This window comes from Streptomyces zingiberis (genome assembly GCF_012034935.1).
Classification (GTDB): Bacteria; Actinomycetota; Actinomycetes; order Streptomycetales; family Streptomycetaceae; genus Streptomyces; species Streptomyces zingiberis.
Genome location: NZ_JAATEN010000021.1, coordinates 1 through 56,812, shown reverse-complemented (window position 1 = coordinate 56,812; position 56,812 = coordinate 1). Strand labels below are relative to the sequence as shown.

General features: G+C 75.9%; 48 protein-coding genes, 1 pseudogene and 1 riboswitch (1 of these 50 cut by a window edge). Of the genes and pseudogenes, 15 read left to right on the top strand and 34 right to left on the bottom strand.

Translation table 11 applies throughout. The annotated features are described in order from the left end of the window. From HCK00_RS21950 to HCK00_RS21915, 8 genes are all read right to left on the bottom strand, one after another. Positions 1-259: the 5' end (the start) of an LLM class flavin-dependent oxidoreductase gene (locus HCK00_RS21950; RefSeq protein ID WP_168103747.1), read on the bottom strand. Its footprint begins 1,085 nt before the window's first position; the window shows 259 of its 1,344 coding nt (coding positions 1-259); it begins with the start codon at positions 257-259; its stop codon lies off the left edge, out of view. A 43-nt stretch (positions 260-302) separates the two neighbouring features. After that, complete coding sequence (locus tag HCK00_RS21945) at positions 303-1,157, bottom strand: ABC transporter ATP-binding protein (RefSeq protein WP_168103801.1); 855 nt, start codon at positions 1,155-1,157, stop codon at positions 303-305. A 50-nt stretch (positions 1,158-1,207) separates the two neighbouring features. Next, positions 1,208-2,095, bottom strand: a complete 888-nt coding sequence (locus HCK00_RS21940; protein WP_168103746.1) for an ABC transporter ATP-binding protein — start codon at positions 2,093-2,095, stop codon at positions 1,208-1,210. Then, the gene (locus HCK00_RS21935) at positions 2,092-2,973 is read right to left on the bottom strand and encodes an ABC transporter permease (RefSeq protein ID WP_168103745.1); all 882 of its coding nucleotides are present in this window, start codon (positions 2,971-2,973) and stop codon (positions 2,092-2,094) included. The genes HCK00_RS21940 and HCK00_RS21935 overlap by 4 nt, the downstream gene beginning before the upstream one ends. A 3-nt stretch (positions 2,974-2,976) precedes the next feature. Beyond that, positions 2,977-4,005, bottom strand: a complete 1,029-nt coding sequence (locus HCK00_RS21930) for an ABC transporter permease (RefSeq protein ID WP_168103744.1) — start codon at positions 4,003-4,005, stop codon at positions 2,977-2,979. A gap of 40 nt (positions 4,006-4,045) precedes the next feature. Beyond that, on the bottom strand, positions 4,046-5,602 hold the full coding sequence (locus HCK00_RS21925; RefSeq protein WP_168103743.1) for an ABC transporter substrate-binding protein: 1,557 nt from the start codon (positions 5,600-5,602) through the stop codon (positions 4,046-4,048). Positions 5,603-6,118: 516 nt separating this feature from the next. Beyond that, entirely contained in the window at positions 6,119-7,006 is an 888-nt protein-coding gene (locus HCK00_RS21920) for a DsbA family oxidoreductase (protein WP_168103800.1), read from the bottom strand. Positions 7,007-7,032: 26 nt separating this feature from the next. Continuing rightward, positions 7,033-7,470, bottom strand: a complete 438-nt coding sequence (locus HCK00_RS21915; protein ID WP_168103742.1) for an RrF2 family transcriptional regulator — start codon at positions 7,468-7,470, stop codon at positions 7,033-7,035. Positions 7,471-7,619: 149 nt separating this feature from the next. Here HCK00_RS21915 and HCK00_RS21910 point away from each other — a divergent pair, with 149 nt between their 5' ends. Continuing rightward, the gene (locus tag HCK00_RS21910) at positions 7,620-8,129 is read left to right on the top strand and encodes a cupin domain-containing protein (RefSeq protein WP_168103741.1); all 510 of its coding nucleotides are present in this window, start codon (positions 7,620-7,622) and stop codon (positions 8,127-8,129) included. Between the two features lie 250 nt (positions 8,130-8,379). On the opposite strand, the gene HCK00_RS21905 is transcribed toward HCK00_RS21910, so the two are convergent. After that, the gene (locus tag HCK00_RS21905; protein WP_168103799.1) at positions 8,380-8,871 is read right to left on the bottom strand and encodes a MarR family winged helix-turn-helix transcriptional regulator; all 492 of its coding nucleotides are present in this window, start codon (positions 8,869-8,871) and stop codon (positions 8,380-8,382) included. 180 nt (positions 8,872-9,051) lie between these two features. On the opposite strand from HCK00_RS21905, the pseudogene HCK00_RS27865 reads away from it, so the two are divergent. The 4 genes and pseudogenes from HCK00_RS27865 to HCK00_RS21890 all read left to right on the top strand — a co-directional run. After that, a pseudogene (locus HCK00_RS27865) lies at positions 9,052-9,330 on the top strand (MFS transporter); the annotation flags it as partial. Positions 9,331-9,748: 418 nt separating this feature from the next. Next, complete coding sequence (locus HCK00_RS21900) at positions 9,749-11,593, top strand: flavin-containing monooxygenase (RefSeq protein ID WP_168103740.1); 1,845 nt, start codon at positions 9,749-9,751, stop codon at positions 11,591-11,593. Between the two features lie 47 nt (positions 11,594-11,640). Then, positions 11,641-13,392, top strand: coding sequence for a hypothetical protein (locus HCK00_RS21895; protein WP_206320722.1), 1,752 nt, complete (start codon positions 11,641-11,643; stop codon positions 13,390-13,392). Continuing rightward, positions 13,389-14,204, top strand: a complete 816-nt coding sequence (locus HCK00_RS21890; RefSeq protein WP_168103739.1) for an SDR family NAD(P)-dependent oxidoreductase — start codon at positions 13,389-13,391, stop codon at positions 14,202-14,204. Before HCK00_RS21895 ends, HCK00_RS21890 begins: the two co-directional genes overlap by 4 nt. Positions 14,205-14,864: 660 nt before the next feature. On the opposite strand, the gene HCK00_RS21885 is transcribed toward HCK00_RS21890, so the two are convergent. Further along, the gene (locus tag HCK00_RS21885) at positions 14,865-16,274 is read right to left on the bottom strand and encodes a C39 family peptidase (protein WP_168103738.1); all 1,410 of its coding nucleotides are present in this window, start codon (positions 16,272-16,274) and stop codon (positions 14,865-14,867) included. Between the two features lie 875 nt (positions 16,275-17,149). Between HCK00_RS21885 and HCK00_RS21880 the strand changes: the two genes are divergently transcribed. Both HCK00_RS21880 and HCK00_RS21875 read left to right on the top strand, forming a co-directional pair. Next, positions 17,150-17,662 (top strand): uridine kinase family protein, encoded by a 513-nt coding sequence (locus tag HCK00_RS21880; protein ID WP_375781994.1) that lies wholly within the window; start codon positions 17,150-17,152, stop codon positions 17,660-17,662. A 534-nt stretch (positions 17,663-18,196) separates the two neighbouring features. Then, positions 18,197-20,122, top strand: a complete 1,926-nt coding sequence (locus HCK00_RS21875) for an AAA family ATPase (protein ID WP_168103798.1) — start codon at positions 18,197-18,199, stop codon at positions 20,120-20,122. Positions 20,123-20,155: 33 nt separating this feature from the next. Here the strand turns inward: HCK00_RS21875 and HCK00_RS21870 are convergent, their stop codons facing one another. The 11 genes from HCK00_RS21870 to HCK00_RS21820 form a co-directional block, all read right to left on the bottom strand. After that, positions 20,156-21,385: a hemolysin family protein gene (locus HCK00_RS21870; protein WP_168103736.1), complete on the bottom strand. Its 1,230-nt coding sequence runs from the start codon at positions 21,383-21,385 to the stop codon at positions 20,156-20,158. Beyond that, the gene (locus tag HCK00_RS21865; RefSeq protein WP_168103735.1) at positions 21,382-22,902 is read right to left on the bottom strand and encodes a hemolysin family protein; all 1,521 of its coding nucleotides are present in this window, start codon (positions 22,900-22,902) and stop codon (positions 21,382-21,384) included. Before HCK00_RS21865 ends, HCK00_RS21870 begins: the two co-directional genes overlap by 4 nt. A gap of 356 nt (positions 22,903-23,258) precedes the next feature. Continuing rightward, positions 23,259-23,732 carry a PH domain-containing protein gene (locus tag HCK00_RS21860; protein WP_168103734.1) on the bottom strand — a complete coding sequence of 158 codons (474 nt, stop codon included), beginning with the start codon at positions 23,730-23,732 and terminating at the stop codon, positions 23,259-23,261. A 156-nt stretch (positions 23,733-23,888) separates the two neighbouring features. Continuing rightward, positions 23,889-24,737: an ATP phosphoribosyltransferase gene (gene hisG, locus HCK00_RS21855; protein WP_168103733.1), complete on the bottom strand. Its 849-nt coding sequence runs from the start codon at positions 24,735-24,737 to the stop codon at positions 23,889-23,891. Between the two features lie 253 nt (positions 24,738-24,990). Continuing rightward, positions 24,991-25,263 (bottom strand): phosphoribosyl-ATP diphosphatase, encoded by a 273-nt coding sequence (locus HCK00_RS21850; protein WP_168103732.1) that lies wholly within the window; start codon positions 25,261-25,263, stop codon positions 24,991-24,993. Positions 25,264-25,275: 12 nt separating this feature from the next. Then, a complete protein-coding gene (gene ribH / locus HCK00_RS21845; RefSeq protein ID WP_168103731.1) occupies positions 25,276-25,800 on the bottom strand; it encodes a 6,7-dimethyl-8-ribityllumazine synthase in 525 nt (174 codons plus the stop codon). Between the two features lie 112 nt (positions 25,801-25,912). After that, positions 25,913-27,394, bottom strand: a complete 1,482-nt coding sequence (ribB, locus tag HCK00_RS21840) for a 3,4-dihydroxy-2-butanone-4-phosphate synthase (RefSeq protein WP_168103730.1) — start codon at positions 27,392-27,394, stop codon at positions 25,913-25,915. 64 nt (positions 27,395-27,458) lie between these two features. Next, complete coding sequence (locus HCK00_RS21835; RefSeq protein ID WP_168103729.1) at positions 27,459-28,151, bottom strand: nicotinamide mononucleotide transporter family protein; 693 nt, start codon at positions 28,149-28,151, stop codon at positions 27,459-27,461. Further along, on the bottom strand, positions 28,148-28,885 hold the full coding sequence (locus tag HCK00_RS21830; protein WP_168103728.1) for a riboflavin synthase: 738 nt from the start codon (positions 28,883-28,885) through the stop codon (positions 28,148-28,150). The genes HCK00_RS21835 and HCK00_RS21830 overlap by 4 nt, the downstream gene beginning before the upstream one ends. Position 28,886: 1 nt before the next feature. After that, positions 28,887-30,038 (bottom strand): bifunctional diaminohydroxyphosphoribosylaminopyrimidine deaminase/5-amino-6-(5-phosphoribosylamino)uracil reductase RibD, encoded by a 1,152-nt coding sequence (gene ribD / locus HCK00_RS21825; RefSeq protein ID WP_168103797.1) that lies wholly within the window; start codon positions 30,036-30,038, stop codon positions 28,887-28,889. A 188-nt stretch (positions 30,039-30,226) separates the two neighbouring features. Continuing rightward, positions 30,227-30,357: riboswitch (FMN riboswitch) on the bottom strand. A gap of 280 nt (positions 30,358-30,637) precedes the next feature. Further along, positions 30,638-30,871 carry a hypothetical protein gene (locus HCK00_RS21820; protein WP_206320721.1) on the bottom strand — a complete coding sequence of 78 codons (234 nt, stop codon included), beginning with the start codon at positions 30,869-30,871 and terminating at the stop codon, positions 30,638-30,640. 261 nt (positions 30,872-31,132) lie between these two features. Here HCK00_RS21820 and HCK00_RS21815 point away from each other — a divergent pair, with 261 nt between their 5' ends. The 4 genes from HCK00_RS21815 to HCK00_RS21800 all read left to right on the top strand — a co-directional run bounded on the left by HCK00_RS21815 (position 31,133) and on the right by HCK00_RS21800 (position 36,308). Further along, positions 31,133-32,734 (top strand): uracil-xanthine permease family protein, encoded by a 1,602-nt coding sequence (locus HCK00_RS21815; protein WP_168103727.1) that lies wholly within the window; start codon positions 31,133-31,135, stop codon positions 32,732-32,734. Positions 32,735-32,874: 140 nt separating this feature from the next. Next, a complete protein-coding gene (locus HCK00_RS21810) occupies positions 32,875-33,639 on the top strand; it encodes a class I SAM-dependent methyltransferase (RefSeq protein ID WP_168103726.1) in 765 nt (254 codons plus the stop codon). 192 nt (positions 33,640-33,831) lie between these two features. Next, entirely contained in the window at positions 33,832-35,010 is a 1,179-nt protein-coding gene (locus tag HCK00_RS21805) for a pyridoxal-phosphate dependent enzyme (RefSeq protein WP_168103725.1), read from the top strand. Further along, entirely contained in the window at positions 35,007-36,308 is a 1,302-nt protein-coding gene (locus HCK00_RS21800) for an ATP-grasp domain-containing protein (RefSeq protein WP_168103724.1), read from the top strand. Before HCK00_RS21805 ends, HCK00_RS21800 begins: the two co-directional genes overlap by 4 nt. Before the next feature lie 122 nt (positions 36,309-36,430). On the opposite strand, the gene HCK00_RS21795 is transcribed toward HCK00_RS21800, so the two are convergent. The 3 genes from HCK00_RS21795 to HCK00_RS21785 all read right to left on the bottom strand — a co-directional run bounded on the left by HCK00_RS21795 (position 36,431) and on the right by HCK00_RS21785 (position 39,314). Beyond that, positions 36,431-37,402, bottom strand: a complete 972-nt coding sequence (locus tag HCK00_RS21795; RefSeq protein WP_168103795.1) for an arsenic resistance protein — start codon at positions 37,400-37,402, stop codon at positions 36,431-36,433. A gap of 113 nt (positions 37,403-37,515) precedes the next feature. After that, on the bottom strand, positions 37,516-38,142 hold the full coding sequence (locus tag HCK00_RS21790) for a sigma-70 family RNA polymerase sigma factor (RefSeq protein WP_311765425.1): 627 nt from the start codon (positions 38,140-38,142) through the stop codon (positions 37,516-37,518). Positions 38,143-38,579: 437 nt separating this feature from the next. Then, entirely contained in the window at positions 38,580-39,314 is a 735-nt protein-coding gene (locus tag HCK00_RS21785; protein ID WP_168103722.1) for a hypothetical protein, read from the bottom strand. Positions 39,315-39,507: 193 nt separating this feature from the next. Between HCK00_RS21785 and HCK00_RS21775 the strand changes: the two genes are divergently transcribed. Next, the gene (locus tag HCK00_RS21775; RefSeq protein WP_240965974.1) at positions 39,508-40,302 is read left to right on the top strand and encodes a DUF5995 family protein; all 795 of its coding nucleotides are present in this window, start codon (positions 39,508-39,510) and stop codon (positions 40,300-40,302) included. A gap of 105 nt (positions 40,303-40,407) precedes the next feature. Here the strand turns inward: HCK00_RS21775 and HCK00_RS21770 are convergent, their stop codons facing one another. The 6 genes from HCK00_RS21770 to rpe form a co-directional block, all read right to left on the bottom strand. Next, complete coding sequence (locus tag HCK00_RS21770; protein WP_168103721.1) at positions 40,408-42,114, bottom strand: flavin monoamine oxidase family protein; 1,707 nt, start codon at positions 42,112-42,114, stop codon at positions 40,408-40,410. Positions 42,115-42,332: 218 nt separating this feature from the next. Further along, positions 42,333-43,139 carry a carbon-nitrogen hydrolase family protein gene (locus tag HCK00_RS21765; protein WP_168103720.1) on the bottom strand — a complete coding sequence of 269 codons (807 nt, stop codon included), beginning with the start codon at positions 43,137-43,139 and terminating at the stop codon, positions 42,333-42,335. Between the two features lie 205 nt (positions 43,140-43,344). Further along, positions 43,345-43,800: an Lrp/AsnC family transcriptional regulator gene (locus HCK00_RS21760; protein ID WP_168103719.1), complete on the bottom strand. Its 456-nt coding sequence runs from the start codon at positions 43,798-43,800 to the stop codon at positions 43,345-43,347. 328 nt (positions 43,801-44,128) lie between these two features. After that, positions 44,129-45,592, bottom strand: coding sequence for a GuaB1 family IMP dehydrogenase-related protein (locus HCK00_RS21755; protein WP_168103718.1), 1,464 nt, complete (start codon positions 45,590-45,592; stop codon positions 44,129-44,131). Positions 45,593-46,096: 504 nt separating this feature from the next. Next, the gene (locus HCK00_RS21750; RefSeq protein WP_168103717.1) at positions 46,097-47,113 is read right to left on the bottom strand and encodes a sugar-binding transcriptional regulator; all 1,017 of its coding nucleotides are present in this window, start codon (positions 47,111-47,113) and stop codon (positions 46,097-46,099) included. Between the two features lie 184 nt (positions 47,114-47,297). Then, on the bottom strand, positions 47,298-47,984 hold the full coding sequence (gene rpe / locus HCK00_RS21745) for a ribulose-phosphate 3-epimerase (RefSeq protein WP_168103716.1): 687 nt from the start codon (positions 47,982-47,984) through the stop codon (positions 47,298-47,300). 280 nt (positions 47,985-48,264) lie between these two features. On the opposite strand from rpe, the gene HCK00_RS27025 reads away from it, so the two are divergent. Both HCK00_RS27025 and HCK00_RS21735 read left to right on the top strand, forming a co-directional pair. Further along, a complete protein-coding gene (locus tag HCK00_RS27025; RefSeq protein ID WP_206320720.1) occupies positions 48,265-48,858 on the top strand; it encodes an SH3 domain-containing protein in 594 nt (197 codons plus the stop codon). Between the two features lie 143 nt (positions 48,859-49,001). Beyond that, positions 49,002-49,478, top strand: coding sequence for a hypothetical protein (locus tag HCK00_RS21735; protein WP_168103715.1), 477 nt, complete (start codon positions 49,002-49,004; stop codon positions 49,476-49,478). A 142-nt stretch (positions 49,479-49,620) separates the two neighbouring features. Here the strand turns inward: HCK00_RS21735 and HCK00_RS21730 are convergent, their stop codons facing one another. The 3 genes from HCK00_RS21730 to fmt all read right to left on the bottom strand — a co-directional run bounded on the left by HCK00_RS21730 (position 49,621) and on the right by fmt (position 52,934). Further along, complete coding sequence (locus HCK00_RS21730) at positions 49,621-51,069, bottom strand: RsmB/NOP family class I SAM-dependent RNA methyltransferase (RefSeq protein WP_168103714.1); 1,449 nt, start codon at positions 51,067-51,069, stop codon at positions 49,621-49,623. A gap of 44 nt (positions 51,070-51,113) precedes the next feature. Then, positions 51,114-51,581 carry a nuclear transport factor 2 family protein gene (locus tag HCK00_RS21725; protein WP_240965968.1) on the bottom strand — a complete coding sequence of 156 codons (468 nt, stop codon included), beginning with the start codon at positions 51,579-51,581 and terminating at the stop codon, positions 51,114-51,116. A gap of 420 nt (positions 51,582-52,001) precedes the next feature. Then, positions 52,002-52,934: a methionyl-tRNA formyltransferase gene (gene fmt, locus HCK00_RS21720; protein ID WP_168103713.1), complete on the bottom strand. Its 933-nt coding sequence runs from the start codon at positions 52,932-52,934 to the stop codon at positions 52,002-52,004. 267 nt (positions 52,935-53,201) lie between these two features. Here fmt and HCK00_RS21715 point away from each other — a divergent pair, with 267 nt between their 5' ends. Further along, positions 53,202-53,837: a hypothetical protein gene (locus HCK00_RS21715; protein WP_168103712.1), complete on the top strand. Its 636-nt coding sequence runs from the start codon at positions 53,202-53,204 to the stop codon at positions 53,835-53,837. Between the two features lie 214 nt (positions 53,838-54,051). Here the strand turns inward: HCK00_RS21715 and HCK00_RS21710 are convergent, their stop codons facing one another. Then, complete coding sequence (locus HCK00_RS21710; protein WP_375781996.1) at positions 54,052-56,211, bottom strand: primosomal protein N'; 2,160 nt, start codon at positions 56,209-56,211, stop codon at positions 54,052-54,054. Positions 56,212-56,812 lie beyond the last annotated feature (601 nt).

Here is a 56,812-nt window from a genome sequence, read left to right as displayed (position 1 = left end):
GGGTGGCGACGGCCGACAGCAGGGTGAGCGGTTCGAGGCGGTTGAGGTAGTGCGCCGGGTAGGTGGCGTTGATGAACTGGCTGTCGACGATGAACAGCGCGTCGAACAGGGCGTGTTCGGCCGCCTTCGCCTGCCGGATGTAGTAGTTGATGTCGATGCTGGAGTTCTTGGCGACGCGCGGGTCCTTCCACAGGCCGTGCTGGCCGGGGCCGCCGACGCCGTAGGGGTGCAGCGCGAGATGGAGCTTGCGGGACGACATGGTTCTCTTCTCCTGACGGTGGTGGCGGTGTGCCGCTCGGGGTTCAGGCGGGTAGCAGTGCGCGGAGCGCGTCACGCGCGGCGCGGTCGGCCGGCGCGCCCCGCAGGGTGGGCGCGGAGCCGACGAGCAGCCGGGTGTAGGGGTGGCGGGGCCGGGTGATGACGTCGCGGGCGGTGCCGCTCTCGACCAGTTCGCCGCGGTGGAGTACCGCGATGCGGTCGGCGCTCCCCGCGACGGATCCGAGGTCGTGGGAGATGAACAGGAGCGCCACCCCGGCGGCCCGGAGTTCCTTGAGGATCCGCAGGATCTGGACGCGGTGGGCGGAGTCCAGGGCGCTGACGGGTTCGTCGAGGATGACCAGCCGGGGTTCGGTGACCAGCGCGCGGGCCACGGCGGCCCGCTGGCGCTGACCGCCGGAGAGCTCCCCCGGCACCCGGCCGAGCAGGTCCTCCTCCAGCCGGACACGGGCCAGGACGGCCCGGATCCGGGTGGCGGCCTCGGCGCGGGGGACGCCCCCCACGAGCAGCGGCTCGGCCAGGGAGCGCTCGACGGTCAGATCCGGGTCGAGACTGCGCAGCGGGTCCTGGAAGACGTACTGCACGATGCCGCGCCGCCGCAGGGCGCGCCACTGGCGGGCGCCGTGGGTGCTCACCTCCTCCCCGGCGAGGGTGATGGAGCCGGCGGAGGGGCGGACCAGTCCGAGCACGGCCCGGGCCAGGGTGGTCTTGCCCGAGCCGGTCTCCCCGATGAGCCCGAGAGTCTCGCCGGGCGCGACGGTGAGGGAGACCCCGTGGAGGACGGGGCGGCGCCGGCGGCGACGGCCGTGGTGGACGTCGAGGCCGGTGACGGCGAGCACCGGGACGGCCGGGGCGCGGCCCGGCACGTCCGCCGGGGGCACCGGGCCGCCGGCGGGGGTGCCGGCCGGGCTGTCGGTGGGGCTGCCGGTGGTCACGCGTCCTCCTCGGGCCGCAGGAACTTCTCCAGGCCATACTCTTCGTGCTCGGTGACGAGCAGACGGGTGTACGTGTGTCGCGGGTGGTGAAGCACCCGCGCGGTGGGCCCCTGTTCGACCACTTCTCCCCGCCGCAGGACGAGGACCTGGTCGCACAGCTGGGCGACGACGGCGAGATCGTGGGAGACCACGACGAGCGCCATGCCGGTGCGGTCCCGCAGTTCGGCGAGCAGGTCGAGGATCTCGGCCTGCACGGTGACGTCGAGGGCCGTGGTGGCCTCGTCGGCGATGAGGATCCGGGGACCGGCGGCGATCGCGGTGGCGATCAGGACCCGCTGGAGCATGCCGCCGGACAGCTCGTAGGGGTACTGGCCGTGGACGAGTTCGGGGTCCCGCAGATGCACGGCGGCCAGGAGTTCGACGGCCCCGTCGCGCGCCTCCCTCCTCTTCAGCCCCTTCTTGACCCGGAGCACCTCGGCGATCTGGGCTCCCACCCGGATCGAGGGATTGAGGTAGGAGGCCGGGTCCTGGAAGACGGCGCTGATGGTGGAGGCGCGCAGCTCCGTCCAGGCGCGGGGCGTCAGGGTCGTGATGTCGGTACCGGCGATCTCGACGGAGCCGCCGGTCACCTCGAAGCGCGGCGGCAGGATGCCCAGGGCCGCGCGGCAGGTGAGGGTTTTGCCGCTGCCCGACTCCCCGACGATGCCGAGGGTCTCGCCGGCGGCGAGGGTGAAGTCGACGCCGTGGACGGTGTCCCGCCCGGTCACCCGGTCGGTGATGCGCAGGTCCCGGAGGGAGAGCACCGGCGCTCCCCGGTCGCCGGACGGCTCCGTGCGCGGCGCCTCGGCGGGGCGGTGTTCCGAGAGGGGTGTCAGGGATGTCATCGCGTGCCTCCGGCGGGGGTGGGTTCACTCCGGCGCCGGCCGGCCCGGCGCTCGTCGGCGAGAGCCCGGCCGGCCTCGCCGGACACGTCGCGGATCGCGTCGGCGAGCAGGTTGCACGCCCACACGGTGACGGTGATCAGCAGCGCGGGGAGCAGTGGGGCCCAGGGGCGCTGGTCGAGGTAGCCGAGGTCGGAGGCGAGCAGGCCGCCCCAGGTGGGCTCGGGTGGCTGCACGCCGATGCCGAGGAAGGTCAGGCTGGAGACGATGACGAAGCCGGTGCCGATGGTCTGGGCGAGCGCGACGGCGATCGGCGGCAGCACCTTGGCCCAGACGTGGTGGCGCACGATCCAGCCCACCGAGGCGCCCGAGACGAGGGCGGCCTCCACGTACGGCGACCGGGCGACGACGAGCGTGGCGGCGCGTGAGACACGGTAGAACAGCGGCGAGACGAGAACCCCGGTGACGAGCATGGCCTGGGTGATGCCGTTGCCGAGCAGGGCGATGACGGCGACGGCGAACAGCAGGAACGGCAGCGCGACGAGCGTGTCGACGACCCGCAGGGTGATCCATTCGAAGGCCCGGCCGAGATACACCGACAGGATCCCCGGGACCACCCCCACCACCAGGGCGGTCAGCGCCACTTCGAGGGAGCCGAGCACGCTGACGCGGGATCCGTCCAGCAGCCGGCTGAACACGTCCCGGCCGAGGTGGTCCGTTCCCAGCCAGTGCCCGGCCGAGAAGCCGGCGAGCGGGCTGTCCCCGGTGGCCAGCGGGTCCTGCGGCGCGAGCGCCGGACCGAGGACGGCGAGCAGGGCGATCACGGCGAGGACGGCGACGGCGATCCTGCCGGACGTGAGGGCGAGCACTCGGCGCACCACGGTTCACACCCCCCGCTGGGACGCGGGCGTGACGCGCGCGAGCACCAGGTTGACGATCAGGTTGAAGGTGACGACCAGGACGATCGACACCACGAGGACGCCCTGCACGGCGGGGACGTCGCCGACCTCCGCGGCCGCGGCGGCGAACCGGCCGAACCCCTGCAGGCCGAAGATCCACTCGGTGATCACCGAGGCCCCGACCAGGGCGGGGAACTTCAGGCCGAGCGTGGCGAGCGCCGGTCCCAGGCCGTTGCGCAGCACATGGCCGAAGAAGACGCGGCGTGGGCTGAGCCCGCGCGCCACCGCGCCGGTCACGTAGTTCTCGTGGTAGGCCGCGATGAGGCTGGTGCGCAACTGCCGGGCGACATCGGCGACGACGTCGAGACTGAGCGCGACCGCGGGCAGCGTGATGTGCGCGAGCCAGCGGCCGATCCCCTGCTCCGCCGGGACGTAACCGGCGGAGGGGAAGAGGCCGAGCCCCACCGCGAAGACGGAGACCAGCACGATGCCGATGACGAAGGCCGGCATCACGGAGACGACCGTGACGAAACCGGTGATCGCGCGGTCCACCGCACTGGTCCTCAGCAGCGCGGCCACCGTGCCCAGGACGAAGCCCACGGTCACGCCGATCAGCAGCGCGAGCGCCGCGACCGACAGGCTCACGCCCAGGCCCAGCCCGATGAGGGTGGCGACGTCGGCGCCGTTGGACCAGCTCGCGCCGAACTGCCCCTGGACGACACCGCCGAACCAGTCGGCGTACTGGACCAGGAAGGGCCGGTCGAGTCCCCACTCGGCCTCCACCCGCGCGATCGCCTCGGGGGTCGCCTGCTCCCCCAGCTGGAGCCGCGCGGGGCTGAGTCCGCTCAGCGACCGCAGCGCGAACGTCACGAAAGTGGCGGCCAGGAAGACGGGTACGAAGATCGCGACCGTCCGGGCCAGGACCGTCAGGGCACGGGCCGGACCGTGCCACGTCCGCCCCCCGGCCCGTCCGTGGTGGTGGACGGACCGGACCGGCGCCTCGGTGGTGGTCATGGGAGGGCTCCCGCCTCTCGGTGCGGGGAGCGGGCGGGGGTCATCGGGCACCGTCGACGGTCACGCCGGTCCAGTTGATGTGGGCCGGGTTCTTCGGCAGATCGGAGACCGACGGGCTCTTGGCGATGAGGTTGGGCGCGGAGTAGGTGAAGACCAGCGCCTTGCTCTCCAGGCCGGCCCGGGTGGCGCGCTGGAGCACCCGGGGGTACTCCGGTGCGTCCAGCGGCGTCCGGCGGACCTCGGCCACGGCCTTGCCGAACCCCTCCGGCTGGTAGGGCGAGCTGAGGTTCAGCGGGCCGTCCGGGCCGAAGTGCGCGGTGAGCGTCTGCGCAGCGGAGTCCCGGCCGGTGGTGCTGTACAGCGAGAACGTCAGGTCCTTCGCGAAGAACGGCGTGGCCCAGTTCTTGTCGATCTTGATGGTGACCGTGATGCCGGCCTTGCCCAGCTGGGACTGGACGATCTCGGCCTGGGGGTCCTCGGCGGGGATGACCAGGTTCAGCTTGAGTTCACCGGGCCGGTATCCCGCCTCGGCGAGCAGTTCGCGGGACTTCTCCGGGTCGTAGGGGTAGGCGTTCTCGGATTCCGGGTCGTAGGCCACGTATCCCTTCGGGAACGGCTGGTCGGTGGCCTCCCCGTAGCCGAAGGTCAGTTTGTCGACAAACTCCTGGCGGTTGACGGCGTGCCGGACGGCGTCGACGACCCTGTCGTCCTTGAAGGGCGCCTTGTTGACGTTGAGGCTGATGTTGGCCGCGTTGAACCCCGGCTGGACGAAGACGTCCAGGCCGGCCTTCTTCGCCGCCGCGGCCTGGCTGGGCTCGATGTCGGCGAAGTTGTAGACACCGGTGCGCAGTCCGGAGACGACGGTGGAGGCATCCGGTGCCGAGGTGAGTTCCACGGCGTCGATGTGGATGTTCCCCGCGTCCCAGTAGTCGGGGTTCTTCCGCAGCACGGCCTTGGTGCCCGGCACCAGTTGCTCGACGACGAACGGGCCCGCGCCGACCGGGTTGCGGTCGAGTTCCGCCGGGGAGCCGGCCGCCTTCGGGCTGGCGATCTGCAGCACGCGCGAGCCGAGGAGCTGGGGTATCTGGTAGTCGACCTGGGTCAGGTGAACGGTCGCGTCGAGCCCGTCGGCCTCGACCGACTTGATGGAGGTGAGGTCGCCGAAGAGGGCGGAGTCCTTCTGCTCCTTGGCCCGTTCGACGGCCGCCTTGACGGCGGCCCCGTCGACCGGTTCACCGTCGCTGAAGGTCAGCCCCTTGCGGAGGTGGAAGGTGACGGCGTCGCCCTTGTCGTTGTAATCCCAGCTCTCCGCGAGGTCCGGCACCGCCTCGCCGTTCTCGTCGACGCGGGTCAGGGCGGCGTACACCAGCGCCAGTTCGCGGAACTGGGCGCCGCTGCCGGAGACGACGGGGTCCCAGTGGGCCGGGAAGTAGGAGGAGGTCCACTTCAGGGTGGCCGTCCCGGCCGAGGCGGCGTCACCCCCGCAGCCGCTGAGGGCGGGGACGAGTACGGCGGCGAGGGCGACACCCAGCGCGGTGTGAGGCCGGCGGCCGGCGGTGCGGAGACGGCGCCGGGCACGGCGAGGACGGTTTTCCATCGACATGATTGCCATATCTGTCTTTCTCGGACAGCACGGACCGCAGCAGCGGCACGGGCTCGGAACAGGGGGAGGGCGCGCACCGGACGGCGCCACCGGGCTACGACGGCCGGTGCGCAGGCCAGGGCGGTACGGAAAGCCGGGGACGAGAGGGGGCACACCGGGCCGGGCCCGGAGGACGTCACCGGTGGCGGCGGACCCCCTCAGGGCGGGCCGGTGGTGGCCACGGAGGAGGGAAGGGCGCGGAGAAGCGGACACATCCGCCGGGGGCGCCGGGCGCCGGGCCCCATCGGGGGCACTGTGGCGTGGAGACGGCCGCGCGGGGATGCCGCCGGAGAGATCCGGTCAGCGACAGAGGGCGCTACAGGTGCGCCGCAGGTCCACGTAGCGGCACAGCACGCCGGGGTGCGTCGTGTGCATGCCGGACATCCTGGGGGCAGTTCTCACCGGCTGTCAATGGACACCTATCGGTGTCTCATTGGGCGGGACGGAACACCTTCCCTGGTCAGTGGCGTTTCACCGGGCGGAGGAGGGAAGTCGCCGGGTTGCCGGATGCACCGCGGCCTCCTCCGGGTGCAGCCACAGGGGACCGTTGCCCGTCTCCAGCCGGACGGCTCCCGGCGGCGGCCACCGCCCCTCCGTGAGCAGCCGGCGCTCCGGATCGGACAGCGTGCGGTGGCGCCGCAGCGCCTCAGCCGCCGGAAGCCGCCGGGGACGGCGGAGCAGCCCCGGGCCGAACGCGTCGAGAGCGGCCGCGTACTCCTCGAACGCTCGGCGGCCCGGCACCGCGCGGTGCCCGCCCGGGCCACGGAAGAGCACCGTGGGCAGGGCGTACCGGTATCCGCCGTCCGGGGTCTCCCTGGCGGCGCCCGGATGCGGCGAGCCGCCCGCCACCGACAGGACGTCAGGCACCGGACTGCGCGCCTCCGCGTGATCGGCGCGCACCCGTTCCAGCACCGCGCCGGACGCCGCGTCGGCCGACAGCCGCGCGAGGTCCAGCCCGGGCACACCGGCGACCGCGGCCTCCGCCGACGCCGGGGTGTCGGCCGGTTCCCCGAGCACGGAGACCGTCTCCCGCAGCCTGCGCAGCACCCGGTCGGCCACCTCCTCCCCCTGCGACTCGGCCGCCTTGGCGAGGAGGGAGGACGGCCAGGAACTCGCCGCGACCCGGCTCAGCCGCTCCGCCCGGGGCGCGCCGGTGTGCCCGGTGACCTCCGCCACGTACCGGGCGTACCACGCCGTCTCGGCGGCCGGGTCGGGCGGAGGATCGTCCTCGCCGGGATCGAACAGGACGCAGTAGACCCGGCGCCGGCGCACCCGGCCGGCCAGCGCCGCGCGCAGCAGCCGGAAGACCGGCTCGGACCCCCAGGACCACGGGCAGAGCGGATCGGTGTACTCCACCATCTCCACCGTCGGCCGCCGGGCGGCCGTCACGCGATCCCCTCCGGGACCGGCCGGTCGCGGGAGTCCGCCGCCTCCCCCAGCGAGGCGAGGGTCACCGCGCCGAGGACGGCCGCCGCCTCGGCCTCCACCCGCCGCCACACCCCGGGCAGCGGCTCCGCCGCGCCGGGATAGGCGAGTCCGCCCAGCGTCTGACCGCGCAGGGTGATCAGCGCGCCGTCGACGGCGCGCACCACCTCCAGCAAGGTGATCTCGGCGGCCGGACGGCCGAGCCAGTAACCCCCCTCGCAACCCCGCTGACTGCGCACCAGCCCCGCCTTGCGCAACTCGCCCACCACGGACTTGAGGAACCGGAACGGGATGTCCTGCGAGGAGGCCATGGCCTCGCAGGACAGCGGGCGGTCCGGATGAGAGGCGAGCTCCAGCAGAGCCCGCGTGGCGTAGTCCGCCTTCGCGGAGATATGCATCCGCCCATCATGCCGGAAGCGGTCGCCGCACCGGCGGGGCCCGGTCCGCGCATCGCTCTGTTGCGGCACCGTTGCGGCAACAATGCCGCAGGTGAACGACATAGGACACCTCTTGACATCTTTTCCGGCCGCCGCCTAGCGTCCTCGCCATGACCGAGTCGCCGACCACCGCCGGTGAGGGCTTCCACCCCCACCTCGACCATGCCCCGGACCTCACGGCGGCGCCGCTGCGGACGCGCCTGCACCACATCCGCGCCGACGCGCTGGACGGGGACACGGCCCAGACCGGGGGGATGCGCCGGTTCGCCGCGATCAGCGGCGGGACCGTGGGCTCGGAGAAGCTGTGGATGGGCCAGACCCATGTCGCCCCGGCGACCGCCAGTTCGGACCATCACCACGGCGCGTCCGAGACCGCCATCTACGTCGTGAGCGGGCACCCCGAGTTCGTCTTCCTGGACGGCTCGGGTGAGCGCCCGGAGGAGATCCGCCTGCGCACCGGCCCGGGTGACTACGTCTTCGTCCCGCCGTTCGTGCCGCACCGGGAGGAGAACCCCGACCCGTCCGAGGAGGCCGTGGTGGTCATCGCCCGCTCCACGCAGGAAGCCGTGGTGGTGAACCTGCCCGGGCTGTACGCCCTCCCGGCCGCCGGAGGCGCCTGAACGAAGTTCCGCGCCCCCGGCTGACGGAGCGGCGACGCCCGGCACCACCGGCCCGGCCCCGGCGAGGACCGGCCCCCGGCGCACCGGCGTCATACCGGAGGCCGGCAGCGGACGGGCTCCCGCGCGGAGATGACACCCCGGGCCCGGACGCCGTCCAGGCCGTCCGGGGCTCCCCCGCGACGGCCCGGGCCTGGAAGTCTCCCCCCAACCCACTCCCCACAAGGACCGGCCTCGCGCCTCGCGGACCCGGTCAGGCGCGCGGGGGCTTCCCGTCCGGGGTGGGGCGGGGCCAGGGACGGCCGGTGATGCGCTCGATGTCGGTGTTGAACCGGCGCAGATAGCCGGCGAAGGCCGCGATGTCCTCGTCGGACCACGCGGTCATGACCACGTCCAGACCGTCGACGATCCAGCGGCGCTCGATGTCGAGCTGGCGCTCACCCTCCTCGGTGAGCCGGAACTTCCTCGCCATTCCGCCACCCGGGTCCGGGATGCGCTCCGCCAGGCCGGCGCGGACCACGGCGGCGGTCTGGCGGTTGAGCGTCGAGGCGTCCAGACCGAAGGCCTCACTCAGCTCGCTGATCGACATCGGCCCCTGCACCCGGAGCCGGCTCAGCAGGACATAGGCGCTGCGCTCCAGCGAACTGTCGTGACGGCGGCCGCCGCGCCGGTGCATTTCCGTGTGCCGGCTGAGAAGCATCTGCTCGTACTCGACGTCACGCGTCGGCCTGACCGGCCCGCCCATGAGACTGCCTCCCGCTTCGTGCTCGGCCATCGTCGCACACCCGCCCACCGGGAGATCGATATGCACGATGCACATCACATGTACGATGCACACCACTGCCCTCACCGGGCGCCCCGGGCCCCGCCGGCCGCCCCACCGGCCGTGGTCCGTGCTGACCGACCCCTTCGAGGTGCCCCCACCATGACCACCGCCACACCCCCCACCTTCCGTCCCGGACGGGTCGTCACCACGCTCGCGCCGGCCGGCATCACCGCCACACCAACCCAGACACCGGTCACACCGCTACTCCCGCGCCTGCCGGACCCGCTGGGCACCTCCCGGACGAACGCCTCCTGGGTGATCACCGTGACCCTGCTCGTCGCGGCGGTCTGCGTGGTGGTCGCCGGCCGGCTGGGCGACCTGCTGGGGAAGCGCCCCCTGCTGCTGGCCTGCACCGTCCCCCTGACCGTCGGCTCGGTGGGCCCTGGTGGGAGCGGTGCTCGCGCAGCCGACCACCACGCCGGGGACACAGACACTCCCCTCCGAGACCGGACGCCGTACCGGTCTCGCAGTCGGCGGCGCGGCGGCCCTGATCGCCACCCTGATCGCCATGGCGATCCCGGCCGCGGACGGCGCCCGGGACGGTGCGGAGCACCAAGGTGAGAAGGGCGCAGCCGGGAGCGCGGGAGCCGGGCCGAGCGTGAAGCCCCGCCACGGTGACCCGTGCCCCGGCGGACGCCTGACCCGGCAGACCTCGTACCGGCGCGACCACCTCGCCCCCACTCCCGGCGGCTTCCACTCGTCCCAGCCCGGTTCTCTTCCCCTCACGCGGCCGCGCCCAGGCCTACCACGCCCTCGGTGGCCCGGCCCCGCCCCCAGCTCCCTGGAGGAAATCCACATGTCCGCATCCCACTCCCCCGCACCGGCGACCCCAACGGCCCCGGCCGGACCGTCCCCCGATGCCACCGGACTCGACCTGGACGCGGTCCGTGCCCGCTACCGCCAGGAGCGCGACCGCCGGCTCCGGCCCGACGGCAACGCCCAATACGCCCGGCTCACCGGAGCGTTCGGCTACTGGGACGAGGACCCCTACGCCGAAGGGGACGGCGACCGGCCGCCGCTGGCCGACGACATCGAGGCCGTCGTGGTCGGCGGCGGTTTCGGCGGGCTGCTCACCGCCGCCCGGCTGCGGCAGCGCGGCGTGGCGTCGGTCCGGGTGATCGAGAAGGGCTCCGACTTCGGCGGCACCTGGTACTGGAACCGCTACCCCGGCATCCACTGCGATATCGAGTCCTACGTCTATCTCCCGCTGCTGGAGGAGACCGGCACCATGCCGGGCTGGAAGTACGCGCCAGGAGAGGAGATCCGCCACCACGCCCGCGCCGTCGGACACACCTTCGGCCTCTACGAACAGGCCCTGTTCCGCACCCGGGTGACCGAACTGCGCTGGGACGAGGGACGGTCACGGTGGCTGGTCACCACCGACCGCGGCGACCAGATCACCGCCCGCTACGTCGTCACCGCCACCGGGACGCTCAGCGAGCCCAAGCTCCCGGCCCTGCCGGGGATCGAGACCTTCCGTGGGCACACCTTCCACACCAGCCGCTGGGACTACGCGTACACGGGCGGGGACGCGGATGGGAACCTCAGCGGCCTCGCCGACAAGCGGGTCGGCGTCATCGGCACCGGCGCCACCGCCCTGCAGTGCGTACCGCACCTCGGCGCCTCCGCCCGTCACCTCTACGTTTTCCAGCGCACCCCATCCACGGTCGACGTGCGTGCCAACCGTCCCACCGACCCCGGGTGGGCCGCTTCCCTCGCCCCGGGATGGCACCGCCGGCGGCGGGAGAACTTCCTCACCCTGGTCACCGGCGGAAGCGCGGAGGAGGACCTGGTGGCCGACGGCTGGACCAGCACCGCCCGCCTCCAGCAGAAGCTCATCGCCACGGACGCCTACCGCCACGAGCCGGAAGCCGAACGCGAACGGGCCTACGAACTCGCCGACCACCGGAAGATGCACGAGCTGCGCACCCGCGTGGCCGGCACCGTCAAGGACCCGGAGACCGCCGAACTGCTCAAACCCTGGTACCGGTACATGTGCAAGCGGCCCGGTTTCAGCGACACCTACCTGGAGACCTTCAACCGGCCGAACGTCACCCTGGTCGACACCGCCGACACCCACGGGGTGGAACGGTTCACCGGGACCGGGGTGGTCGTGGGCGATACCACGTACGAGGTCGACTGCCTGGTCTTCGCCACCGGTTTCGCGGTGGGCGTCTCGGGCGTCACCGCCGGACTCCTGCCCGCCTACGGGCGGGACGGCGTCTCGCTGCGCGAGGCGTGGGCCCAGGGACCCCGGACCCTGCACGGCCTGACCACGCACGGCTTCCCGAACCTGTTCCAGATGGGCTCCCTGCAGAACGCGGCGAGTGTCAACTTCACCCACACCCTGGACGAGCAGGCCACACACATCGCCGAGATCGTCGCTGCCGCCCGGGAGCGGGGCGCCCGATGGGTCGAGCCCACGCGCGAAGCCCAGGACACCTGGGTGGAGACCATCCGGGCCACGGCCGCCGACCAGCATGCCTTCCAGGCCGAATGCACCCCCGGGTACTACAACAACGAGGGGATGCCCCGCCGGGCCGCCACCAGCTACGGAGCCGGTCCCGTCGCCTTCCACGAACTGCTGGCCGGCTGGCGGGCCGGCGGGGGCCTCGACGAGGTGCTGGTGGGTGCCCGGTGAACGCCGGGGACCGCTCGGGGGCCGGCCGCTGGGGCGGCCCGGCACCCGTGACCGACCCGCACTGGACACTCCGCCGCCTCAACGCCCCGAGCCGCCTTTGGGGCGCCAACGGTGTGGCCTTCGGGCCCGACGGGCGGCTGTGGGTCGCCCAGTACCTCGCCGGGATGATCAGCGCCGTCGACCCGGTGACCGGTGACGTCGAGCCGGTGGTGCCGCCGGGCGGGCCGCTGAGCTCCCCCGACGACTTGGCCTTCGGCGCCGACGGTTCGCTCTACGTCGCCGATCTCGTCCCCGGACTGGTGTGGCGGCGGGACCCGGCAGGCGCATGGCGCGTGGTCGAGGACGGGGTGGTCGCCGTCAACGGCATCACCTGCCTCGGCGACCGGCTGTTCGTCAACGAGATGCGCCCCGGCGGACGGCTGCTGGAACTCTTCCCCGACGGCCGGAAGCCCGTCGAACTCGCCGCCGACCTGGCCCTGGGCAACGCGATGCAGCGGGGGCCCGACGGCCACCTGTACTACCCACACATGATGACCGGTCAGGTGTGGCGCGTCCCACCGGACGGCGGCACACCCGAACTCGTCGCCGACGGGCTGCCCCAGCCGGTGGCCGTCCGCTTCGACCTCGCCGGGGAGATGCACGTGCTCTCCTGCGGTCCCCGCGGCCTGGTGACCCGGATCGACCTGCACGGCAGCGGCCGGCGGCGGGTCCAGGACACCGGCGTGCCGGGGTTGGACAACGCCGCCTTCGACACCGAGAACCGGATGTACGTGTCCGGCTTCGCCGACAGCGGAGTCGTCGAACTCCTCCCGGACGGCCGGGTGCGCGAGATCGTGACGCCGGGCCTGGCCGGCCCTTACGGGGTCACCGTCGACCTGGGCGGCCAGGTGCACACGGCGGACCATTACCGGATCACCCGGCCGGCCGGGGACGGCGACCGGCCCGGCCCCCCGGTCACCGAACGGCGGGTGCATTTCGCCCACGGCATCGCCGCCGATCCCGCCGGTCCGGTCCACATCACCTCACAGTTCGGGACCGTCACCACCCACGACCCGGCGGAGGAACAGGACCGGGTCCTGGCAAGCGGGCTTGACCAGCCGAACGGGATCGCCGTCCGGGCGGACGGCACGCTCGTCATCGCCGAGAGCGGCGCCGGCCGGATCGTCACCCTCGCACCACGCCCGGGGCCCGCCGCAGCGCGCGAGGAGGATCCCGACACACCCCCGGAACCCGGCTCCGGCTCCGGGCCAGGGCCCGAACCCCTGCTCACCGGGCTCGGCAGACCCGTCGACGTGGCGTTCGACGACGCCGGGCACCTCTACGTGACCGACGAGGAACGGGGCACCCTGCTCCGGCTCCACGGCGGTGTGCCGGGCGAGCCGGTCGTGGTCGCCACCGGCCTCGACGCGCCGCAAGGCGTGGCCGTGGCGGGCGGCGAGGTGTTCACCGTGGAGACCGGGAGGCGGCGGCTACTCGGCGTCGACCCGGACACCGTCGAGCGGCGGGTGATCGCCGGGGAACTGCCGCTCGGCCCCTTCCCGGCCGGGGGCGGGCCTGCCGCTCACCTGTTCGCGGGTCCCATGCCCGGGGTCCCGCGCCGCTTCGCCGGACTGGCGTCGGCACCCGACGGAGCTCTGCTGCTCTCGGCCCACGGCGAGGGCACGGTCTGGCGGCTCGCTCCCCTGTCACCAACCACGCCGCACACGGCACGCACCGCCGGTACGCCGGACCGGCCGGCGCACCCGTCGGGAGAGGCGCGGCCCGGACCCCGGCACCCCCAGGAAGAGGCACCCGCATGATCTCCACCGATGCCACCCGCCACCCCGGCGACACGGACCCCGCGCGGGACACCGGCGGCCCCGGCACCCGCGCCGTCCTCGTCACCGGCGCCGCCTCCGGGATCGGCCGGTCCGCCGCGCTGCGCTTCGCCGCGGGGGGCGACCGGCTGCTCCTCGCCGACCTCGACGCGGACGGGGTGCGGGGAACGGCGAAGGAGATCACGGCCGCGGGCGGCACCGCCCTGGCCGTCCCGGGCGACCTCACCGAGAAGGCCGTGGTGGACACGGTCGTGAACCGCGCCCTGGAGGCCTACGGACGGATCGACGTCCTCGTCAACAACGCCGGCGTCATGGACCGGATGTCGGCCCTCCACGAGACGGAAGACGCGGAATGGGAGCGAGTGCTGCGGATCAACCTCACCGCGCCCTTCCTGCTCACCCGCGCGGTCCTGCCACACATGCGCGCCGCGGGAGGGGGCTGCCTGGTCTTCACCGGCTCCGAGGCGGGGCTGCGCGGCGGCGCGGCCGGCGCCGCGTACACCGCGGCCAAGCACGGCGTCACCGGGCTGGTGAAGAACCTCGCCGTGATGTACCGCAAGGAGGGCATCCGGGCCAACGCCGTCGCCCCGGGACCGACGATCACGAACATCCGGGTCGAGGCGCGCCCCGATTCCCTCGGCGCCGGGATCGTGGGGGGCCTGATCGGCGCCGGCATCGGCCGTCTGGGCAGCGCGGAGGAACAGGCCGACGTGATCGTCTTCCTCGCCTCGGAGGAGGCGGCGTTCGTCAACGGCGCGGTCATCCCCGTGGACGACGGCTGGGCCGCCGTCTAGCGAACCCGGCCGGAGACACCCGCCGCAGACCGGCACGGGAAGAAGAAAGAGGAGGCGACAGGAGCGGGGGCCGGGTGTCCGTCGGGCATCGCACGGCTCTGTGACCGGCAGATCAGCACCGAGCGTGCCCCGAGACGGGTACCGATCCGGGACAGCAGCCGCGTGGCGAGCAGCGAGCGTCCCCGAGGACGAAGAATCCGCTGCCGGCCCCGACACCTCCCGGCAGCCCCAGCCCCTCGCGAACTGCGCGACGGCACGTCCTCGGCAAGGGTGGCGGGCATCCGTCCCCGCCCCGCTTCGAAGGTGGGAGCGGGAAGGGCACGCCGGTCGAGCTCGCCGCCGGCGGTGCAGGGCAAGGTGGGCAGCAGGACCACGGCCGCCGGAACCCGATGCCCCGGCAGCAGGGTGCCGACGTGGTCGCGCAGGGCGGAAGCATCCGGGTCCGCTCCCGCGGTCGGCGCGACGTAGGCGACGATCCGTTGGCTGTCCTCCCCGTCGACGGGGAGGACAGCGGGACCGGAGCCCTGGTGCTGACTGCCGACGGGGCCCCACAACCGTGTGTGCCCCGACCACGAGGACTGGCCACCTCGCCGGTGTACCGCCCGACGTCGGCGGGCGGTACACCGGCGATTCGTGGACGGACCCCGGTTGAGCACCCGCTCACACGATGCCCAGCTCCCGCAGGACCTTGTGCTGGCTTGGTGCCGGGGTGGCCGGCCAGTAGAGGTAGCAGATGCCGCCACTGCCGCCCGCCTCGTTGCCGGAGGCGTTGTAGCGCTTCGTCCGCAGCCAGATGTTCTCGAACTCCCGGCGCTTGTAGACGCGCCGGACCGCCGGGTTGCTGTCGCTCGCCGGGTCGTTGGCGATGATGTCGCCGTCCGCGGTGAAGCCGATGAGGCACATCAGGTGGCCGGCGGTGCCGTACCCCGCGCCGGTCAGTTCGGACGCGAGGAAGGACTGGGACGTTATCACCGGGATGCCCGCGTGGATCAGTTTCTCCACGTCGTTCAGGGAGCCGAGGCGGGTGACGGTGGACTGCAGGTCCCGGTAGGTCGCCGCGTAGGCGGCGTTGAAGGGCCAGTTGCCGCAACCGTCGTACTGGTAGTCGAAGGTGTAGCGGGCCGCGTGGCAGACCTGGGGGTCGGCGAACTCCGGGTTCACCCAGGACAGCTGTTCCTCGGTGGGCTTGCGGCCCCAGTACTCGATCACCATCTGGGAGGAGGTGGGACTGCACCAGGCCTCGCCGCCGTTGTCGTACTCCGGGTACTGCCCGATGTGGATGTTCTGCGAGTAGCGGGGCACCTCGAGTTCGCGCCCGCCGGGCAGGCCCGGGGTGGAGGCGGGGACGGTGAAGCGGTCCGGGATGTCGGAGGCCATCGCGTCCAGCCGCCACACGATCGGGGTGCGCCCACCGCCGGGCGCGCGGTACAGGGTGAGCCGCAGCCGGTACGACGCCAGGCGCAGGTCCCCGGCGGAGCCGTTCACGGCGAGCGTGTCGGTCCAGACGGTGGAACGGCCGTCCGACTGGTCGTCGACGGAGGTGCGGCGGATGTCCCCGTCACCGGCCGCCCAGCGGCCCATCACATACCAGGGTGTGGCGGTGCCGTCGGTGTAGGTGCCGCGCAGCTCGACCTGGATCCAGGTGCCGGCCGGGGTGTCCGCGTTCCAGGAGGCGACGATCTCGTCCGCCGGGACGGCGAGCCGCCGGACCGGACCGGTCCAGACGGCGTACTCCCAGGTGGCCTTCTTCTGCGTGTGGGGGTCGGTGTAGTCGGTGCGGCCGGCGGGGGCGGCGATCGCCACCCCCGGTCTGCGGCCGGTGCGGACGGTGACGCCGCGCGCGGTCCCCGAGCGCCAGTCGGCGGCGGTGGTCCAGCTGTGGTGGTCCACGCGGGGCACGCCCTTCCGCACGGTCGGTCCGGCCGGGCGGGACGGCGCGGCACCGTCCGCGGGAGAAGCGGCGCCCCGTCCGGCCGCGGGTGCGCCGAAGGCGGCGGGGGCCGCCGCGGCACCCGCCGCGACGGCGATCGCCGCGGCCAGCAGGGTGCGCCGTGGTGTCGGTGAGGTCATACGGGATTCCCCCAGTCCGGGGCCGGTCGGGCCCCTGAGGCACGGGTACATGACGTCGTGACTGCGGTCCCCGGGGGCACCGGCGGGCCGCCCGCGGGAAGCTTCCACTATCCCCGTGCTCCTTCCCTCCGGCCAGATGTCGGCCCGCATGTCGGCGGATCGGCCGGCCACACCCCCGGGAGGAGCACCGGGAGAGGGCCGCCGCTCCCACCCGGCGGACGCGGGGCGGGGGCGGCAGGGCCGGGGCCTGTCCGGCCGCGCGCACCTCCTCGTCTCCTCGCCCGGGTGGCCGTGGCCGTGACCGGGCGGCGGGGCGGGGACGGCAGGGCGGCACATGGACCGGCAGCGACGCCCGCCCCCGGGCGCCCGTGGCGTGCGTCCTCCCACCCGGCGGTGGCCCGGCGCGGCGGCGGCGGTTAGCGTGACGGGCGTGAGGACAGGGCAGGCCGGTGACGCGCGGAGGCCACACGGCCGGGTGAGCCGGGTGACCCCGCCGGAGGGGCGCGCCGCCGTACGGCGGTCGGGCGGCTGCCGTGCCCGCTGAGCGCCGCCCGCCGCCGTACGGCACCGGCCGACCGGCCGACCCGATGGCCCGCCCGGCGGGGGCACACCCCGGGGAGGCCGTCCCGGAGGCCGGCCCAGCCGGCGGCCCGGACGGCGCGGAGGCGGCTGCCCCGGGCCACGGGAGGGACCCCGCCGCCGGGCGCGGCGGCAGCGGCGGCGACGCCCCGCGGCCCGCCGGTCTCCCCCGGCCCGGCCACGGGGGGCCGGGCGCCCCGGAGGACGGCGCGTCCGCCGGGGCGGGCCCCGGCGGGGTCGCCGCCCTCGCACGGCGGGTGGGGACGCTGCCGCCGTCGTGCGGGCCGGTGCGGCTGGTGGCCGTGGACGGTCACGCCGGTTCGGGCAAGTCCACCTTCACCGGCCGTCTCGCGGCGGCCCTCGGCGGCGCCCCCGTGGTCCATCTGGACGACCTGGCCACCCACGAGGAGCCGTTCGGCTGGACGGACCGCTTCCGGCGGCAGCTCCTGCTGCCCTTCGCGCACGGCCGGCCCGGCCGCCACCAGGTCTACGACTGGGAGCACGGGCGGTTCACGGGGGAGCGGGAGGTGGCGCCCGCACCGGTGGTACTGGTCGAGGGGGTGGGTGCCGGCCGGCGCGCGCTGCGCCCCTCACTGGCCCTGCTGTGCTGGATGGATCTCGCGGCGGGGACGGCCTGGGAGCGCGGCCGGCGGCGCGACGGGCCGGAATTGTCCACTTTCTGGGACGGCTGGACCCGGTCGGAGCAGAAACATTTCGCGGGCGACCCTACGCGCCCCCACGCCGATCTGCTGGTGCGTCAGGGACCAGAGGGATATCTGTGGTTCTGGAGAACCGGGAAGCCGGAATGATCAGGCGCGAAATTAACGCAGCGTGAGCGATTCCCCTCGCTGCGCAGTCCGGCGACGCGCCCGGTCCCGGGCACCCGCCGCGCCACCCCGGTCACGCCCGGGCCGTCCCCGCGCCACCCCCGGGAGACACGGCCGCGGGTCCGCCAACTCCGCTTGACCTGGCGGCGGGTCAGGTCTTACGTTCTCACTGTGCGGTTTCTCAACGGCCGCACGCGGACGCGAAGCCCCCGGTTGTTCCCCCGTGATCGGGGGCTTCGTTCTGCCCGGGCGCCGCATCAAAGCCGCATTCCGGGCCGCGACTCCGCCCCCGCGATCACACTCGGTGATCGCCGGCCACACCCCCGCGCCCCCCGCCTCCCGGGGCCGATACCGCCCCCCACCTGCACGGCACCCTTCGGCAGGTGGTGTCCCCGCAGGTACGATGCCTCGCGGGAGGAGCCGCAATTCCCTCCCGCCGCACGGTGGTTGACAGGCACACGCCGCGGCCCGGCGCCCGCCGGCCGCCACCACGGGGGGAACGTTGTGGGGGACGCGATGGACTTCGGCATCCACGACCGGGACGACTCGCCGGCCGACGTCGCCTGGCTGCGCGCCGTCGACGCCTACACCATGGGCGCCTACGCGCAGGCGGAGGACGAGTTCCGGGCCGCGGTCCGGACGGACCCGGGCATGGCCGACGCCTGGCTCGGGCTGCACGCCCTGCGGGTGGAGCCGGCCACCGCCCTGCTCCGCATGTACCGCCACCGCGACCGCTTCGGCGAGCAGCGCGCCCGGCACGCCCGGAAACTCAACTCCTGGTACTGGCTCGGCTGGTGGGTCCAGCCCGTGCTGGAGAGCCCGCGGGACCTGCTGCTGGCACACGCCTCGCACTGGCTCGACGGCCGCCACGTCCCCGAGCTGGACCGGGCCCTGGCGGGGTGCCCGCCGGTGGACGCCGACCCACAGGTGCGGTTCCTCCACGCCTGCCGCGCCTACCTCGTCAAGGACTGGGAACTGCTGATCCGGCACACCGGCCCGCTGCTGGACGATCCCCTGCTGGGCATCGAGGCGGGCCTCTTCGGCGGCATGGCCCGGGTCCGGCTGGAGATGTACGGGCAGGCCGAACCGCTCCTGTCGGGCGCCCTGATGCGCTGCCGGAGCGAGCAGCCCCAGCGCAAGGAGCTGCGCTACTGGCTGGCCCGGGCCCGGGAGGGCACCGGCCGCAGCGCCGCCGCCCTGCCCCTGTACCGCGCCGTGCACCGGGTGGACCCGGCGTTCATGGACACCGCCGCGCGGCTCGCGGCGATATCCGACGGCGACGGCCTGGAGGCGGGTGACCTGGCGGCCGTCTCGCTCGCCGGCGCCGGCATCGGCGGCCAGGATCTGGCGGACGCGCTCGCCGACGCCGACGGATACGGCACCGAGCCGCCGCCGGACCCCGGGCGGGACCTCACCGCGCCGCCGGGCGGCCGGGACGCGGGCGCCGACGGCGGCCCGTTGTCCCCGGCGGCGTCGCTCGACCCGGACGGGCCGCGGCAGAAGGCGGTCCTGCCGGTGCAGCCGCGGCCGGCCGAGCCGCTGCCCGACGGCCCGCCCGACCCGGTCCTGCTGGCGCAGGCGCTGGACGAACTGGAGCGGATGGTCGGCCTGGAGCCGGTCAAGCGCCAGGTCCGGGCGCTGTCCGCGCAGCTCCACATGGCCCGGCTGCGGGCCGGTGAGGGGCTTCCCGTGCAGCCCCCCAAGCGGCACTTCGTCTTCTCCGGGCCGTCGGGCACGGGGAAGACCACCGTGGCCCGGATCCTCGGCCGGGTCTTCTACGCCCTGGGCCTGCTCGGCGGCGACCACCTGGTGGAGGCCCAGCGCGCCGACATGGTAGGCGAGTTCCTCGGCCAGACGGCCGTCAAGGCCAACGAGCTGATCGACTCCGCCCTCGGCGGGGTGCTCTTCGTCGACGAGGCGTACAGCCTCTCCAACTCCGCCTACAGCAAGGGCGACGCGTACGGGGACGAGGCCCTGCAGGTCCTGCTGAAGCGGGCGGAGGACAACCGGGACCGGCTCGTCGTCATCCTCGCCGGCTACCCCGAGGGCATGGACCGGCTGATCGCGGCCAACCCCGGCCTCGGCTCCCGCTTCACCACCCGGGTGGACTTCCCCAGCTACCGGCCGCCGGAGCTGACCCGGATCGGGGAGGTGCTGGCCGCGGAGAACGGGGACGGCTGGGACGAGGACGCCCTGGAGGAACTCCGCTCCATCTGCGGGCACGTCGTCGACCAGGGGTGGATCGACGAGCTCGGCAACGGGCGCTTTCTGCGCACCCTCTACGAGAAGAGCTGCGCCTACCGCGACCTGCGGCTCTCCGGTTACGCCGGCGCCCCCTCCCGGGGGGACCTCGCCACGCTGCGGCTGCCCGACCTGATGCAGGCGTACGGGGAGGTGCTCTCCGGCCGGGGCCCGATGGATCCCGGGCCCCGGCCGCTGTGAGCGCGCCGGCGGGAGGCCGCGCCGGCCGGGTGGTCAGGGCGGCTCGTGCCCCGTGGCTCCGTCCGCGCCGGCGGAGAGACCGGCCACGGGCCCGGAGCCGGCCCGGTCGCGGGCCGGGGTCCGCGGGCGGGCGGGGCGCGGCCGGCGGGGCACCACCCGCGCGCCGCGCTGGGCGGTGAGCCCGGCGCGGGCGCGGTGCGCGGGATCCCGGACCTCGCCGACCAGGGTCTCCAGTACGTCCTCCAGGGTGACCAGGCCCAGCACCCGCCCGGAGGCGTCCGCGACCTGCGCGAGATGGGCCGCGGCGCGGCGCATCGCGGTGAGCGCGTCGTCCAGCGGGGTCCCGGGACGGAGGACGGGCATCGGGCGGAGCACCCGCGGGGACAGGGCCGGATCCGGGCCGGCGGCGTCCGGGCCGGGCGCGTCCGGCTCTTCCTCGGGGTCCAGCACGTCCTTCACGTGGACGTAGCCGAGGAAGCCCGCCGGGCCCGGGCCGCCCCCGCCGTGTACGGGGAAGCGGGAGAACCCGGTCCGCACGGTCAGCCGTTCGATCTGCCGGGCGGTGGCGTCCGGCCCGACGGTGACCAGGGAGGCCGGGTCGAGCAGCACCTCGGCGACGGTCCTGCTGCCGAGTCCCAGCGCGTCGGCCAGCCGTGCCCGCTCCTCCGGGGCGAGCAGCCCCGCCTGGTGCGAGTCGGCGACGAGACGGCCGAGCTGTTCGCGGGTGTAGACGGTCTCGAGCTCGTCCCGGGTCTCCACCCGGAAGAGCCGGAGCACCTGCCGGGCACAGGCGCCGAGCAGCCCCGTCACGGGCCGGCAGAGCCGGGCGAAGGCCACCAGCGGCGGGCCCAGCCGCAGTGCGGTCCGCCCGGGCGCGGCCAGCGCCAGGTTCTTCGGCACCATCTCCCCCACCACCAGGTGCAGGACGACGACCAGGGCCAGGGCCACGGCGTACCCCAGCGCGTGCGCCGCCGGCGCGGGCAGCCCGGCGGCCCGGCAGAGCGGTTCCAGGAGCCGGGCCACGGTGGGTTCGGCGACGGCGCCGAGCGTCAGCGAACAGGCGGTGATGCCGAACTGGGCGGCCGCCATCATCTGCGGAAGATTCTCCAGGCCGGTGAGCACGGTGCGGGCCCGGGCCGAACCGGCCGCCGCGAGCGGCTCGATCTGGCTGCGGCGCACCGAGACCAGGGCGAACTCGGCGCCGACGAAGAAGGCGTTGCCCAGCAGGAGCACGGTGCCGAACAGGAGCTGGAGGGCCGTCACCGGGCGCCCCCGGCGTGCGCCGCGCCGCGCGCCGCGGCCGCTCCCGCGGGCAGCTCCGGCCGCGGCCGGCCGGGCGGCGCGGGCACGCTCCCCGGCCCGGGCGCGGGGGCGGCTCCCGCCGCGGGCGCCGCGGGGGTGGCCGGCAGGTCCCCGGGAGCGGCGCCGGGGGCGCCCGGTGCGGAGCGGGAACGTGGGCCGGTGGTGCGCACCAGGCGCACCACCTCGGCCCGGTGGTGGCCGACCCGGCGGACCCGCAGCCGCCAGCCGGGGAGTTCGGCCGTGTCCCCGACGGCGGGGATCCTGCCGAGGAGGTCCGCGACGAGACCGGCGACGGTGCCGTAGGGGCCCTCGGGCGCGGCCAGGCCGATCGGCCGGAGCGCGTCCACCCGGCAGTCGCCGTCCGCGTCCCAGGCGGGCCTGCCGTCCTCGGCCGGGACGGCGGCGGGCGCGGGCGGGCCGGCGGCGGCGTGCCCGTAGTGCCCGTCGTGTTCGTCGCGCACCTCGCCGACGAGCTCCTCGACGATGTCCTCCAGGGTCACCACCCCGGCGGTGCCGCCGTACTCGTCCACGACGACCGCGATGGGCTGCTCCCGGCGGAGCCGCTCCAGCAGGCGCTGGACGGGCAGGGTCTCGGGCACCAGCAGCGGGGGCACCCCGGCCTCCGTGACCGGTGTGCGCGGCCGCTCCCGCACCGGCACCGCGAGGGCGTCCTTGAGGTGGACCATGGCGACCACCTCGTCGAGCCGCCCCCGGTGCACGGGGAAGCGGGAGAGCCCGGTGGCCCGGCTGAGGTTGACGACGTCCTGCGCGGTCGCCTCCGTCCCGAGCGCCGCGACCCGCACCCGGGGCGTCATGACGTGGACGGCGGAGAGCCCGGCCAGCGACAGGGTGCGCTCGAAAAGGTCCGCGGTGTCCTGTTCCAGGACGCCCGCGCGGGCGGAGTGGCGAGCGAGGGAGACCAGTTCGCCCGGGGTGCGGGCGGAGTCGCGGTGCTCGGTGGGCTCCACGCCCAGCGCCCGGACCAGCCGGTTGGCCACCGAGTTGAGCCCGGCGATCACCGGCCGGAAGAAGGCGGCGAAGGCGTGACTCGGCCCGGCCACCAGCCGGGCGACCTGGAGCGGCCGGGACACCGCCCAGTTCTTCGGCACGAGTTCACCGGCGACCATCTGTACGGCCGAGGCCAGCAGGACCCCCACCGCCAGCGCCACCCCGGGCACCACACCCGCGGGCAGCCCGGCGGCGGTGAGCGGGCCGGCCAGCAGCCGGGCCACGGCCGGTTCGGCGAGCATGCCCACCACCAGCGAGGTGAGGGTGATGCCGAGCTGGGTGCCGGAGAGCTGGAAGGAGAGTTCGTGCAGGGCGCGGACGACGGCCGCGGCGCGGCGGTCGCCCTCGGCGGCGGCGCGTTCGGCGTCCGCGCGTTCGACGGTGACGAGGCCGAACTCCGCGGCCACGAAGAAGCCGCAGGCGAGGATCAGCAGCACGGCGGCGGCGAGCAGGAGCAGGGGAACGATCATGTCGCCGCCCGGGGTGAGGCGGCGCGGGTACTACCGGACGAACCGTCCATCGGCTAAGGAATTCACTCCTCGGCTGGCAGCTGCCCCGCAGGGCCGGCCTGCGCGGCGCCCGGCCGGCGCGGGGCGGGGCGCGCGTCGCGCCACCGGGGACAGCGTAGCCACTGCCCGCGGGGGTGCGAAGGTCCGCGGACGCGCGCGCCCGGCCCCCGCGGGGCCGGCGGCCGCGGGCGGGGCGCCCTCCCGCCGGGGCCCGGCGCCACCCCTGACCTCGCCCGATCGGGTGAACCGAGGGGCGGGCGCGGCTGCCGGCGCCCCTCCTCGTCCGCCCCTCGGGGCGACCCCGGGCGGGCCGGCTGTCAGCCGTCCGCCGGGCCGCTGCCGTGGTGGTCGGCGAGGGCCCGCAGCGCGCGGGCGTCGGCGAGGGCCCGCTCGCGGGCGACGCCGGGCTGGATACCCATGGCGGGCAGGTGGGAGCCGTCGGCCAGGTCGAGGGAGACCCAGGGATCGCCGGGGCGGAGGTTGACCCGCAGCACCTCGGCCCAGGCCAGCCGCCGCCGGGTGGTCAGGTTGACCACCGTGACGCCCTGTTCGTCGGCCTCCACCCGGGGGCGGCTCAGCAGCAGCATGACGCCCAGGCCGAGCAGGCCCGTGGCCACGAAGCTCAGGCGTTCCCCGAGGCCGAGCGGCAGGGCCAGCCCGAGGAGGGTGAGGGTGACCAGGATCGCGGTGCCCGCGGTGAGCAGGACGGCCCGGGTACGGGCCGGCCGGAAGGTGACGGGCAGCGCGGGCAGGGCGGGCAGGCCCGAAGGGTCGGGGGCGGAGGAGGACACGGCGCTCTCCGGGAGGTCGGGGGTGGGCCGCGGCGCCCCGCCCGGGGCGGTGCCCGGACGGGCGGGACGCGCGGTCGGGTCAGGGGCCGGAGGGGACGCGGCGCGGGACCGGGGCCGCCGGCCGCGTCGGGGTCACCGGATCACGGGATCACGCGGTCACAGCCGGCACGCGTGGATGCCGGTGGTGAGGATGGCCCGCGCGCCCAGGTCGTACAGCTCGTCCATGATCCGCTGGGCGTCCCGGGAGGGGACCATGGAACGGACGGCGACCCACCCCTCGTGGTGCAGCGGGGAGACCGTCGGCGACTCCAGGCCGGGGGTGAGGGCGACGGCCCGCTCCACGTGCTCCTCGCGGATGTCGTAGTCCATCATCACGTAGCGGCGGGCGACGAGGACGCCGTGCATCCGGCGGAGGAACTGCCGCACCTTGGGCTCCTCGCCGTCCTCGCCGGTGCGGCGGATGACCACGGCCTCGCTGGTCAGGATCGGCTCACCGATGATGTCCAGCCCGGCGTTGCGCAGGGTGGTGCCGGTCTCCACGACATCGGCGATGATCTCGGCCACACCGAGCTGGATGGCGGTCTCCACGGCACCGTCGAGGTGCACCACGGAGGCGTCGACGCCGTGGTCGGCGAGGTGCTTCTCGACCAGGCCGGCGAAGGACGTGGCGACGGTCATGCCGCCGAAGTCCCTGACGTCCCGGGCGGTTCCGGGACGGGTGGCGTAGCGGAAGGTGGAGCCGGCGAAGCCCAGCTGCATGATCTCCTCCGCGTCCGCGCCCGAGTCGAGCAGCAGATCACGGCCGGTGATGCCGATGTCGAGCCGGCCGGAGCCGACGTAGACGGCGATGTCACGGGGGCGGAGGAAGAAGAACTCGACGTCGTTGTCGGTGTCGACCAGGACCAGCTCACGGCGGTCCTTGCGCTGCCTGTAACCGGCCTCCTGGAGCATCTCCGACGCGGGTTCCGACAGTGAACCCTTGTTGGGGACGGCGATGCGGAGCATGAGGCTTTCCTTCGCTTCTTCGGGGTGGCGGGGGCGGGGTGTGCTGTGCGGCCGCGGTCCGGTGGCGTCCAATCCCCCGCGCCGCCGGGCCGCGGGACCGTGCCCGGCCGTCTCCGGCACCGGGCGGGACGGGAGGGCCGCACGGCCCGGGGAGCCCGGTAACCGCGATGCGGGGGCCCGGAAACCCGGGAAACGGGGAACACCGCCGGCGGCCCGGGGGCCCGGGGCGGCGGGCCCCCGGCGGCGCGCGGGCTCAGAGATGAGCGTATACGTCGTCCAGGGAGATTCCCCGGGCGACCATCATGACCTGGAGATGGTAGAGGAGCTGCGAGATCTCCTCGGCGGTGCGCTCACTGCCCTCGTGCTCGGCCGCCATCCACACCTCGGCCGCCTCCTCGACGACCTTCTTGCCGATGCTGTGCACGCCCGCGGCGACGAGCTCGGCGGTGCGCGAGGTGGCCGGGTCGCCGGTGGCGGCCTTCTGCTGGAGCTCGGCGAAGAGCCCCTCGAATGTCTTGTTCGCCATGGTGGGTCCAACCTACCGTTTCGCGGGCCGGGGCTGTCCCGCCGGATCCGCCCGGCGCCACGGCTCGGCGACGGAGCGCAGGGTGGTGGCGGTGGCGACGGCCGCCATGACCGCCTCGTGCCCCTTGTCCTCCCGGCTGCCGGGCAGGCCGGCGCGGTCCAGCGCCTGCTCCTCGGTGTCGCAGGTGAGCACGCCGAACCCGATGGGCACCCCGCAGGACACGGAGACCTGGGTGAGGCCCTGGGTGACGCCCTGGCAGACGTAGTCGAAGTGGGGCGTCCCGCCGCGGACGACCACGCCGAGCGCCACGAGGGCGTCGTAGCCGCGGTCCGCCAGCACCTTGGCGACGACCGGGAGTTCGAAGCTGCCGGGGACGCGGAGCACCGTCGGCTCCTCGATGCCCAGCTCGCCGAGGGCGCGCAGCGCGCCGTTCAGCAGCCCGTCCATCACCTGCTCGTGCCACTGCGCGGCGATCACCGCCACGCGCAGATCGCCGGAGTCCTGTACGGACAGGTCGGGTGCGCCCTTACCGCTCACGTTCTCGTCTTCCCTCGTGTCGTGCCCGCCGGGGCGGGTGTGCCGTCATGCGTCTCGCCCGGTCCTGGGCCGGGCCGGGGTGCCGGCCGGTCCCGCCGGCCGGCCCCCGCGGTCACCGCCGGTGGGCGGCGGTGGCCCGCCGGCCCTCCAGCCAGGGCAGGTCGTGGCCCATCCGGTCGCGCTTGGTGCGCAGATACCGGAGATTGTGCTCGCCGGCGGCCACCGGCGCGGGCACACGGGTCACCTCCAGCCCGTGCGCGGCCAGGGCCGCGGTCTTCTCCGGGTTGTTGGTCATCAGCCGCGGGCTCTCCACCCCGAGGTCGGCGAGGATCCACGCGGCGGCCGCGTAGTCGCGGGCGTCGGCGGGCAGGCCGAGTTCGAGGTTGGCGTCGAGGGTGTCCCGGCCCTGCTCCTGCAGTTCGTACGCCCGCAGCTTGGACAGCAGGCCGATGCCGCGCCCCTCGTGGCCCCGGAGGTAGAGGACGACACCACGGCCCTCCTCGGCGACCCGGTCCAGCGACGCCTGGAGCTGGGGGCCGCAGTCACAGCGCAGCGAGCCGAAGACGTCACCGGTGAGGCACTCGGAGTGGACCCGCACCAGGACGTCCCGCCCGTCCCCGATCTCGCCGCGGACGAGGGCGATGTGCTCGACGCCGTCCGCCGTGGCGCGGTAGCCCAGCGCGCGGAACTCACCGGCGGGCGTGGGCAGCCACGTCTCGGCCTCGCGGCGGACCACCGGCAGGACGGCCGGGGGTACGGCCGCGGGGACGGCGGACGCGCGGGCGGCCGGGGCGGGTCCGGGTGCCCCGGCCGGCTCGGTGGGTCCGGTGTGCCCGGCGGTGGCGGCGGGCGCGGGGGTCCCGGCCGGGTCGGCCACCCCGGCCGGACCGGCGGCGCGGCGGTAGGCGATCAGGTCCTCGATGGAGATGATCGCCAGACCGTGCTTGCGGGCGAAGGGCACCAGCTCGGGCAGGCGGAGCATGGTGCCGTCCTCGGCCGCGATCTCCACGATGGCCGCGGCCGGACGCAGTCCGGCGAGCCGCGCGAGGTCCACCCCGGCCTCGGTGTGACCGGGCCGGGCCAGTACCCCGCCGGGCCGGGCGCGCAGCGGGAAGACGTGGCCCGGGCGGACGAAGTCGCCGGGTGCGCTCCCGCCGTCGGCGAGCAGCCGCAGGGTGGCCGAGCGGTCGGCGGCGGAGATCCCGGTGGTGACGCCGTGCGCGGCGGAGGCGTCCACGGAGACGGTGAAGGCGGTGGACATCGACTCGGTGTTGGTCCCCACCATCTGCGGCAGGTCGAGCCGGTCGAGGTCGGCGCCCTCCAGCGGGGCGCAGATCAGGCCGCGGCACTCGGTCATCATGAACGCCACGATCCCGGGGGTGGCGTGCTCGGCGGCGACGACGAGGTCGCCCTCGTTCTCCCGGTCCTCGTCGTCCACGACCACCACCGGCCGGCCGGCGGCGATCTCCGCGACGGCGAGCGCCACGGGGTCGAGCACGCTGCCGGTGCCGTCCCCGGGGGCGTCCCGGTAGCCGTCGGCGCCGTGGCCGCCGCCGTGGGGGCGGTGGGCGAGCTGCTGGAGTGGTGCGGTCATGCCGGTGCTCCTTCGGTGCGCCCGGGGGCGGTCCGGGTGGCGGGGGCGGTCCGTGCGCGGGGGATCATGGGGCGGTCCTCGTCGCGGCCGGCGGCCGGGCCCCGGCCGGGGGGACGGCGGGCCCGTGCTGTTCCGTGCGGGTCCGCAGCCACCAGGCGCGCAGGCCCCACAGGACGAGCACGAAGTAGACGAGGTAGACGAGGCCGGAGAAGGGCAGGCCGCTGGCGAAGGCGAGCGGCACGCCGACGACGTCGACGAGCATCCACGCGAACCAGAACTCGACCAGCCCGCGGGCCTGGGCGACCATCGCGGCCAGGGTGCCGGTGAAGATGTAGGCGTCCGGCCAGGGGTTCCAGGAGAGGGAGGGCACGGCCGTGAACAGCCCGCCGACGGCGAGCGTCCCGAGCAGCGTGCCCGCGGCCAGCAGCGCGCGTTCCCGGCCGGTGGCGAAACGCACGGCGACGGTGCCGTCCGCCGTGCCCCGGCTGCCCCGCCGCCACTGCCGCCAGCCCCAGACGGCGACCCCGATGACCAGCAACTGCTTGCCCACGCCGCCGCCGAGCTGCGCGGAGGCGTAGGCGGCGACGAGCACGAGGCCGGAGAGGAGCTGGACGGGCCAGGTCAGCAGGGAGCGGCGCCAGCCGAGGGCGAGCGCGGCCAGACCGAGCAGGTTGCCCGTCATGTCGGACCACTTCACGGGCTGGTCGAGTACCGTGAACGCGGTGCCGTTCAGCCAGTCGAACCAGCCGGCGGTCATGCGGAGACCTCCCCGGTGACGGCCGCGGCGGAGGGGGCGTCACCGGAGCGTCCGGAAGGCCCGGAACCCTCGGCGGCCACGGTCTCCCCGGCGGCCACGGCAGCGGCGGCGCCCGCCGCTCCCCCGAGCCCGCCGGCCGGGACGACGCCCGAGGCGAGCAGCCGCTCCACGTACTTGGCGAGCACGTCCACCTCCAGGTTGACCGGTTCCCCGGGCTGCTTGCGCCCCAGGGTGGTCAGTTCGAGGGTGGTCGGGACGAGACTGACGGCGAAGTGCTCCTCCCCCGCCTCGACGACGGTGAGGCTGACCCCGTCGACGGTGATGGAGCCCTTCTCCACGACGTAGCGGGCGAGGCGCGGCGGGAGGGAGATCCGCACGACCTCCCAGTGCTCCCCGGGGATGCGTTCGGTGACGGTGCCGGTCCCGTCGACGTGCCCCTGCACCAGGTGCCCGCCGAGCCGGCCGCCGAGGGCCATGGCGCGTTCGAGGTTGACGCGGCTGCCGGGGACCAGGGCCCCGAGGCTGGAGCGGTGCAGCGTCTCGGCCATCACGTCGGCGGTGAACGCGCCGCCGCCGCTGCCGGCCACGGTCAGGCAGACGCCGTTGACGGCGATCGAGTCCCCGTGCCGGACGCCCTCGGTGACCAGCGGTCCCCGCAGCCGCAGGCGGGAGCTGTCGCCGAGGTCCTCGACGGCGGTGACCTCACCCAGTTCTTCGACGATTCCTGTGAACACGTCAGTTCTCCTCCGGAGCGTCGGGAGCGGTGACGGATGGGGTACGGATGGCGGGGGGCGGGCCGGGGACGGCGGCGGTGATCCGCAGATCCGGGCCGATCCGGTCCACGGCGGTCACCTCCAGCCGCAACGCCTCGGCGATGGTGCCGATTCCGCCGCCGGCGAGCGCGGCGGGCCCGGCGCCGAGCAGCGCGGGCGCCAGGTAGGCCGTGACCTCGTCCACCGCGCCGGCGGCGACGAACGATCCGGCCAGCCGCGCGCCGCCCTCCAGCAGCACCGAGCGCACATCACGCGCGTACAGGGCCTCCAGCAGCGCGGGGACGGACAGGCCCTGGCCGCCGGGGGCGCGCGGCAGCCGGACCACGGAGACCGTGCCGTCACCGGTGCGGCCGGCGAGGTGGGCCGTGCCGGCGTCCTCGGCGACCGCGATGAGGGTGGGCGCGGCACCGTCCAGCACCCGGGCGCCGGGCTTCACGGCGGTGGCCCCGGTGTCCAGGACGACCCGCAGCGGCTGCCGGACCGCGGAGCCGGACGCGGCGGGGTCCGGCAGCCGCGCGGCCAGGTGGGGGTCGTCGGCGCGGGCGGTGCCGGAGCCGACGACGACGGCGTCCGCCGCGGCGCGCAGCCGGTGCACGTCGGCCCGGGCGGCGGGCGAGGTGATCCAGCGGCTGCTGCCGTCGGCGGCGGCGGTGCGGCCGTCCAGCGTCGCGGCGAACTTCCAGCGGACGAAGGGGCGCCCGTGGCGGACGGAGGTGAGCCAGGCCCGGTTGACCTCTGCGGCCTCGGCGGCCAGCAGCCCGCCCGCGACGTCCACACCGGCGGCGGCCAGGGTCGCGGCGCCGCCCGCGGCGGCAGCGTGCGGGTCGGCGACGGCGTAGCGGACCCGGGCGATCCCGGCGTCGATCAGGGCGCGGCTGCACGGGCCGGTGCGGCCGGTGTGGTCACAGGGTTCCAGAGTGACCAGAGCGGTCCCGCCGCGGGCGTGCTCGCCCGCCGCGCGCAGGGCGTGGATCTCCGCGTGCGGACCGCCGGCCCGCTGGTGGTACCCCTCGCCCACGGGCTCTCCCGCGGCGTTGAGGATCACACAGCCGACGACCGGGTTCGGGCTGGTCTCACCGGCTCCTCGGGCGGCGAGCGCCACGGCGCGGCGCATCGCCCGGGTCTCGGCCGGGGTGGGCTCCTCGGGGGCCACCGGGTCCTCCTGCCTGCTGCGGCACGGACTCCGGGGCCGTCGGGAACGACGGATACGGACGGGCGCACGGGGCGACGGGTTCGGATGTACGGCCCGCTCCCGGGAGGAACGGCCGTACCGCCGGACGGCGGCGCACCGGTGCTCGACCGCCGCGCACTGCCTCCCATCCGGACTTTCACCGTCGGTCCAGGAATTTCACCTGGTCAACCGGCCACTGGACGTGGCCGGGTCGCGGACTGTAACCGCCGGTTCGGACTTACACCGACCCCGGAGTGCGCTGACGTCACTGGTACCCGTCCAGTCTGCCACGGGAGAACGTCCCCGTCCCGGGCAGGTTTTGTGGACTGGCTCACACGCGCCACAGGGCTCACCGGTGAACCACCCCTCACCGGGACCGCCGCACCGGGGTGGCGTCATGGGGTCCCGGGCGCCGGGCGGGCCACGGAATCCGCTGCCTGCCGGGAGCGCTCACCGGCCGGCCCGGTGCCCCGCCGGGCGGCGCCGGTTCCGGGCGGCGGGCGCCGGCGGAACTCGCCCCGGCGGTGCCGCGCCGGTCCCGGTCAGAACTCTCCCGGCCAGTCCTGCGGGCCGCCGCCGCGCCACTCGATGAGCGTGGGGTCGTCCAGACGCACCTGATCGGGGTCCAGACCGGCGCGGCGGAGGAATTCCAGCAGGTCACGGGGGTCGGCGGCGGTTCCGGCGCGCTGGCCGCGGATCTCGACCCGGCGGCCCCGGCCGTCCGGCGGGTGCACGAGCACCGGTGGATGGCCGTCCACGGGTTCCAAGCGTTCCATGCCCCCAGGGTGCGCCGGGCGCCGCGGCTTCGCACCCGCACCCACATCCAAACCCGGGGCCCGGGGCCCGGGGCCGTCCACCCGGCCAGGGACCACAACCCACCGGCCACGGGCCACCGGGCATCTGGCTCCCGGCCACCCGGCGGCCGGCCGCGGCGTGTAACGCCCAGGTGAACAGGGCGGACGGGGTCACGGGCTGCCTTAGCATTGGCGGGATTTCATCGCCGGACGACGGCGGCGGGCGGCAGGAACGGAGTGGTCATGGGCCTCGGCGTGGGCTGGAAACTGCACGGCGACGGGCGGGTTCCCGCTCCCGGGGCCGTGGTCAGGCCCGATGAACGGCTCTCCTGGCCGCGCACCCTGGGACTCGGCGCGCAGCACGTGGTGGCGATGTTCGGGGCGAGCTTCGTCGCCCCCGTCCTCATGGGCCTGGACCCGAATCTGGCCATCATGATGTCCGGCTTCGCCACCATGCTCTTCCTGCTGGCGACGCGCGGCCGGGTCCCCAGCTACCTGGGGTGCAGTCTCTCCTTCGTGGGGGTCGCGGCCGCGATCAAGGCGCAGGGCGGCGGCGCCGCGACGGTCACCGGCGCGATCCTCGTGGTGGGCGTGGTACTCCTCCTCAGCGGCCTGGTGGTGCGGAAGTTCGGGGCGCGGATCATCCACACGGTGATGCCGCCGGTGGTCACCGGTGCCGTGGTCATGATGATCGGCTTCAACCTGGCCCCCGTCACGGCCGCCACGTACTGGCCGCAGGACCAGTGGACCGCCCTGCTGACCATGCTGTTCACCGGCGCGGCCGTGGTGGTGCTGCGGGGCTTCTGGGCGCGGATCGCGATCTTCCTCGGGCTGGCGTTCGGGTACGGGGTCTCCTGGCTGTCCGACCTCGCCCTCGGCCGGATCCACTCGGTGCAGGGCGGCGCGGAGGCGGTCGACCACTGGCGGCTGGACCTGTCCGCCGTCGCCGAGGCGGACTGGATAGGCCTGCCGTCGTTCCACGCCCCGGCGTTCGAGGCGTCGGCGATCCTCGTGGCCCTGCCCGTGGTGATCGCCCTGATCGCGGAGAACGCCGGCCATGTGAAGGCGGTCGGCGAGATGACCGGCGACCCGCTGGACGAGGAGATGGGCACCGCCATCGCGGCCGACGGCGCGGGCAGCGTGCTCTCCACCGCCGTCGGCGGCCCGGCCACCACCACCTACGCGGAGAACATCGGCGTGATGGCGGCCACCCGGGTCTACTCCACCGCCGCCTACTGGGCGGCGGCCTCCTTCGCGCTGCTGTTCGGCCTCTGCCCGAAGTTCGGCGCGGTGGTGGCCGCGGTGCCCGGCGGGGTACTGGGCGGCATCACCGTCATCCTCTACGGCATGATCGGCCTGCTCGGGGCGCAGATCTGGGTGCACAACCGGGTGGACCTGCGCAACCCGCTGAACCTGGTGCCGGTCGCGGCGGGCGTGATCATCGGAGTGGGCGGGGTCAGCCTGCGGATCACCGACACCTTCGAGCTGAACGGCATCGCGCTCGGCAGCATCGTGGTGCTCAGCGGCTACCACCTGCTGCGCGCCCTGGCCCCCGCGCACATGAAGACGGAGGAGCCCCTGCTGGACGAGGGCACCACCTCCTACGACACCTCCTACGACGACACCCGTGGCCCCGCCGGCGGCCCCGGCGCGACGGACACCCCCGCCGGCCCCTCCCCCGTCCCCGCCGCCTCTGCCGGTTCTGCCACCTCTGACACCTCTGGTTCTGCCGGTTCTGCCGCCGCCGGCACCGGAGCCGGGGACCCGGCCGGCGAGGACCGGCCGTCCGGGGACGTTCCGGGCGCCCCGGCCCCCCGGGACAGCGACGGGACGACGCCGGGCTGAGCCCGGGCCCGGCCGGCTCCCCAACGCGCCGGGAACTCACGGCACTCCGCGTCCGACCCTGGAGGTGTGGGCCCCACCGCACCGCGGCCCGCGGGACACCGCCCGCGGCCGTGCCCCCACGGAGGAGGTTGGCCACCGCCATGCGCTGGTACGAGGACGAGGAGTTGTGGACGGAGTTCTCCGGGACGCTGTTCTCCGAACGCCGGCGCGCGGAGGCCGCCCGCACCGTCGCCGCTTCACCGCTGCTCGCCTTCCCGCCCGGCTCCCGCGTGCTGGACCTGTGCTGCGGTCCCGGCCTGTTCCTGGTGCCGCTGGCGGCCCGCGGCCACGACGTCACCGGCGTCGACCTCAGCGCGGCGATGCTCGGCCGGGCCCGCGCCGCCCTGGCCGCCGCGGGCGCCGGGGCCCGGCTGGTACGGGCCGACATGCTGGAGCACGTCGAGCCCGGGCGGTACGACGTGGTGCTCAACCTCTACACCTCGTTCGGCTACTTCGACGACCCGGAGGACAACCTGCGGGTGCTGCGGAACGCCTACGCGTCGCTCGCCCCCGGCGGCCGGCTCCTCGTCGACGTCATGGGCAAGGAAGTGCTGGCCGGCTGGATCGGCCGGCCGCAACTGGCCGACCTCGGCGACGGCGGCTACGTCGTCCAGCGCGACACCGTGCTGGACGACTGGACCCGGCTGCGCACCGACTGGACCCTCGTGCGCGGCACCACCGCCCGCGAGGCGTCCATCACCTGCTTCCTCTACAGCGCGGCCGAGCTGCGCGCGCTGCTGGAGACCGCCGGCTTCACCGCGGTGACCTGCTACGGCGGCTTCGACGGCGCCCCCTACGACCAGCACTCCCGCCGGCTCGTCGTCCAGGGCACCCGGCCCGGCGGGCCCGCGCCCTCGCCCCCCTGATCCGGCCGAGGCCCCGCCCGCGCCCCCCTCCGGGGCCGCGCGGCCCCCCGCACCACCGTGCCGCCCTCCACCCCCTCCGGCGCACGCCGCCCGGTGCGCCCCTCCGGAAGGACCCCCCACCATGCTCCGACCGCCCCCGCCGCCCCCGGCTTTCCCGATCACGCCGCCCGCCACCGACCCCGCGCCCCCGCGGTGACCGCGGTGCGCACCGCGCCGCCGCTCCCGGAGCCGGTCGTCCACGACCACGTCACCGACGCGATCAAAGCCCCCGACCTGCTGCGCCTGACCGGCACGACCGTGCTCGCCCGCTTCGAGACGCTGAAGGTCTACGCGGCGCTGGGCGCCGTCCGCACCCTGCTGGAGCGCGGCACGGTACGCCCCGGCCAGACCCTCGTCGACAGCTCCAGCGGCATCTACGCGCTGGCGCTGGCCATGGCATGCCACCGTTACGGGCTGGGCTGCCACATCGTCGCCTCCACCACCGTGGACGCGGCGCTCCGCGCCCAGTTGGAGGTGCTCGGCGCCACCGTCGACCAGATGCCGCCCTCCCGGAGCCTCCGGCTGGACCAGGAGCGCCGGGTCGGCCGGGTGCGCCGGCTCCTCGCGGACCGCCCGGGGATGCACTGGATGCGCCAGTACCACGATGCCGTCCACTACGCCGGCTACCGGGAGTTCGCCGATCTGGTCGACCGGGCCCTGCCCGGCGTGCCGCTCGGGGTGGTCGCCGCCGTCGGCACCGGAGCCTCCACCGCCGGGCTCGTCCTGCCGCTGCGCCGGCGCGGCCGGGACGTGCGGCTGGTGGGGCTCCAGCCCTTCGGCAGCGTCACCTTCGGCAGTGAGGGGTTCAGCGACCCGGAGGCCATCATCGCGGGCATCGGCAGCTCCATCCCGTTCGACAACGTCCGGCACGAGCTGTACGACCGGGTGCACTGGCTGGACTTCCGGCACGCCATGGCCGGCGCCGTCGCGCTCCTGCGCGACCACGCCGTCTTCGCCGGGCTCTCCACGGGCGCGGCATACCTCGCCGGCGCCTGGGAGGCGGCCCGTGACCCCGGCCGCACCCACCTGGTGATCGGCGCGGACACCGGTCACCGCTACACCGAACGGGTGTTCGCCCGCCACCGGGAGGCGGCCGACCCCGGCCGTCTCGCGCCGCGCCGGATCGGCTCGCTCGCCGAACTCGCCCCGCCCTGGTCCGTCCTGGACTGGAACCGCCGCCCGTACGAGACCGGCGCGGGCGGACGGGGCGGACCTGGCGGCGGTGGCGGCGGGCCGGCCGCGGCCGAGGGGGCCGGGCCTCCGCTGGTCGCGCCCGCCCCGCGCCCGGCGACCGCCGCCCCGCGGACCACGGGGAAGGGCGGCGGCCCGTGACCGTCGCCGCGCTCGAAGCGCTCACCTTCGGCCTGGACCGGCTCGCGGAGGCCGCCGCCGGGGCCGGGCACCGGCTCGCCCTCCTCACCGGCGACCGCGCGGTGTACCGCCATGAACTGGCCCGGATCGCCCCGGGTGCCCTCGACGTCATCGACGTGGACACCGGCGACCGGGACGCCTGCGCCGCCGCCCTGGCCCGCCTGCCCGGCCTCCGCGGACTGATCAACTCCACCGACACCTGGAGCGTCCCCGCCGCCGAACTCGCCGCCGCGCTGGGCCTGCCGGGACCGAGCCCGGAGTCCGTCCGCCTGCTCCGCGACAAGTCCCGGGTGCGCGCCCTCCTCCACGAGCGGGGGCTCAGCCGGGGCCCCGCCCTGCCGGTGGCCGCCGGCGACCCGGACGCCGCCGCGCGCGTGCTCCGGGAGATCGGCCTGCCCGCCGTGGTCAAGGACTCGGCGGGCACCTCCTCCCGTAACGTCTGGCCGGTCCGCGACGAGGAGGCCCTGCGCGGGGCGCTCGCCGAGGCCGCGGAACGCCCGCTGCTCGGACGGCTGTTCGCCGAACCCTTCTTCGCCGGCCCCGTCTACAGCGCGGAGACCCTGAGCTGGGCGGGCACCACGCGGCTGCTCGGCGTGCTCAGCCGTCAGCTGTCGCCGGAGCCCCTGGTCCGCGAGGAGGCCGCCGCCTTCCCCGTGGCGCTGCCGGCCGCCCTCCACGGGCGCGTCGAGGACTGGGTGGCGCGGGTGCTGCACACCGCCGGGCACCACGAGGGTTTCGGGCACGTGGAGTTCGTCCTCACCACCGGCGGGCCCGAACTGGTGGAGATCAACCGGCGGATCGGCGGCGCGCTGGTCGGTGAAGCGCTCTGCCGCGCGCTGGGCGTCAACGTGTACGAGGCACTGGTGGACACGGCGCTCGGCCGCCGCCCCGCGCTGCTCGACGGTCCGGGCGCCACCGGGCCCGCCACCGCGTTCGTCCTGGTCTACGCCGCCCGGCGCGGCACCCTGACCGGCTGGTCCGGCCTGGACCACCTGGCCGCCTTCCCCGGCGAACCCGCCTGGTACCCGACGCTCGCCCCCGGCGACCGGGTGGCGCACCTCACGGACCAGCGGGGCTGCACCGGAATCGTGCTGGCCGGCGGGGAGACCGCCGAACTGGCCCTGCACCGCGCGCTGGCCGCGGCGGGCGCGGTCCGGCCCCTCGTCCGCCCGGACGGGGACGACGACGGCAACGGTGGCGACGGGGACGGCGACGGCGACCGGGACGACGGGGACAAGGCCGAGCCCCTGGGCCGCTGACGCCGGTGCCCGGCACCGGGCCGGGCGCGGCGGCCGGAGCCGGCCCGCTCCCCCGCCGCCGCGCCCGGCCCCCGCCACGGGCCCGTCCGCCGGCCCGGCCCCGGCCGCCTGACCGCCGGTGGTCAGCGCGCGGCCGTCCCGGCCGCCGCGGGCGCGCGTTCCGGCACCAGCCGGGGCACGAGGCGGACGCAGGCCACCATGCCGACCACCTCCACCAGGGTCTGCGCGACCACGACGGCCGCGGCCACCGCGAAGGCGTCGGGCAGGGCCAGCGCCAGTGGCAGCACCACCAGGGAGTTGCGGGTCGCCCCCGTGAACACCACCGCGCGGCCCGCCGGGGCGTCCAGGCGGAACAGAGCGGCCACCCCCTTCCCGGCGAACGCCATGACCACGAGGAACACCACATAGACGGGGATCACGGCCGCGACATCGGTGAGGCGGTCGCCCAGCTTGGGAAGCTGGGAGGCGACGACGGTCAGGAGCACCGCGGCCATCAGCGGCACCATCGTCGTACCGGCCGCGGCGGAGACCCGCCGTCCCGCCGGGCGCAGCGCGGCCCACGCCTGAAGCGCCCACGCCAGCGCGAGCGGGACGGCGATCAGGACCACGAACGCCTCCACGAACGGGCCCACCTCCACCACATCGGCCAGACCGGGCCCCAGGAAGAGATACAGGAATCCCGGCAGCAGCAGCATCTGCGCCACGAGCAGCAGCGGCGTGGCGGCCAGCAGACGGCGGGCCGAGCCGCCGGCCAGCCCCGAGAAGACGATCACGTAGTCCACGCACGGGCAGAGCAGCACCAGCAGCACCCCCACGCGGACGGCCTGGTCCGCCGGGAGGAACGCGAACAGCGCCGCGACGACCAGCGGCACCACGGCGAAGTTCACCACCAGGGCCGCGGCGAGGAACCGGCCGTCGCGCAGGGAGCGGACCAGCTCCGCGGCGGGGACCTGGAGGAAGGTGACGAACAGCAGCGCGCCCAGCACCGGGTTGATGGCGTGCTCCAGCCCCGGCCCGGCCGCCGGGGCCAGGGCGCCCACCAGCCCGCCCGCGGCCATCGCCGCGAGATAGATCGCCACCTGGTGGTGGTCCATCCGCTCCACCAGGCCCCGCCGTTCCTGCTCAGGCACCCGAGCTCCTCAATCTTCGTACGGGAGGCGGCCCGCCCCGCGCGGCGGCGTCCCGCGCGGGGGCACCTCTCCCATCCTCACAGCCCGGGCCGGGCACCCGGTAACCGGCCGGGCGCCCCGCCCCCCGGCAGCAGGCCCGCCGGGGCGGAACCCGGCTCCCGCCGCCCGGCACCGTCCGACTCCGCGTCCTCCAGCAGGGCGATCAGCGTCTCCCGGGCGCGGGCCACCCGGGACCGGACCGTCCCGACCGGGCAGCCGGCGATCCTGGCGGCCTCCGCGTAGGGGAGCCCCAGGAGCTGGGTGAGGACGAACACCTCACGCCGCAGCGCGGGAAGCCGCGCCAGCAGCTCCGCCAGCGCCACACCTTCGTCGAAGCCCGGCAGGCCGCGCGGCTGGGCGTCCTCCACCACGGTCTGCCAGTCCTCGACCCGCGCCCGGCGGGGGCGGGCCCGCTCGGACCTGATCCGGTCCACCACCACGCGCCGCGCGATGGTGAGCAGCCAGCCGCGCGCCGGCGAACGGCCCTGGAACCCGGGGAGGCTGCGCAGGGCCCGCAGATAGGTGTCCTGGACCAGGTCCTCGGCCCCCTGCGGGTCGCCGGTGAGACGGACGAGGTAGCGGCGGACGTCGGGCAGCGTGGAGCGGACGAAGGACTCCGCCGCGCCGCGGTCGCCGTGCCCGGCCGCGAGGGCCCAGCCCGTCACCTCCCGGTCCTTCCGGTCCCGGTCCGTGCCGGTGACCGGTGGGCGGGCGCCGCCACGGCCCGCGGGAGCGGCTCCAGCGCCCGCGCCGGGTATCCCGCCCCCGGCCGGGGCGCCGGGGCCGGCGAGTTCCGGCGGGGTGCCCGGGGCAGCCGGGGCCACGAGGCCCGCCGGGGCGCCCCGTTCGGCCGGCCCGCCGCTCCGGGGCGGGGGGTGGCCGGGCCGGGCCCGCCGCCGTGCCGCCTGCTCCGCGCGCCGGTGGTGTTCCGGCTGCTCCGCTCGTTCCGCCCGTCTGCGGGCTCCACCGTTCCGTGCAGCGTTCATCGTCCGCGGTCCTCCGGTGTGGTCCGCCGCGCGGCGCGGTGACTGCGGCGCCGGGCGGCGGGAACGGCGGCCGGGGGCGTGATCCGGACCCCGCCCCGGCCGATGGCTCCGTGCTGTCAGGCGACAGCGGGCACCGGCGGCGGGCCGCGCGTGGGGAGGACGCGGAGGAGCGGGAACGGCCGCGGCGCGCACGGCACCGCGGGGAGAGGGCCGCGGCGCGGCGGCCGGGGCAGCGGGACGGCGCGGACCACGAGGTCCAGCGGGGCGGCCAGCCGGGCGGACGCCGCCCGCAGCAGCCGGAAGAGGGCCCGTTCCCCGCCCGACAGCCACACCGCGCCCACCAGGGCGATCACCAGGTGGACGGCGGCCATCACGGGCCCGGCACCCGCCTGTTCGAAGAGGGGCCCCATCCCGATGCCGCCGCCCCCGCCCCCGGCCGGCCCCCCGCCCGCGTACGACGGAACGACATGCGCCGTCCAGTCCGCGGGGGCGAGGTGGGCCGCGTGCCCCGCGTGGGCGTGCGGCCGGTCCTCCGCGGCCCCGTGCAGCACCGCGGCCCCGGCCCCGTACGGCAGCCCGCCCGGCGGTCTGCCGGGGGCCGGCTGGGCGCGGGCGAACAGCAGGTGGAGCACGCCCTGGACGGCGAGCGCGGCCGGGGTGACCAGCCACGGTGACCGCTCCCGGCCGGTCAGGCCCCACACCCCGGCGGCCGTCGCGCACAGCGCCGCGGCGAGCGCCCAGCCGGGCACGGGCAGACCGGAGACCGCGGCGTGTCCCTCCGCCGCGAGCAGCACGCACACCGCCGCGAACACGGCGGTCCGCACCGAGCGCGTGACCCTCCCGGGAACCATGGTCCGATCATGGTGACACCCCGGCCCGCTTCCCGGGACCGGGCCGCGGGAATTCGTCGTACCGGAACGCCCGGACCGGCCCGGCCCTCCGGACGCGCCACGTCGCGCCGCCGGCGCACCGGCGTTGGTCCGTTCCGGTCACCCCCGGCCGTCCCGGGCGACAAGCCGGGCGCGGAGCTGCCACGGTGCCCTCATGCAGCACACGACGGCCACCGCGGCACCGGCGGCACCGGCCGGACGGAACCCCGCCCCTCCCCCACCGGCCGCGGTCCCCGCACCCGTCGCGCCGCCCAGGGGGCCCTCGCCCCCGCCGGAGCCGTCCGCCACGGCCGGACTGCGCGAGGCGGTGGCCCGGATGCGGGCGCTGGCCTCGGAACTCCGGCCGTGTGACGGGGTGGCCGTGGTCAACGCCGGCTGCCTCCGGATCATGGAGGAGCTGACGCGGCGGCTGGTCACCGGCTCCTTCACCGACCCCGGGGCCGTCGCCGGGCTCGGCGCCCGCCTCGCCGGCCGCTATCTGGCCGCGGTGGAGGCCGACGCGGCCGGGCTGCGCCCGCCCGCCTGCTGGCGGCCCCTGTTCCGGCAGCGCCACCATCCCGGGGTGCTGCCCGTCCAGTTCGCGCTCGCCGGGGTCAACGCCCAGATCGGGCACGACCTGCCGCTCGCCGTCGTGGACACCTGCGCCGCCCTGGGCCGCGCCCCCGGGACACCGTGCGCCGACCACGAACGGATGGACGACCTCCTCGCGGTACGGGAGGAACGGATCCGGGAGGACCTGATGCCCGGCCCGGACCTCCTCGACGTGGCCGACCCGCTCACCCACCTGACCGGCGCCTGGCGCCCGTCCCGGGCCCGGGACGAGGCGTGGGCGGCGGCCCGTGTCCTGTGGGAGCTGCGCCGGGCGGACGGACCGCGCGAGGAGTTCCGGCAGCGGCTGGACACCGGCACCGGCGTCGTCGGCCGCTTCCTCCTCACCCCGCTGGGCTGAGACGGCCACCCGCGGAGCCCCGTTCAGCGCGCGCCGGTGCCCGTCCCCGTGGAACGGAGCGCCGCCTTGAGGGGCTCCGCGGGACCGCGCCACGGCAGGGCCCGCTCAGTCCTCCGGCAGTTCGACCGGCGCCAGTTCGTCGAAGCGGTCGCCCGGCCCCGGATTGGACGGGTCGGTCCCGCCCCCGAAGTGGTGGATCACCCCCCACACGGCGTTCAGCGCCGTCTGCACCGCGCCCTCGGCCCACCCCGCCGTCCAGGAGACGTCGTCACCGGCGAGGAAGAGGCCGCGCCGGTCCGCGGGCAGCCGGTCCTGCATGAAGTGCGTGAACAGCCGCCGCTGGTAGCGGTAGTGGCCGGGGAGGTTGGCCTTGAACGCGCCCATGAAGCACGGCTCGTCCTCCCAGGAGACGGTGACCGGGTCACCGATGACGTGCTTGCGGATGTCCACCTTCGGATAGATCTCGCGGAGCGACTTCAGCATGACCTCCATCCGCTCGTGCGCGTTCAGCGGCAGCCACTTGGAGCTGTCGTCGCACCAGGTGTAGGAGAGGCAGATCACGGCGGGCCGGTCCGGGCCGTCGTCCAGCAGATAGGTGCCGCGGGTCATCCGGTCGGTGAGCGTCATGCTCATCCGGTCCCGGCCGGTCTCCTCGTCCCGGTCCAGCCAGAACGGCCGGTCGACCGGGACGAACAGCTTGGAGGACTCCATGTAATGGGTGCGCTCCACGGCGGTCCAGTGATCGATCGGGAAGAGCGCGTCATCACAGTCGATCTTCGACAGCAGCATCCAGGACTGCGCCGTGAACACCGCGGCCCGGTAGGTGCGGATACGGCCCTCGGCGTCGGTCACGGTGATGCCGTTGCCCGCGGTGCGGTGCAGCCGGGTCACCGCCGGACGCGGCCGGCGCCCCGCGTGCAGATCGGCGAGCGAGGTCCCCCGCGGCCAGTGGACGCCCTTCTCGGGCCGGTGCTCCCACAGCCGCAGCGGCAGCTGCTGGCTGCCGCCGACGATGCCCCGGTGATCGTCGTCGGCGCCGGTGTAGACGACCCGGAGGATCTCCAGGATCGAGTTGGGGAAGTCGGTGTCCCAGCCCCCGGTGCCGAAGCCGACCTGTCCGAAGATCTCCCGGTGCCGGAACGAACGGAAGGCCGGGGAGTCGCAGAGGAAGCCGTAGAACGTCTGGTTGTCCAGCTTCTCCACCAGCGGGGCCCAGATCGCCCGGATCGCCTCGGTGTCCCGCTCCCGCAGCGCCCGCTGCATCGCGGCGAAGTCGGCGCCCTCCTCCAGACAGGTGTTCCAGGCGTTCATCACCTCGGTGAAGACCGGCGGCAGGTCCTCCAGCGTCCGCGCGTAGTGGGACCGCCCCTTGAGGTCCACCACGGTGGACGGGGTGCCCGGCGCGAGCGGGTTGGGGAAGGGCTTCGTCTCCAGGCCCACCAGGTCGACGTAGTGCCGGAAGGCGGTGGAGGACGGCGGGAAGCGCATGGCGCCCATCTCGGCCGTCAGCCCCGGGTCACAGCCCTCGAAGCCCACGGTACGGAGCCGGCCGCCGATCCGGTCGGCCTCGTAGACCACCGGCTTCAGCCCCGTCTTCATCAGCTCGTACGCCGTGACCAGGCCGGACAGGCCGCCGCCGATGACCGCGACCTCGGTGCCGTGCTCGGCTGCGGGCACCGAGCCGAGACCGGCCGGATGCGCCAGGTGGTCGTCGTAGGGGAAGGGGAAATCCGGGCCGATCATGGTGATGGGGGGCCGGGCCTGGGCCTGGGCGTGCTGCTCGTCGTGGACGGCGGTGGGCACGGACGTCATCGGCTGCTCTCCTGGCGGTACGGCGGTGCGGGGGTACGGGGCGGTGCGGGGGTACGGCGGTGCGGGCGGTTCGGGTACGGCGCTGCGGGCGGTTCGGGGTCACGGGTGCCGCGGGCGCGGGCGGTTGCCCCACGGGTGCGGTGGTGCGGGCGGGGGTCGTCCGGGCGTGGGAGACGGCCCCCGGTGGCTGCCTGCGCCCGGGCGCGCCGACTCGCGCGTCAGCCGCGGGCGGCGAGCGGGCCGTAGAGTTCCGGGCGCCGGTCCCGCAGATAGGGGTTGGCGGCGCGGGAGCGGCGCAGCGTCTCCGGGTCGGCCTCGGCGAACAGCAGTTCCTCACCGCGCCCGGCGCGGGCGGGCACGGTGCCGTCCGGCGCGGCCAGACAGCTCAGCCCGGCGAAGTCGAACTCCCCTTCGGGCCCGGTGCGGTTGGCGTACGCGATGTGGAGCTGGTTCTCCCAGGCCCGCGCGGGCAGCAGGGTCCGCGGGACGATCTCGTAGGGGCGCATCAGCGCGGTGGGCACGAGCAGCAGTTCCGTGCCGGCCAGCGCGTGCGCGCGCACCGTCTCCGGGAACTCCACGTCGTAGCAGACCAGCAGGCCGAGCCGGGTTCCGTCCAGCTCCGCCTGGACGACGGCCCGGTCGCCGGGGGTGAAGGCGGCGGTCTCGAACTCCCCGTAGAGATGGGTCTTGCGGTAGCCGGCGAGCCGCGTGCCGTCGGGGCCGGTCAGGGAGACGGCGTTGTACAGGGCGCGGCCGTCCCGCTCGGGATAGCCGAGGGCGACGGCCACGCCGTGGTGCGCGGCGGTCGCGGCGACGCGGCCGGCGGACGGCCCGTCCGCGGTCTCGGCCAGCCGGGGCAGGGCGCTGCCGACGGCGTAACCGGTGAGGAACAGTTCGGGGGTGACCAGCAGCCGGGCACCGGCGGACGCCGCGCGCCCCGCGGCCTCGTCGAGCAGCCGCAGGTTGTGCGCCACGTCGCCCGGGCGGCCGGAACTCTGGAGCAGGGCGATAGGCAACGGCGGCATGACGGACCTCGGGGCGGTACGAATCGGGCGATGAGGGGGACGGAAAAACGGTACGTTCGCCCGTCACGGCCGGACAAGCCGCGACCGTTGCCACCGGCGCGCGATTCGTTGCGTCTGCGGGCCTTCTCACGGCGATTCATTGCGCAGAGGGCGCGCGCCCGTCGCGCCGGCCCGCGGAGAGCGCGGCGGGGCGCCCCGGCGGGTGTCAGCCGGGCGCCCCGGAGCCGTAGCGCCGCAGCAGCGGCGAGAGGACGAGCACGGACTTGGTCCGTTCCACATAGGGCTCGCCGGCGATCTGCTCCAGCACCCGCTCGAAGTGGCGCATGTCCGAGGCGAAGATCTGCGCCACGGCGTCCGCCTCACCGGTGACGGTGGACGCGGACACCACCTCGGGATAGCGCGCGAGCCCCCGCCGGATCGCCTCGGGCGAGGTGTGCCGGCGGCAGTACAGCTCGATGAAGCCCTCCGTCTCCCAGCCGAGCGCCGCCGGGTCCACCCGGACGGTGAACCCGGTGATGGCGCCCTCGGCGCGCAGGCGGTCCACCCGCCGTTTGACGGCAGGGGCGGAGAGCCCGACCTCCGCCCCGACATCGGCGTAGGAGCGGCGGGCGTCCCCGGCGAGGGCGCGGACGATGCGTTCGTCGAGTTCGTTCAGGCGCACGGCGCTCGGATCACCTCTCCGGGGGGGGCGGACGGTCACGGGCGGCGGACGGGCCGGGCCCGCCGCGCGGAGGCGGCGGCACGGCGGCGGCAGGCGGCGGGGCTCATGGACGCCGGCGGCACGGCCCGGGGCCGGGGCACCGGAGCCGCCCGTCGCCCGGGCCTCCCGCACGCCGGGGCCGGGGCCGGGACGGGGCAGTGCTCCCGGTCGGGCCCGGCCCGGTCCGGTCAGGCCCGGCCCGGTCCACGGAGTACACCACAGTTCACCGGCCCCGAGCCCGGTACGGTGCGCGGTGCCCGCCGCGGGTCCCCCACGGCGGGCACCGGGCTCAGCCCCAGCTGGCGTGGAGCGGCTTGCCCTCCGCGTAACCGGCGGCGCTCTGCACCCCGACCACGGCCCGCTCGTGGAACTCGTCGAGGGTGGAGGCGCCCGCGTAGGTGCAGGAGCTGCGGAGACCGGCGACGATCGAGTCGAGCAGGTCCTCCACCCCGGGCCGCTCCGGGTCCAGATACATCCGGGAGGTGGAGATGCCCTCCTCGAACAGCCCCTTCCGCGCCCGGTCGTACGCCGATTCCTCGCTGGTACGCCGCCGGACGGCCCGCGCCGAGGCCATCCCGAAGCTCTCCTTGTAGAGGCGGCCGTCCGGGGACTGCTGGAGGTCCCCGGGGGACTCGTACGTCCCGGCGAACCAGGAGCCGATCATGACGTTGGAGGCGCCGGCCGCCAGGGCCATGGCCACGTCCCGCGGGTGGCGCACCCCGCCGTCGGCCCACACGTGGCGGCCGAGCCGGCGCGCCTCGGCGGCGCACTCGCGCACGGCGGAGAACTGCGGGCGGCCCACGCCCGTCATCATGCGGGTGGTGCACATGGCGCCGGGCCCGACCCCCACCTTGACGATGTCGGCGCCCGCCGCCACCAGATCCCGCACGCCCTCCGCGGAGACGACGTTGCCCGCGACCACCGGGACCGCCGGATCCAGGGCGCGGATCTCCCGCACCGTGGTGAGCATGGACTCCTGGTGGCCGTGGGCGGTGTCCACGACGAGGGTGTCCACACCGGCCGCGAACAGCGCCTCGGCCCGCCGTACGGCCTCCCCGTTGATCCCGACGGCCGCGGCGACGCGCAGCCGGCCCGCCGCGTCGGTGTTGGGGGTGTAGAGGGTGGCGCGGAGCGCGCCCTTGCGGGTGAGGATGCCGACGAGACGCCCGTCCGCGTCCACGGCGGGCGCCAGCCGGCGGTGGGCCGCGTCGAGCCGGTTGAAGGCGTCCCGCGGGTCGACGTCCTCGTCCACGAGCAGCGGTTCGCGGGACATGACCTCGGAGAGCTGGGTGAAGCGGTCCACCCCGTTCAGGTCCGTCTCGGTGACGACGCCCACGGGCCGCCCGTCCTCGACGACGACCACCGCGCCGTGCGCCCGCTTGTGGAGCAGGGAGAGCGCCTCCGCGACCGTCCCGGCCGGCGGCAGGGTGATCGGGGTGTCGAGGACGTGGTGGCGCCGCTTCACCCAGGAGATCACCTCGCTGACGACCCCCAGCGGGATGTCCTGCGGCAGGACGACGAGCCCGCCGCGGCGGGCCACCGTCTCGGCCATGCGGCGGCCCGCGATCGCGGTCATGTTGGCGACGACGATCGGGACGGTGGTGCCGGTCCCGTCGGAGGAGGAGAGGTCCACCCCGTGCCGGGATCCCACGGAGGAACGGTTCGGCACCATGAAGACATCGTCGTACGTCAGGTCGTAGGGAACCGGAGCCGCGTCCACGCGGCGCCCCGTGCCGGGCTCAAGGAAGTGCATAGGTCCCACATTTTCACGCGAGATGGCGCAGGACCCCCGTCCGCACAGCAAAGGGCCCCCGCCGTCGTCTGCGCCTCCGGGACGGAGGGTGCGGGGGCTCGCCTGCCGGGCTGGAAAACCTGCCTTGCTCCGGAATGCTAGCCGACCGGCGCACCGGACGGAGGTCCGGGAACCCGGCGGACCGGCGGGCCCTCGTGGCCGGGCGGAGCCGGCGGATGGGCGGGGAACGGGCGGAGCCGCACGGCTCGGCGGAACGGCGGGGGCGGCCCGCGCCTGTCCCGGGCCGTCGCTCTCCCCTGCCGGCCGGGTTGGGCGGGGCCGCCGATGCGGCGCCAAAGGCTTGTTACTGGCCGCCCACCTGAGGAATCGCAGACCCCTCGCGGGGCGGTGATGAACTCCGTGGCGCGGAACGGCCGGATCGGGATGGGGAGACGCGACGCGAGGACCGGGCACGGTCCGGTGACGGGACGGCCGGGCCGAGCCGGGAGGGGCCCGCCCGCGCGCTCAGGCCCTCTCGGGGTCCACCCGGTCCAGGGCCGGGCGCGGCTGCGGGCCGGTCTCGCGGAGCAGGCGGTCCGCGGCGGCGGTGTCCGTGACGAGGCTGGTGACCAGGCCGGAGCGGAGCACCGCGTCGATCGCGGCCGACTTCCGGCGCCCGCCCGCGATGGCGACCACCTCGGGGATGCGGCGCAGCCGGTCGGCCTCGACCGTGATGCAGCGCTCCCCCAGGTCACGGCCGATCGTCCGCCCGTCGGCGGCGAAGAGGTGCGCGGACATCTCCGCGGCGGCGCCCAGCGAGGCGTAGTGGGCCCGCTCCTCGTCCGACAGCATGTCGTGGACGGTGGAGACGCCCGGCTCCCAGGAGCCGATGGAGACGGCCGCCACGGTGACCTTGTCGAAGTACTCGAAGGCCCGGGCGATGCCGGGCTGGGCCCGGAGCGCCGCCGCGGTGGTGGCGTCGGGCAGCAGCATCGGCGCGTAGATGGGGTGCGCCTCGCCGCCGGAGACGGTCGCGGCCCGGCGGACGGCCTCCACCGAGCCGCGCTCGGCGGTCCCGGCGTCGTACACGCCCGTGAGCTGGACGACGGTACAGGGGGGCAGCCGGTCCAGGGCGGCGGCCATGTGGATGGTGGAACGGCCCCAGGCGAGGCCCAGGACGTCGCCCTCGCTGACCAGTTCACCGAGCAGGTCGGCGGCGACCTCGCCGAGGTTCTCCGGGTCCACCCCGTCGTCCTCGGCGTCGGAGGGCGACTCGACGACGACGGCGTGGCGCAGGCCGTAGCGGGCACGCAGCGCGTCGGAGGCCTCGGCGTCCAGCTCGGCCGGGACGCGGATCTCGATGCGCACCAGATCGCGTTCGAGCGCCGTCTCCAGCACCCGGGCCACCTTGAAGCGGCTGACGCCGAACTCCTCCGCGATCTGGATCTTCGACTTGCCCTCCAGGTAGAAGCGGCGGGCCATGGCCGCCGCCTGCACCAGCTCCGCGGGTCCCATCCGCATGGCTGACCGGCCCGTCGACACCGCGTTCTCCTTCTCTGGTTCGCTGGTTCTCTGGTCGCTGCCCCGTTGCTGAGCCCGCCACCGCCATCCTGTCAGAAGCGGCGGCCGGCGGCCGGTGCCCGTGGCCCCCCGCCCCGGCAAGTTCACCGGAGTTCATCGCTCCGTGTCCTCCGGGGCGCTTCCCGCTGCCCGCGGGGACCGGGGCTCAGTGGCCGCAGGCCCAGCCGGCCCCCGCCGGGGTCTCCTCCGCCTGGCGGCGCAGCGCCCGGACGGCCGCGGCCGGGTCGTCGGCGCCGTAGACGGCGGAGCCGGCCACGAAGACGTCCGCGCCGGCCTCGGCGCAGCGCTCGATGGTGTCGGCCGAGACGCCGCCGTCCACCTGGAGCCACATCTCCAGGCCGTGCTTCGCGATCAGCTCCCGGGTGCGGCGGATCTTCGGCAGGGTGATGTCGAGGAAGGCCTGCCCGCCGAAGCCGGGTTCCACGGTCATCACCAGGAGCATGTCCAGCTCCGGCAGGAGGTCCTCGTACGGCTCCACGGGGGTGGCGGGCTTGAGGGCCATCGCGGCCCGGGCCCCCTTGGCCCGGATCTCGCGGGCCAGCCGGACGGGGGCGGCGGCGGCCTCGGCGTGGAAGGTGACCGAGCCCGCGCCGGCCTCGACGAAGCCGGCGGCCCAGCGGTCCGGGTCCTCGATCATCAGATGGCAGTCGAGCGGGGTGTCCGTCGCGCGGCTGAGCGCCTCCACGACCGGCGCGCCGAGCGTGAGGTTGGGGACGAAGTGGTTGTCCATGACGTCGACATGGAGCCAGTCGGCGCCCTCGACGGCACGCGCCTCCTCCGCGAGGCGGGAGAAATCGGCGGAGAGAATGCTGGGACTGATCTGCACGGCCATGAGGACAGCCTGCCATGGGTCGCAAAACTCCGTGACCGCCGGTTTCCGGCATTCCGTGACCCTGTGTCCCGAACCGCGCGGGAACGTTTCGGGAAGGTGATCATCGGCGCCTCCGAGGACGCGGCGGGACCGGCCACCCCACCCTCCGGGCCCCGCAGGGCACCGGGGGCGGCCGACCCGCCCATCATTGGTGGAATCAGACGATAATTCTCTTATCTGTCTATAAGGTCCGTTGCTGTACCCCCCGCAGCCCCGCGGCCCCGCGGTGAAAGGAACGGACATGAAGAAGCACGTGACGCGCCTCGGCCTGACGGCACTGGTGGCGGCGCTGGCCCTGACGGGTGCCGGGCCGGCCGCCCAGGCCCTCGACGGCGCCGGAACCGACGGCGCGAGCGCGCCCGCCGACGCCGGCGGCCGGCCCGGCGGCCCGACCGTCGTCGTCGAGGGTGACAACAACCAGGTCGTGATCGGCAACGAGAACGTCACCGGCCGCGACGGCATCGTCGCCAGCGGAGACAGCAACACCGGCGGCATCGGCGGCGGCGAGACCGCCCCCGCCCAGCCGTACGGCACCGTCGTCGCCAGCCAGCTCAACGTGCGCAGCGGTCCGGGCACCACCTACTCGATCCTGCCGCCCGCCCTCGCCTACGGGCAGCAGGTCGGCCTGATCTGCAAGGTCGTCGGCCAGAACGTCGACGGCAACAACCTGTGGTACCTGCTGCGCGACCGCCCCGGCTACGCCGCCGCCCGGTACGTCCAGAACACCGGGACGGTCCCGTACTGCCAGGGCGGCATCGGGCCGGTGGAGACCGGCACCCTCGCCGGGGACGCGGCCACCGCCCCGGAGGGTGGCGACAGCGCCGCCGTGGGCTGACCCCTCCCGCCCTCCGTCCGCCGGACGGGCCCGGTCCCGGCCGGCTTGACGGGCCGTCACCCCTGAGCGGCCGGGACGGGCGCCCCCGGTGCCGCATCCCCGAACTCCCGGGGATCCAGAACTCCCGAGGAAAGGAACGGACCATGACAACGCAGCGATCGCGGCTCGGGGCAGCCGCCCTGGTGGCGCTCGTCCTGGCGGGCGGCGGGGCGGCGGCCGCCCACGCCGCGGCGCCGGACACGGGGCGCGTGACCGCCGCCGGCCCGGGCGACGACGCGGTGGGCGCCCTGAACGACCCGGCCGCCGCGGCCGCCGTCGCGCGGGGCCACGTCGACGTCCCCTACGGCTCCACGGCCCCCGTGTGGTCGGAGCCCGCCACGGACTCCCGGCTGCTCCGGTCGCTGTGGGGCGGCACGCGGGTCGGGCTCGCCTGCTCCGCGCTCGGCGAACCGGTCCAGGGCGACGACCTCTGGTACCGGCTGGCGTACCCCGCCCCGGGCGGCTGGATCAACTCCCGTTACGTCACCGTCGACCAGCTCCCGCCCGAGGGCGTCCCGGTTTGCCTCCCCACCCCCCAGGACCCGCCCACCGGTGATCCCGCCGGCCTTCCGCGCGGCTGAGACGGCCACCGGACCGACCGACCGCCCCGGCCGCTTCCACGGGGCGCCCCGGCTCCGGCCGGTCATGGATGTCGGGGACGTCCGTGACCGGCCGGCGTGCGTACGGAGCAGCTCCGCCGGCCGGCCCGGGGCGGCCCTCCGGTCAGGACACGCGCCGCAGCAGCGCCAGGTACATCGCGTCGGTGCCGTGGAGATGCGGCCAGAGCTGGATGTCGGGGCCCTCGCCCAGCGCGGGGACACCGGGCAGCAGGGGCCGCGCGTCGAGGAGTTCGGCCTCCACGGCCGGACCGCCGCGCCCCTTCAGCACGTCGTCGACGACGGCCCGCGTCTCGGCCAGATGCGGGGAGCAGGTGGCGTAACCCACGACTCCGCCGGGGCGCACCGACTCCAGCGCCTTCCGCAGCAGCCCGCGCTGGAGCGGGGCGAAGCCGTCCAGATCCGCGGGGCGGCGGCGCCAGCGGGCCTCGGGGCGGCGGCGCAGCGCGCCCAGCCCGGTGCAGGGGACGTCCACCAGCACCCGGTCGAAGCTGCCGGGCCGCCACGGCGGCCGGGTGCCGTCCGCGGTGACCACCTGGTACGGGCCGGGGTTCCCGGCCAGGGCACGGGCCACCAGACGGGCCCGGTGCGGCTGTTTCTCGGCGGCGACCAGGGTGGCCCCGCGCTCCGCCGCGAGAGCGCCGAGGAGCGCCGCCTTGCCGCCGGGCCCGGCGCAGCCGTCGAGCCAGTGCCGGTCGCTCCCCTCCAGCGGGGCGGCGGCCAGGGCGAGGGCGACGAGCTGGCTGCCCTCGTCCTGGACGCCGGCGCGGTCCTCGCGGACGGCCTCCAGCGCGCCCGGCTCCCCGCCCTCGGAGAGCCGCACCGCGTAGGGCGACCAGCGGCCCGGCAGCGCCGTCCCCTCCCCCGCCAGCTCCTCCGCGGCCTGCCGCAGCTCCCCCGGGGTGGACCGCCCCGGCCGGGCGACGAGGGTGACCTCGGGCCGCTCGTTGTCGGCCGCCAGCAGATCCTCGATGCCCGCCCGGCCGCCGCCGAGGGAGTCCCAGAGCGCGGAGACGATCCACCGCGGGTGGGAGTGGACCACGGCGAGATGGTCCTCCGGGTCCTCCTCCCAGTCCGGCGCCACCCGGGCCAGCCAGCCGTCCAGGTCGTCGGCGGCGATCCGGCGGAGCACGGCGTTGACGAACTTCGCCCGCCCGTCCCCGAGCACCACCCGGGCCAGCTCGACCGTGGCGCTCACCGCCGCGTGGCTGGGGATACGGGTGGACAGCAGCTGGTGGGCGCCGAGGGAGAGGACGTCCAGCACGGGCGGGTCCACCTCGCGCAGCGGCCGGTCGGCGCAGGCGGCGATCACCGCGTCGTAGGTGCCCTGTCCGCGCAGGGTGCCGTAGACCAGCTCGGTGGCGAGCGCCGCGTCCCGGTCGTCGAAGCCGCCCTTCGCGCGGGCCTCGCGGAGCAGCGGCGGCAGCACGAGGTTGGCGTAGGCGTCCCGCTCGTCCACCGCGCGCAGCGCCTCGAAGGCGAGGATGCGCACGGGGTCCTTGCGGGGACGGCGGTAGGGCTTGCCGGGGTGGCGGCGACGGGACTGCTCGGTCACGGGGAAGGTGCTCCGCGGGGTACGGGGGGAGGGCCCCGCCCAGCCTACGCCGCGCCGGCGGTGTCCCCCGCGCCGCCCCAGCCGCCCTGGATCATGGTCTGGAACCGCCAGGCACCGTCCCGCTTGACCAGGAGATCCGCGTAGCGGACGGCCTGGCGGTGCCCGCCCGCCGTCATGACCGCGTCGGTGACGACGAGGACCAGCGAGGCCGTGAGGAAGTGCGGGGTGCGCACCGACTCGAAGGTGACGGGGGAATCGCCCCCGGCGCCGGCCGTGACCTCGCCCATGGTGGCGGTGAACCGCTCACGGTCCCAGCTCTCGGCGCTCCCCTCGCCCGCGGCGTCGTCGGTGACGACGTTGAGCGGGAAGAGCGCCATGCCGGCCATGGCCTCGACCTCGCCACGGGCGGCGAGCGCGTCGTACCGGGCGAACCACTCCGTCACGGAGCGGAGGTCCTCCTCGCCCGGCGTGAAACCGGCTCCGGCGGCGGGCATCACGTGCTGCTCGGTCATCCTGCTCCCTCGATCGGGCCGGTCGCGCCGGGGCACGGCCGGACCACTGAACAAACTTGACTACTGCGCGGGACGGTAATGCCCGCATGGACCATTGGTCAAACTTGACTACCCGCCCTGGACCTCGCCGCTGGGACGCCCGTCATGCCGCAACGGGACGCCGGGTCGTCCTCGGAGTGGAGTTCCGCACGCAACCCCGGGGAGCTGCCCGGGTGCCGCCTTCCCGTCCCCTCATCAAGGCGCGGGGCTCGGGGCACGCCCTCCGGCGCCGCGCGGGAACGGGGGCACGGGACGGGGGAACGCACGGCGGCGGCCTGGGGACCGGGGCGCGCCAGGCCCCGCCGCCCGCCCGGACGCCGGGGCGGCGGACGGGCGAACTGACAGGCTGACGGGGCTGACGGGCTGACGGGCGGTGGCTTGTCAGCCGCCGAGCCGGTCCTCCGGGCCGAGGCGGACCCCGCGGGCCCAGTCGGCGGCGCGCATCGGCTTCTTGCCCTGCGGCTGGACCCACAGCAGTTCCACGGCGTGCGAACCGGTGCCCGCGTGCACGGCGTTCTTCGCGGCCGACAGCTCACCCGGCTCCAGGCCGGTACGGTCCGGCGCGAGGCCGACCGCCCTCACCTTCAGCCGCTCCCCGCGGAAGAGGGTCCAGGCACCGGGCGCCGGCGAGCAGCCACGCACCACGCGGTCGACCCGGAGGGCGGGCGCCCGCCAGTCGAGCCGCGCGTCCTCCACCGTGAGCTTGGGGGCCAGGCTCACGCCCTCGGCGGGCTGCGGCACGGGCCGCAGCGAGCCGTCCTCGATGCCGTCCATGGTGGCCGCCAGCAGCCCGGCGCCGGCGAGCGAGAGCCGGGTCAGCAGGTCGCCGCTGGTGTCGGTGGGCCGGACCTCCTCGGTGACCACCCCGTAGACCGGTCCGGAGTCCAGGCCCTCCTCGATCTGGAAGGTGGAGGCGCCGGTCAGCTCGTCACCGGCGAGCACCGCGTGCTGTACGGGCGCCGCGCCCCGCCACGCCGGGAGCAGCGAGAAGTGCAGGTTCACCCAGCCCCGCGCGGGGATGTCGAGCGCGGCACGGGGCAGCAGCGCGCCGTAGGCCACGACGGGGCAGCAGTCGGGGCCGATCTCGCGGAGCCGGGCCAGGAAGTCCTCGTCCCGCGGCCGGGCCGGCTTGAGCACCTCGATGCCCGCCTCCTCGGCCCGCCGCGCGACCGGGCACGCGACCGTCCGGCGGCCCCGGCCGGCGGGCGCGTCGGGGCGGGTGACGGCGGCCACCACCTCGTGCCGGTCCGACGCGATCAGGGCGTCCAGGGCGGGGACGGCGACCTCGGGGGTGCCGGCGAAGACGAGCTTCATCGCGGGGAGCGCTGCCTCTCAAGGGGGTCGGGCCCCGGGCCGGCGCCCCGCGCCCGCGGGCGGGACGGGAGGCCGGGACCGGGAAGAGCGCCCCAGTCTAGGACCCGGACCAGGGGGCGTGTGCGTGGGCGTGCGCCCCCGGCTCGTACCCGCACGCTCCACCACCGTGACCCGCCGGGCGGCTGCCGCGTTGGTCACGGGAGATTGACAGCCACAGGGCCCCGGCCGGGGTCCGTCCCCTGCAACGCCGGTTCGAGAGGCTTGTTGATGGCCGACCACTCCACGCACGACAACCAGGCCCGGGCCAGCCTGCACCTGCTGGTGCGGGACATCGAGCGGGTCCGCCGGCAGGCGGACGCCCTGCGCACGCTCACGGCCCAGCTCGGCACCGTCTACCGCCCCCGCCGCGGCGGCCCCTCCGCGGCGGGGTTCATCGTGTACGGGCGGGCGCCGGCCCCGACCGTCCGGCTGGCGCAGGAACTGCGGGACAGCGTCGAGACGCTGGTCACCGCCGCCGTCGACTTCGACCGGTCGCTCGGCTTCTCCTGGGACGCCGTCGGCTCCGCGCTCGGCGTCACCAAGCAGGCCGTCCACCGCCGTTACGGCGGCGCCCGGCGGGCCGCGGCGCGCACCGCGGAGGCCGAGGCGGCCGCGGAGGCCGCAGAGACCGAGGCCGCCGCCGGGACGGCCCAGGCCCCGGACGCCGGGGCGGGCGCCGCCCTCCCGGAACCGGCCGCCACGCCGGAGCGGCGGGGCCCGGCCGTCACCCCGGCGGTGCCGGCCGCCCGGGCGGTGGCCACCCCGCGCGCCGCGGCGGCCACCGCCCTGACGGAGGGGGGCCATCCGGGCGGCCTGGCCGAGCCCGCCCGCCGCAACACCCTGCCCACGCCGCGCAACGGCTGACTCCGGCGCCCCAGGCCCGGCCGTCCGGACTCCGGCACCCCGGCCCGGCCGTCCGGCGGATCCCGCCGACGGCGCGGGGCCCGGTACGCCTCTCTCCGCGGCGTCGCCGTCGGCGGGCGCGGCGGCGCGCCACACCCACCGGCCGCCCACGGATCCCCGGCCCACGCCCCTCACACCGGGGCCCCGTCTTGTCCCCGGGGGTACGCCGGCCCGTTCAGCCCAGGTCCGGCGGGTCGACGCGGATGCGGACCGGAGCCGTCTCACGGCGGGCCAGCCGCGCCGCCCGCGCCGCCTTGAGCGCCGCGGCCAGGGCCGCCCCGGTGCCCGGCGGGACGCGGATCAGCGCGCGGTCCCACCGCTCCCCCGGGGGCGGCCCGCCCGGGCGGGCACCGCCGGGGCCGGGGACGGGCAGTCCCACCGGGCCCAGCACCTCCGCGTCCGCCGGCAGCCGTACCGTCTCCAGGAATCCCGCCACCGCCTCCGGCGGGCCGGACACGGCCGCCATCCGGGAGACCGGGGGGAAGCCCAGTTCGGCGCGGTCCGCCAGCTCGCGCTCCGCGTGCCCGGCCGGGTCCCAGCGCACCAGCGCCTGCACCGGCCGCAGCCCGGGGTCGGCCACCACGACGACCGTCCCGCCCGCGGGTTCCGGGCGGACCAGCGCGGCCCCGCCCAGCCAGCGGCGGAGCGTCTCCTCACCGGCCCGCAGATCGGGGCGGCCCAGCATCGCCCAGCCGTCGAGGAGCAGCGCCGCGGCATAGCCCTCCTCGGCCACGGGTTCGGCCCCCGGGGTGGAGACGACGAGCGCGGGCGCGGGCCCCACCGTGTCCAGGACGTGGTCACGGCCGGAGGTACGGACCGGCACGGCCGGGAAGGCGCGGCCCAGCTCCTCGGCGGTGCGCCGGGCCCCGAACACCTGCCCGCGCAGCCGCGCGCCGCCGCACTCGGCGCACCGCCACCCCGGCTCCGTCCGCCCGCACCAGCCGCAGCACAGTGCCTCGGCCGCGCCGGTGGCCTCCAGCGGGCCGGCGCAGTGGCGGCAGCGGGCGGGGGTCCGGCAGCGCTCGCACGCCAGCCGGGGGACGTAGCCCCGGCGGGGCACCTGCACCAGCACCGGCCCCCGGCGCAGGGCGTCCCGGACGGTGGACCAGGCCAGGCTCGGCAGCCGCGCGGCGCGCGCCGCCGGGTCCCGGCCCTCGTCCCCGTCGCCGATGGTGCGGACGCGGGGCGCGGTGGCGCGGACCGTCGCACGGTCCGCCGCCAGCGCGCGGGCCCAGCCCGTCCTGACGAGCTGCGCGGCCTCGGCGGTGCGTCCGTGCCCGCCGAGCAGGAACGCGGCCCCCTCGTGCGCCGCGCGGAGCGTGAGCACCTCGCGGGCGTGCGGGTGGGGGGCGCGTTCGTCGGCGTGGCCCGAGTCCCCGTCCTCCCAGAGCGCGGCCAGGCCCAGGTCGCGGACCGGGGCGAACATGGCGGCCCGGGTGCCGACGACGGCCCGGACGGCGCCGCGGGAGACCGCGAGCCAGCGGCGGTAGCGCGCCTCCGGCCCGGCGTCGGCGGTGAGCAGGACGTGGTGCCCGGGGCCGGCGAGGGCGGTCAGCGCGGCGTCCACCCGGGCGGCGGCGCGCCCGTCGGGCAGCACGGCGAGGGCGCCGCGGCCGCCGGCGAGGGTGGCGGCGAGGGCCCGGGCCAGTTCGTCGGGCCACTCGGGGCCGGGCAGGGCGGTCCACACGGCGCGGGGGGCGGCGCCCGCGTGCAGGGCGCGCAGATAGCCGGGGCCGTCGGGGTAGCGGGTCCAGCTCCCCGGGTCCGGCGCGGGCGGCGGGGGCTGCGCCGGCGGGGACTCCTTCTTCTCCGCGCGGGCCATCCGGCGCGGCACCGCGAGCTGGACGACGTCCGCCAGCGCACCGGCGTACCGGTCGGCCACCGCCCGGCAGAGGGCCAGCAGCCCGGGGGAGAGCACCGGCTCGGGGGAGAGCACCTGGGCGAGGGGCGCCAGGGTGCCGGGGTAGTCGCTGTCCGCGCGGCGTTCGACCACGAAGCCGTTGATCAGCCCGCCGCCCTCACGCCGCCCGTCCCGCTCCCCCGCCCCGAAGCGGACCCGGACGCGGACACCTGGCCGCGCCTCGGCGTCCATGGCGGCGGGGACGGCGTAGTCGAAGTAGCGGTCGAGGTGGACCAGACCCTTGTCGACCAGGACGCGGGCCACCGGAAGCCGTTCGGCGAGGGGGGCGCCGCGCCAGGTGCGCGGCCGGGCGCGGGGGACCTTCGCCGCGCGGACCGTCTCGCGGATGAGCGCGAGCTGCTCGCCCCCGGCCGGCCCGGCGGCGGGGGGATCATGGGGCGGCTCCCCGCCCGGGCGCCCGTTGTCGCTGCTCACCGTCACAGTCCTACCAGAGCCGGCGGACAGCCCGGCCGGGCCGGCCACGGGGCCGCGGGGCCGGGAGCTGGAGCGGCCGGCCGGCGGGGGTGCCCCCGGATGGTCCCGGTACATCTCCGCGACCAGGAAGGCCAGGACGGTGCCCCGGTCGCGGATGCGCTCGCCCCCGCCCGGATCGGTGCTGATCACCCGGCCGCGTTGCGCACACGGCCACGGCCCGTCCCCTCCCGCCGGCCCGGGCGGGCCCGGGGGCCCGCAAGGGGCCCGGCGTGCCGGGGCCGGGGTCCGGCGGGGCGGATCGGACCGGGGGCCGCACGGCATACGGGTGATCGCCGGGCGTCGGGCGCCGCGCTCCGGCTCAGGTCATGCGGGTCTCCGGGGCGGATCACGCCGGAAAGGCGTGGTCCGGCGCTGCCGCCGGACGCCGCCGTCCCCACGCCTTCCGGCCGGGGAGCGTTTCCGTGCGCGGAGGCCCTCCTCCGCCGGGCGCGCGGGGCCCTGCTCGCCCGGACCCGCACTCCCCCGGCGCCGCCCACCGGGCAGACCCCCGGAGGGGTCCGGCCCGGCGGTGGCGCGGTGCGTGGTGCCGGTCAGACGCCGG

What these genes read in the sequence shown, in the direction of transcription:
- HCK00_RS21850 (WP_168103732.1), bottom strand. Translation starts at nt 25,263, where the DNA reads ATGGCGAACAAGACATTCGAGGGGCTCTTCGCCGAGCTCCAGCAGAAG.
- HCK00_RS21815 (WP_168103727.1), top strand. Translation starts at nt 31,133, where the DNA reads ATGGGCCTCGGCGTGGGCTGGAAACTGCACGGCGACGGGCGGGTTCCC.
- HCK00_RS21725 (WP_240965968.1), bottom strand. Translation starts at nt 51,581, where the DNA reads ATGACCGAGCAGCACGTGATGCCCGCCGCCGGAGCCGGTTTCACGCCG.
- HCK00_RS21770 (WP_168103721.1), bottom strand. Translation starts at nt 42,114, where the DNA reads ATGACGTCCGTGCCCACCGCCGTCCACGACGAGCAGCACGCCCAGGCC.
- HCK00_RS21875 (WP_168103798.1), top strand. Translation starts at nt 18,197, where the DNA reads ATGGACTTCGGCATCCACGACCGGGACGACTCGCCGGCCGACGTCGCC.
- HCK00_RS27025 (WP_206320720.1), top strand. Translation starts at nt 48,265, where the DNA reads ATGAAGAAGCACGTGACGCGCCTCGGCCTGACGGCACTGGTGGCGGCG.
- HCK00_RS21835 (WP_168103729.1), bottom strand. Translation starts at nt 28,151, where the DNA reads ATGACCGCCGGCTGGTTCGACTGGCTGAACGGCACCGCGTTCACGGTA.
- hisG (WP_168103733.1), bottom strand. Translation starts at nt 24,737, where the DNA reads ATGCTCCGCATCGCCGTCCCCAACAAGGGTTCACTGTCGGAACCCGCG.
- HCK00_RS21810 (WP_168103726.1), top strand. Translation starts at nt 32,875, where the DNA reads ATGCGCTGGTACGAGGACGAGGAGTTGTGGACGGAGTTCTCCGGGACG.
- HCK00_RS21775 (WP_240965974.1), top strand. Translation starts at nt 39,508, where the DNA reads ATGCAGCACACGACGGCCACCGCGGCACCGGCGGCACCGGCCGGACGG.
- HCK00_RS21755 (WP_168103718.1), bottom strand. Translation starts at nt 45,592, where the DNA reads ATGCACTTCCTTGAGCCCGGCACGGGGCGCCGCGTGGACGCGGCTCCG.
- HCK00_RS21905 (WP_168103799.1), bottom strand. Translation starts at nt 8,871, where the DNA reads ATGGGCGGGCCGGTCAGGCCGACGCGTGACGTCGAGTACGAGCAGATG.
- HCK00_RS21885 (WP_168103738.1), bottom strand. Translation starts at nt 16,274, where the DNA reads ATGACCTCACCGACACCACGGCGCACCCTGCTGGCCGCGGCGATCGCC.
- fmt (WP_168103713.1), bottom strand. Translation starts at nt 52,934, where the DNA reads ATGAAGCTCGTCTTCGCCGGCACCCCCGAGGTCGCCGTCCCCGCCCTG.
- HCK00_RS21925 (WP_168103743.1), bottom strand. Translation starts at nt 5,602, where the DNA reads ATGGAAAACCGTCCTCGCCGTGCCCGGCGCCGTCTCCGCACCGCCGGC.
- HCK00_RS21890 (WP_168103739.1), top strand. Translation starts at nt 13,389, where the DNA reads ATGATCTCCACCGATGCCACCCGCCACCCCGGCGACACGGACCCCGCG.
- ribB (WP_168103730.1), bottom strand. Translation starts at nt 27,394, where the DNA reads ATGACCGCACCACTCCAGCAGCTCGCCCACCGCCCCCACGGCGGCGGC.
- HCK00_RS21910 (WP_168103741.1), top strand. Translation starts at nt 7,620, where the DNA reads ATGACCGAGTCGCCGACCACCGCCGGTGAGGGCTTCCACCCCCACCTC.
- HCK00_RS21715 (WP_168103712.1), top strand. Translation starts at nt 53,202, where the DNA reads ATGGCCGACCACTCCACGCACGACAACCAGGCCCGGGCCAGCCTGCAC.
- HCK00_RS21920 (WP_168103800.1), bottom strand. Translation starts at nt 7,006, where the DNA reads ATGGTGGAGTACACCGATCCGCTCTGCCCGTGGTCCTGGGGGTCCGAG.
- HCK00_RS21785 (WP_168103722.1), bottom strand. Translation starts at nt 39,314, where the DNA reads ATGGTTCCCGGGAGGGTCACGCGCTCGGTGCGGACCGCCGTGTTCGCG.
- HCK00_RS21930 (WP_168103744.1), bottom strand. Translation starts at nt 4,005, where the DNA reads ATGACCACCACCGAGGCGCCGGTCCGGTCCGTCCACCACCACGGACGG.
- HCK00_RS21735 (WP_168103715.1), top strand. Translation starts at nt 49,002, where the DNA reads ATGACAACGCAGCGATCGCGGCTCGGGGCAGCCGCCCTGGTGGCGCTC.
- HCK00_RS21940 (WP_168103746.1), bottom strand. Translation starts at nt 2,095, where the DNA reads ATGACATCCCTGACACCCCTCTCGGAACACCGCCCCGCCGAGGCGCCG.
- HCK00_RS21865 (WP_168103735.1), bottom strand. Translation starts at nt 22,902, where the DNA reads ATGATCGTTCCCCTGCTCCTGCTCGCCGCCGCCGTGCTGCTGATCCTC.
- rpe (WP_168103716.1), bottom strand. Translation starts at nt 47,984, where the DNA reads ATGGCCGTGCAGATCAGTCCCAGCATTCTCTCCGCCGATTTCTCCCGC.
- HCK00_RS21820 (WP_206320721.1), bottom strand. Translation starts at nt 30,871, where the DNA reads ATGGAACGCTTGGAACCCGTGGACGGCCATCCACCGGTGCTCGTGCAC.
- HCK00_RS21795 (WP_168103795.1), bottom strand. Translation starts at nt 37,402, where the DNA reads ATGGACCACCACCAGGTGGCGATCTATCTCGCGGCGATGGCCGCGGGC.
- HCK00_RS21915 (WP_168103742.1), bottom strand. Translation starts at nt 7,470, where the DNA reads ATGCATATCTCCGCGAAGGCGGACTACGCCACGCGGGCTCTGCTGGAG.
- HCK00_RS21900 (WP_168103740.1), top strand. Translation starts at nt 9,749, where the DNA reads ATGTCCGCATCCCACTCCCCCGCACCGGCGACCCCAACGGCCCCGGCC.
- ribD (WP_168103797.1), bottom strand. Translation starts at nt 30,038, where the DNA reads ATGCGCCGCGCCGTGGCGCTCGCCGCCCGAGGAGCCGGTGAGACCAGC.
- HCK00_RS21765 (WP_168103720.1), bottom strand. Translation starts at nt 43,139, where the DNA reads ATGCCGCCGTTGCCTATCGCCCTGCTCCAGAGTTCCGGCCGCCCGGGC.